39 protein-coding genes, 1 tRNA gene and 2 pseudogenes are annotated in these 45,174 nt (G+C 65.9%); 10 read left to right on the forward strand and 32 right to left on the reverse strand.

From position 1 onward, the window contains the following. The first annotated feature begins 50 nt into the window (after window positions 1–50). The gene (locus MJ601_RS18775) at window positions 51–1,346 is read left to right on the forward strand and encodes a methyltransferase family protein (RefSeq protein WP_242129325.1); all 1,296 of its coding nucleotides are present in this window, start codon (window positions 51–53) and stop codon (window positions 1,344–1,346) included. Window positions 1,347–1,436: 90 nt separating this feature from the next. Here the strand turns inward: MJ601_RS18775 and MJ601_RS18780 are convergent, their stop codons facing one another. Both MJ601_RS18780 and MJ601_RS18785 read right to left on the reverse strand, forming a co-directional pair. Next, the gene (locus MJ601_RS18780; RefSeq protein WP_242129255.1) at window positions 1,437–2,810 is read right to left on the reverse strand and encodes a glutamate--cysteine ligase; all 1,374 of its coding nucleotides are present in this window, start codon (window positions 2,808–2,810) and stop codon (window positions 1,437–1,439) included. Window positions 2,811–2,912: 102 nt separating this feature from the next. Then, window positions 2,913–3,659, reverse strand: a complete 747-nt coding sequence (locus MJ601_RS18785) for a 16S rRNA (uracil(1498)-N(3))-methyltransferase (RefSeq protein WP_242129257.1) — start codon at window positions 3,657–3,659, stop codon at window positions 2,913–2,915. A 119-nt stretch (window positions 3,660–3,778) separates the two neighbouring features. On the opposite strand from MJ601_RS18785, the gene ubiA reads away from it, so the two are divergent. Next, entirely contained in the window at window positions 3,779–4,684 is a 906-nt protein-coding gene (gene ubiA / locus MJ601_RS18790; RefSeq protein ID WP_242129259.1) for a 4-hydroxybenzoate octaprenyltransferase, read from the forward strand. Continuing rightward, a complete protein-coding gene (locus MJ601_RS18795; protein WP_242129261.1) occupies window positions 4,681–6,138 on the forward strand; it encodes a phospholipase D-like domain-containing protein in 1,458 nt (485 codons plus the stop codon). Before ubiA ends, MJ601_RS18795 begins: the two co-directional genes overlap by 4 nt. Before the next feature lie 3 nt (window positions 6,139–6,141). Here the strand turns inward: MJ601_RS18795 and smc are convergent, their stop codons facing one another. The 4 genes from smc to MJ601_RS18815 form a co-directional block, all read right to left on the reverse strand. Further along, window positions 6,142–9,585 carry a chromosome segregation protein SMC gene (gene smc / locus MJ601_RS18800; protein WP_242129328.1) on the reverse strand — a complete coding sequence of 1,148 codons (3,444 nt, stop codon included), beginning with the start codon at window positions 9,583–9,585 and terminating at the stop codon, window positions 6,142–6,144. Between the two features lie 80 nt (window positions 9,586–9,665). Next, a complete protein-coding gene (locus MJ601_RS18805; RefSeq protein WP_242129262.1) occupies window positions 9,666–10,400 on the reverse strand; it encodes a thioredoxin domain-containing protein in 735 nt (244 codons plus the stop codon). 48 nt (window positions 10,401–10,448) lie between these two features. Beyond that, complete coding sequence (locus MJ601_RS18810; protein WP_242129264.1) at window positions 10,449–11,120, reverse strand: thioredoxin domain-containing protein; 672 nt, start codon at window positions 11,118–11,120, stop codon at window positions 10,449–10,451. 47 nt (window positions 11,121–11,167) lie between these two features. Further along, window positions 11,168–11,710, reverse strand: a complete 543-nt coding sequence (locus MJ601_RS18815) for a DUF721 domain-containing protein (protein ID WP_242129266.1) — start codon at window positions 11,708–11,710, stop codon at window positions 11,168–11,170. A gap of 26 nt (window positions 11,711–11,736) precedes the next feature. On the opposite strand from MJ601_RS18815, the gene MJ601_RS18820 reads away from it, so the two are divergent. From MJ601_RS18820 to MJ601_RS18835, 4 genes are read left to right on the forward strand one after another with little or no spacing between them, the layout of a single operon-like run. Then, entirely contained in the window at window positions 11,737–12,822 is a 1,086-nt protein-coding gene (locus tag MJ601_RS18820; RefSeq protein ID WP_242129267.1) for an A/G-specific adenine glycosylase, read from the forward strand. Next, entirely contained in the window at window positions 12,809–13,729 is a 921-nt protein-coding gene (gene nudC, locus MJ601_RS18825) for an NAD(+) diphosphatase (RefSeq protein ID WP_242129271.1), read from the forward strand. Before MJ601_RS18820 ends, nudC begins: the two co-directional genes overlap by 14 nt. Window positions 13,730–13,773: 44 nt before the next feature. Beyond that, window positions 13,774–15,120 carry a TldD/PmbA family protein gene (locus MJ601_RS18830; protein ID WP_242129273.1) on the forward strand — a complete coding sequence of 449 codons (1,347 nt, stop codon included), beginning with the start codon at window positions 13,774–13,776 and terminating at the stop codon, window positions 15,118–15,120. Then, a complete protein-coding gene (locus MJ601_RS18835; protein WP_242129275.1) occupies window positions 15,107–15,904 on the forward strand; it encodes an inositol monophosphatase family protein in 798 nt (265 codons plus the stop codon). The genes MJ601_RS18830 and MJ601_RS18835 overlap by 14 nt, the downstream gene beginning before the upstream one ends. Window positions 15,905–15,934: 30 nt before the next feature. Here MJ601_RS18835 and MJ601_RS18840 read toward each other — a convergent pair whose 3' ends face one another. Both MJ601_RS18840 and MJ601_RS18845 read right to left on the reverse strand, forming a co-directional pair. Then, window positions 15,935–16,819, reverse strand: a complete 885-nt coding sequence (locus MJ601_RS18840; protein WP_242129277.1) for a tetratricopeptide repeat protein — start codon at window positions 16,817–16,819, stop codon at window positions 15,935–15,937. Further along, entirely contained in the window at window positions 16,819–17,568 is a 750-nt protein-coding gene (locus MJ601_RS18845) for an alpha/beta fold hydrolase (RefSeq protein ID WP_242129279.1), read from the reverse strand. The genes MJ601_RS18840 and MJ601_RS18845 overlap by 1 nt, the downstream gene beginning before the upstream one ends. 151 nt (window positions 17,569–17,719) lie before the next feature. Between MJ601_RS18845 and MJ601_RS18850 the strand changes: the two genes are divergently transcribed. The 3 genes from MJ601_RS18850 to MJ601_RS18860 all read left to right on the forward strand — a co-directional run bounded on the left by MJ601_RS18850 (window position 17,720) and on the right by MJ601_RS18860 (window position 19,914). Further along, window positions 17,720–17,806: transfer RNA gene (locus MJ601_RS18850), tRNA-Leu, on the forward strand. 176 nt (window positions 17,807–17,982) lie between these two features. Beyond that, a complete protein-coding gene (locus tag MJ601_RS18855; protein ID WP_242129281.1) occupies window positions 17,983–19,209 on the forward strand; it encodes a tyrosine-type recombinase/integrase in 1,227 nt (408 codons plus the stop codon). Between the two features lie 102 nt (window positions 19,210–19,311). Continuing rightward, a complete protein-coding gene (locus tag MJ601_RS18860) occupies window positions 19,312–19,914 on the forward strand; it encodes a tyrosine phosphatase family protein (protein WP_242129283.1) in 603 nt (200 codons plus the stop codon). Between the two features lie 96 nt (window positions 19,915–20,010). On the opposite strand, the gene MJ601_RS18865 is transcribed toward MJ601_RS18860, so the two are convergent. The 24 genes and pseudogenes from MJ601_RS18865 to MJ601_RS18980 all read right to left on the reverse strand — a co-directional run. Next, on the reverse strand, window positions 20,011–20,190 hold the full coding sequence (locus MJ601_RS18865) for a hypothetical protein (RefSeq protein WP_242129285.1): 180 nt from the start codon (window positions 20,188–20,190) through the stop codon (window positions 20,011–20,013). Window positions 20,191–20,278: 88 nt separating this feature from the next. Continuing rightward, on the reverse strand, window positions 20,279–20,485 hold the full coding sequence (locus MJ601_RS18870; RefSeq protein ID WP_242129286.1) for a helix-turn-helix domain-containing protein: 207 nt from the start codon (window positions 20,483–20,485) through the stop codon (window positions 20,279–20,281). Further along, on the reverse strand, window positions 20,482–20,712 hold the full coding sequence (locus tag MJ601_RS18875; RefSeq protein ID WP_242129288.1) for a DUF2274 domain-containing protein: 231 nt from the start codon (window positions 20,710–20,712) through the stop codon (window positions 20,482–20,484). Before MJ601_RS18875 ends, MJ601_RS18870 begins: the two co-directional genes overlap by 4 nt. A gap of 2 nt (window positions 20,713–20,714) precedes the next feature. After that, a complete protein-coding gene (locus MJ601_RS18880) occupies window positions 20,715–21,905 on the reverse strand; it encodes a TraB/TrbI/VirB10 family type IV secretion system protein (protein WP_242129290.1) in 1,191 nt (396 codons plus the stop codon). Then, window positions 21,902–22,741, reverse strand: a complete 840-nt coding sequence (trbG, locus tag MJ601_RS18885; protein WP_242129292.1) for a P-type conjugative transfer protein TrbG — start codon at window positions 22,739–22,741, stop codon at window positions 21,902–21,904. The genes MJ601_RS18880 and trbG overlap by 4 nt, the downstream gene beginning before the upstream one ends. Next, window positions 22,738–23,559, reverse strand: a complete 822-nt coding sequence (trbF, locus tag MJ601_RS18890) for a conjugal transfer protein TrbF (protein ID WP_242129294.1) — start codon at window positions 23,557–23,559, stop codon at window positions 22,738–22,740. The genes trbG and trbF overlap by 4 nt, the downstream gene beginning before the upstream one ends. 3 nt (window positions 23,560–23,562) lie before the next feature. Next, a complete protein-coding gene (gene trbL / locus MJ601_RS18895) occupies window positions 23,563–24,876 on the reverse strand; it encodes a P-type conjugative transfer protein TrbL (RefSeq protein ID WP_242129296.1) in 1,314 nt (437 codons plus the stop codon). A 139-nt stretch (window positions 24,877–25,015) separates the two neighbouring features. Beyond that, entirely contained in the window at window positions 25,016–25,768 is a 753-nt protein-coding gene (gene trbJ / locus MJ601_RS18900) for a P-type conjugative transfer protein TrbJ (protein ID WP_242129297.1), read from the reverse strand. Then, window positions 25,768–28,218: a conjugal transfer protein TrbE gene (gene trbE, locus MJ601_RS18905; protein WP_242129299.1), complete on the reverse strand. Its 2,451-nt coding sequence runs from the start codon at window positions 28,216–28,218 to the stop codon at window positions 25,768–25,770. The genes trbJ and trbE overlap by 1 nt, the downstream gene beginning before the upstream one ends. Then, a complete protein-coding gene (locus MJ601_RS18910) occupies window positions 28,212–28,484 on the reverse strand; it encodes a VirB3 family type IV secretion system protein (protein ID WP_242129301.1) in 273 nt (90 codons plus the stop codon). Before MJ601_RS18910 ends, trbE begins: the two co-directional genes overlap by 7 nt. Next, on the reverse strand, window positions 28,481–28,828 hold the full coding sequence (locus MJ601_RS18915; protein WP_242129304.1) for a TrbC/VirB2 family type IV secretion system protein: 348 nt from the start codon (window positions 28,826–28,828) through the stop codon (window positions 28,481–28,483). The genes MJ601_RS18910 and MJ601_RS18915 overlap by 4 nt, the downstream gene beginning before the upstream one ends. Next, window positions 28,825–29,811 carry a P-type conjugative transfer ATPase TrbB gene (gene trbB, locus MJ601_RS18920; RefSeq protein WP_242129306.1) on the reverse strand — a complete coding sequence of 329 codons (987 nt, stop codon included), beginning with the start codon at window positions 29,809–29,811 and terminating at the stop codon, window positions 28,825–28,827. The genes MJ601_RS18915 and trbB overlap by 4 nt, the downstream gene beginning before the upstream one ends. Continuing rightward, window positions 29,808–30,239 (reverse strand): CopG family transcriptional regulator, encoded by a 432-nt coding sequence (locus MJ601_RS18925; protein WP_242129308.1) that lies wholly within the window; start codon window positions 30,237–30,239, stop codon window positions 29,808–29,810. The genes trbB and MJ601_RS18925 overlap by 4 nt, the downstream gene beginning before the upstream one ends. A 3-nt stretch (window positions 30,240–30,242) precedes the next feature. Next, entirely contained in the window at window positions 30,243–32,291 is a 2,049-nt protein-coding gene (locus MJ601_RS18930; RefSeq protein WP_242129310.1) for a conjugal transfer protein TraG, read from the reverse strand. Window positions 32,292–32,448: 157 nt separating this feature from the next. Beyond that, a pseudogene (locus MJ601_RS18935) lies at window positions 32,449–32,571 on the reverse strand (integrase core domain-containing protein); the annotation flags it as partial. Window positions 32,572–32,943: 372 nt separating this feature from the next. After that, window positions 32,944–34,182 carry an NAD(P)/FAD-dependent oxidoreductase gene (locus MJ601_RS18940; protein ID WP_242129311.1) on the reverse strand — a complete coding sequence of 413 codons (1,239 nt, stop codon included), beginning with the start codon at window positions 34,180–34,182 and terminating at the stop codon, window positions 32,944–32,946. After that, window positions 34,175–35,263 carry a M42 family metallopeptidase gene (locus MJ601_RS18945; RefSeq protein WP_242129313.1) on the reverse strand — a complete coding sequence of 363 codons (1,089 nt, stop codon included), beginning with the start codon at window positions 35,261–35,263 and terminating at the stop codon, window positions 34,175–34,177. The genes MJ601_RS18940 and MJ601_RS18945 overlap by 8 nt, the downstream gene beginning before the upstream one ends. A gap of 15 nt (window positions 35,264–35,278) precedes the next feature. Then, the gene (locus MJ601_RS18950; protein WP_242129315.1) at window positions 35,279–36,772 is read right to left on the reverse strand and encodes a serine hydrolase; all 1,494 of its coding nucleotides are present in this window, start codon (window positions 36,770–36,772) and stop codon (window positions 35,279–35,281) included. After that, window positions 36,769–37,800, reverse strand: a complete 1,032-nt coding sequence (locus MJ601_RS18955; RefSeq protein ID WP_242129316.1) for a dipeptide epimerase — start codon at window positions 37,798–37,800, stop codon at window positions 36,769–36,771. Before MJ601_RS18955 ends, MJ601_RS18950 begins: the two co-directional genes overlap by 4 nt. Continuing rightward, entirely contained in the window at window positions 37,797–38,783 is a 987-nt protein-coding gene (locus tag MJ601_RS18960) for a dipeptidase (protein WP_242129318.1), read from the reverse strand. The genes MJ601_RS18955 and MJ601_RS18960 overlap by 4 nt, the downstream gene beginning before the upstream one ends. Further along, window positions 38,783–40,138, reverse strand: coding sequence for a spinster family MFS transporter (locus MJ601_RS18965; RefSeq protein ID WP_242129320.1), 1,356 nt, complete (start codon window positions 40,136–40,138; stop codon window positions 38,783–38,785). Before MJ601_RS18965 ends, MJ601_RS18960 begins: the two co-directional genes overlap by 1 nt. Continuing rightward, entirely contained in the window at window positions 40,135–42,351 is a 2,217-nt protein-coding gene (locus tag MJ601_RS18970) for a S9 family peptidase (protein ID WP_242129322.1), read from the reverse strand. Before MJ601_RS18970 ends, MJ601_RS18965 begins: the two co-directional genes overlap by 4 nt. Before the next feature lie 16 nt (window positions 42,352–42,367). Next, window positions 42,368–44,833, reverse strand: coding sequence for a TonB-dependent receptor (locus tag MJ601_RS18975; protein ID WP_242129324.1), 2,466 nt, complete (start codon window positions 44,831–44,833; stop codon window positions 42,368–42,370). 75 nt (window positions 44,834–44,908) lie between these two features. Next, window positions 44,909–45,174 (reverse strand): annotated as a pseudogene (locus MJ601_RS18980) (hypothetical protein); the annotation flags it as partial.

Here is a 45,174-nt window from a genome sequence, read left to right on the forward strand (position 1 = left end):
AAAATCGCGCCTTCACGGCTTGCTTACCATTTTTCGCTAGGCCGGGCGGCATGAGCAAATATGCCGACCCCTGCCCGAAATCCGCCGTCAGCCATGGCGTGGGCATCGCCGGTCTGCTGGGGCTGGGCCTCTGGACGCTGGTGGCGCGGCATTATGGGATGAACGGGCCGAATGCGGGCTTTGCCGCCGTGGTCGCCTGCGGCGTGCCGATGGTCTTGTGGTCGCTGATCGTCGACCGGGTGCATCGCAACGCATCGACCGGGATCGACTGGGCTGCACCGGCGCGGCCATGGCGGGCGGTACTGGACGTCAGCCTGGTCAAGATCGCCGGGCTTTGGGCGACATGGCTGGGCATCGCGGTCTTCTATTGCATCGCGCGCTGGTATTGGAGCGGCAATTACCGCTTTTCCATGGACCTGTTCATGGCCGCCATACCCTGGCTGCTGGCGGCGTCGGTGCCCTATGTGATCTGGCTGGACCGGCGGCTGGTCGAGCCGAAGGACGCAACCCATGCCTTCGGGCAGTGGGTGATCGGCGGCGCGGCGGGGGTGCCTGACAAGGCGCAGGTGGCGCATCATGCGCGGGCCTGGGCGGTGAAGGGCTTTTTCCTGGCCTTCATGATATCGATCGTGCCGGGCAATTTCGCCAGCGTCGTCGACTGGCAGATCGAAGATGCCTTTCGCAACCCGGTGGCGATGGCGGGGTTCCTGATCGCGGTCATGTTCATGATCGACGTCTGCATGGCGACGGTGGGCTATATCCTGACTTTGAAGCCGCTGGATTCGCATATCCGGACGGCCAATCCGCTTCTGTCCGGGTGGGTCGCGGCCCTGATCTGCTATCCGCCCTTCGTGCTGATGGGGAATGGCGGGCCGCTCGACTATCATGCGGGCGGGGCGGAATGGGACGTCTGGACGCAAGGCATGGTGCCACTGCAATGGCTGCTCGGCGTGGTGCTGGTGCTGCTGACCGGCATCTATGCCTGGGCGACGGTGGCCTTTGGCCTGCGCTTTTCCAACCTGACGCATCGGGGCATATTGACCCATGGACCCTATCGCTGGACGCGGCATCCGGCCTATCTGTCGAAGAACCTCTTCTGGTGGTTTTCCTCGCTGCCGTTCCTCAGCCTGTCGGGCAGCCTGACCGACATGGTGCGCAATAGCGCGATGCTGGCGATCACCAATGCGGTCTATTATTGGCGCGCGAAGACCGAGGAAGCGCATCTGGGCGCTGACCCGGATTATGCCGCCTATAGCGCGTGGATGGCGCGCAACGGGGTGGTGCCGCGATTCTTTGCCTGGATGGCGGGGCGGAAGGTTGACGGGGTGGTGCAGCCTGCTGAGTGAGCGTTGCGCAGCACCCTCATCCAACTTCGCCTAACCGGCAGAGCCGGTAAGGCTGCCTATCCTTCTCCCATCGAGGGAGAAGGATAACCTTTAAAAGCTTTCCTCGGCGTAGATTTTGCCGAGGTCGCCCTGCCACTCGCCATGATAGCGGGCCAGCAGCCGTTCGGCATGGGTCTGGCCCGACGCCACGATCTCATCCAGCGGGGCGAGATAGCCGGTTTCATTGTCGCCCGAAGCATTGAGCCGCGCGCGCGCCGAAAGGCCGCTACGGGCGATGGCAAGGACTTCGGCGGCGATGTCGCGCAGTTTGCGGTTGCCCGGCAGGGGCGCGTCGAGGGCCAGTTTGGGCACGGAATCGCGCAGTACCTGCCGTTCCTCCATGCTCCAGTCCTTGACCAGATCCCACGCCGCATCCAGCGCGCCATCGTCATAGAGCAGGCCGACCCACAGCGCCGGCAGCGCGCAGATGCGGCTCCACGGCCCGCCATCGGCGCCGCGCATTTCCAGGAAGCTTTTGAGGCGCACTTCGGGGAAGGCGGTCGAGAGATGATCCTCCCAATCCTTTTCCGTCGGCTTCTCGCCGGGCAGGGCGGGCAGCCTGCCTTCCAGGAAATCGCGGAAATTCTGGCCCGCGGCGTCGATATAGCGGCCGTCGCGATAGACGAAATACATCGGCACATCGAGCGCATAGTCGGCATAGCGTTCATAGCCGAAGCCGTCCTCGAACACGAAGGGCAGCATGCCGGTGCGGCCGGGGTCGGTGTCCGACCAGATATGGCTGCGGTAGGAAAGATAGCCGTTGGGCTTGCCTTCGGTGAAGGGCGAGTTGGCGAAGAGCGCCGTCGCCAGCGGTTGCAAAGCGAGGGAGACGCGGAACTTTTTCACCATGTCCGCCTCGCTGCCATAGTCGAGGTTGGTCTGGATGGTGCAGGTGCGCAACATCATGTCGAGACCCATCGACCCCACGCGCGGCATGTGGCGCAGCATGATGTCGTAGCGGCCCTTGGGCATGATGGGCAGGTCTTCGCGCGTCTTGTCCGGCCACATGCCCAGGCCCAGGAAACCCAGGCCCAGCATGTCGCCGACATATTTCACCTGTTCAAGGTGCCGGCTGGTTTCCGCGCAGGTCTGGTGCAGATTGTCGAGCGGCGCGCCGGAAAGTTCGAGCTGGCCCGCCGGTTCCAGGCTGATCGTGCCGTCGGTGCCGGACAGGGCGATGATATTCTCGCCCTCGAACACCGGATTCCAGCCATAGCGGGTGAGGCCGATCAGCAGCGTGTGGATGCCGCCCATCTCCTCATAGGAAGGGGCGTGATGATCCTTGCGGCTGTAGACGAATTTTTCATGCTCGGTGCCGATCCGCCAGCGATCCTTGGGCTTGGCGCCCTTGGAAAAGGCCGCGATCAACTGGTCGCGCCCCTCGATGATGGGATCGATCCCCCCTGAGTCGGTTCTGGTGCTCATGCCCCGCCTTAATCTTTGCCCCTGCCGCGTCAAACTGAGAACGCGCGGCGTCCAGATAAGCTGCGTTGATGACAGCTTCAATCCGGTTGCGGAAGAAAACGATTAGCGCCAGTCGCCATTGAGCGTCATCCAGGCGGTGGTCGCGGCGATGGCGGCGGTTTCGGCGCGCAGGATACGGGGACCCAGCGAGACCGGCACGGCCTTGGCCAGCGCGCGGATCGCCTCGCGCTCCGCGGGGTCGAAGCCGCCTTCGGGACCGATCAGGAAGGCCGCCGGGCCGGGATGGGCCTTGAGCGTATCGGCCAGCGCCCCGCCGCCGGTTTCGTCCGCGAAGAAGAGCCAGCGGTCATCCGGCCAGTCCCGCAGCAGCGCGTCCAGCTTCACCATTTCGCCCAGGTCGGGCAGGGCGGTGCGGCCGCATTGTTCGGCCGCCTCGACCAGATGGCTGTGCAGGCGGTCGAGATTCAGCCTGTCCACCACCGCGCGCCGGGTAAGCACGGGCTGCAGCCTCGCCACCCCGAGTTCGCAGGCCTTTTCTGCGATCAGGTCGATGCGGCCCTTCCGGATCGGGGCGCAGCAAAGCCAGAAATCGGGAACATCCTCGGGCGGCCTTGTCTGGCGGACGATGTCGAGGACCAGGTCGCGCTTGCGGATATCGCGGGCGCGGGCCGCCCATTCGCCCGACCGGCCATCGAACAGCAGCACGATATCGTCCGGCTTCACCCGCATGACGCTGATGAGATAATGGGCGGGATTGCCGTCCACCGGAACGGCCACGCCCTCGCCCAGCGGCGTTTCGACATGAAGGCGCGGGGCGCTTTGCGGCGGCCAGGCGGGAGTTGCGGTCATTTTGTCTCTTCCATTTGCGCCCTGCTTGTCGAAGCGCCTTTCTTCCCTAAAGAGAAGGGCGGCCCTTCGACAAGCTGGTACGAGTCACGTGCCGCGAACCCAGGGCTGAGGGAGTCGTGGTGAATCAGACGATAGTTCCCGACAGCGAAGCGCGTGGTTTGCTCGCCCGCCTGCCGGATACCCCGCGCGCGCTGGCGCTGCTGGCGCGGTTCGACCGGCCGATCGGCTGGTGGCTGCTGTTCTGGCCGGGGGCCTGGGCGGTGGCGCTGGCGGGCGGGGCGCGGATGCACTGGCCGCTGATCGCCTGGCTGCTGCTGGGCAGCGTCGCGATGCGCGGGGCGGGATGCGTGTTCAACGATATCGTCGATCGCGACCTGGACCGGCAGGTGGCGCGCACGGCGTCCCGGCCGCTGGCGAGCGGGGCGGTGTCCCTGAAAACCGCCTGGATGTGGCTGGTGTCGCTCTGCCTCGTTGGACTGGCGGTGCTGTTGCAGCTCCACCTCGCTGCGCAGGCCGTCGCCCTGGGGTCGCTGGCTCTGGTGGCGGCCTATCCGTTCATGAAGCGGATCACCGGCTGGCCGCAAGTCTGGCTTGGCCTCGTCTTTTCCTGGGCGGCGCTGGTCGGGTGGTGCGAGGTCATGGGATCGATCACCCTGCCGGGGCTGCTGCTCTATGGCGGCTGCCTGTTCTGGGTAGTGGGCTATGACACCATCTATGCGTTGCAGGACCGCGAGGATGACGCGCTGATCGGCATCGGGTCGAGCGCGCTGTCCATGGGGCGCCATGTGCGGGCCGGGGTGGCGCTTTGCTATGCGCTGGCGCTGGGACTGTGGGCGGCGGCGATCTGGCAGGTGCGGCCGCAGGAACTGGCGTTGCTGGCTCTGCTGCCGATGGCGGTGCATCTGGTCTGGCAGGTGGGGACGCTGAAGGAGGATGGCATCGATCCGCTCACCAAATTCCGGTCCAATCGCTTTGCAGGATTGCTGATGTTCCTGGGATGTCTGGTCGTCGGGAGTGCCGCATGAGCGGTCCGCGACAGGGCGAGGATTGCTGGCGTATCGAGCGCGCTGCCCAGGCGAGCGTGATCGTCGATGCGGATGCCTATTTCCGTCACGCCCGCACGGCGATGATGAAGGCAAGGCGGCGGATCATGCTGATCGGCTGGGACTTCGATTCGCGCATCAGCCTGATCCGCAAGGATGAGGCGGAGGATGACGGGCCGGTCATCATCGGCGATTTCATCAGCTGGCTTGTGGATCGCAGTCCCGATCTGGAAATCTACCTGCTGCGCTGGGATGTGGGCGCGATGAAGTCGATGGTGCGGCCGTCGAACCTGATCACCACGGTCAGGTGGATGGCGCATCCGCGCATCACGGTGAAGCTCGACAGCCATCATCCGCCCGCCGCCTCGCATCATCAGAAGATCGTCGTGATCGACGATTGTTTCGCCTTTTGCGGCGGGATCGACATGACGGCGGATCGCTGGGACACGCGGCATCATCGTGATGACGATCCGGCGCGGCGGCGTCCGGACGGCTCGCCCTATGGTCCTTGGCATGACGCGACCACCGCCTTGCAGGGGCCGGTGGCGGCGGCGCTGGGCGAACATGCGCGCAACCGGTGGAGGGGCGCGGGGGGCGGCGAGCTGGCGCCGGTAGAGGGCGTGGCGGATTGCTGGCCCGAGACGCTGCCGGTGCAGTTCAGGGACGTGGATGTCGCCATCGCCCGCTCCGCGCCGGAAATGGAGGATCAGACGCCGCTGATCGAGATCGAGCGGCTTTATGTGAACCAGATCGCTTCGGCCCGGCATTCCATCTATGCCGAGAGCCAATATTTCGCCTCCCGCCGCATTGCCGAGGCGATCGCAGCGCGCCTCGGCGAAGCGGACGGGCCGGAGATCGTCATCATCAATCCGGAGCAAGCCGATGGCTGGCTGGAGCAGCAGGCCATGGACACCGCCCGTGCCCGGCTGTTCGAGGCGCTGAAGGCGCGGGACGTCCATGGGCGGCTGCGGCTCTACCATCCCTTCACCGCGCGCGGGGAGCCGATCTACGTCCATGCCAAGGTGCTGATCGCCGATGACCGGGTTTTGCGGGTGGGATCATCCAATATGAACAACCGGTCGATGCGGCTCGACACGGAATGCGACGTCACGATCGATGCGGCGCTGCCTGCCAACAAAGGGCAGGAAGCCGTCATTCGGGGAATACGCGACGATCTGATCGCCGAGCATCTGGACCTGCCGGTCGAGCGGGTGGCGGCGGTGATCGCCGAGCGCGGGCTGATCGCCGCCATAGAGCAGTTGCGGGACAAGCCGGGCCGGACCCTGCGCCCCTATGCGACGCCGGACCTGAACGGCGTGCAGGCATGGCTGGCGGACCATGAAGTGCTCGATCCCGAAGGGCCGGGCGAGATGTTCGAGCCGGTCGAGCATCGCGGGCTGTTCCGCCGCATGCGCGGGTGGATGGAGCGGGGATGAAGCCTATTCGGCGGCGAGCAGGGCCTCCGCGCCGCCGAGGTTGACCGAAACAAGGCGACTGACCCCGCGTTCGACCATGGTGACGCCGAACAGCCGGTGCATGCGCGCCATCGTCACCGCATTGTGGCTGACGATCAGGTAGCGAGTGTCGGTCTGCCCCACCATCGCGTCGAGCAGGTCGCAGAAGCGCTCGACATTGGCGTCGTCCAGCGGCGCGTCGACTTCGTCCAGCACGCAGATCGGGGCGGGGTTCGTCAGGAAAAGCCCGAAGATCAGCGCCACGGCGGTCAGCGCCTGTTCGCCGCCCGACAGCAGGGTCAATGCTGCCAGTTTCTTGCCCGGCGGCTGGGCCATGATCTCCAGGCCCGCTTCCAGGGGATCGTCGCTGTCGATCAGTTCCAGATGCGCCTGGCCGCCGTTGAACAAAGTGGTGAAGAGGCGGCGGAAATGGCCGTCCACCGCCTCGAACGCGGCGAGCAGGCGCTGGCGGCCCTCCCGGTTCAGGCTGCCGATCGAGCCGCGCAGGCGGTTGATCGCCTGGGTCAGTTCATCGCTTTCGGCGCGGCTGGTGGCCTGGGTGGTTTCCAGTTCCTCCAGTTCCTGCGCCGCGACGAGATTGACTGGGCCGATCCGCTCGCGCTCGGTGGACAGGCGGTCATGCTCGGCCTGCTCATTCTGGGCGATGCGAATGTCGGCGCTGGCGAAGCCGAGCTTTTCCGGCAGGACCGGCGGCGGGCATTCGAAGCGTTCGCCGGACAGGCGGTTGGTCTCGACGCGCCTTTCGTCGGCCGCCTCGGCCCGGGCGACGGCGGTGGCGCGGGCTTCCCGCGCGCTGGCGAGGCTTTCGCCCGCCTGGGAGGCGCGCTGTTCGGCGGCGCGCAGCAGGGCTTCGGCTTCGCTCTCTTCACGGCGGGCGGCGTCGGCGGCCTGGGTGAGGCTGTCGCCTTGCTCGGCGAGGGCCGCGATGGTGGCGGCAAGGCTGTCGGGCTGGTCGGCGATCGACGCGCGCTCCCGGGCGATGGTTTCGCCGCGCTCGACCATGGCGGCGATGCGCTTGGCCGCCTCGCCCGCGCGGGCGCGCCAGCCCCTGGCCTCGGCATCGGCGGCGGCCATGCGTTCGCGGTCGCTCGCCAGCGCGCGGTCGGCGAGCGCCTGATCGGCCTGCAACTGGCTGACGGCGAGACGGGCCTTTTCGCTCGCCTGTTGCAGCGTGGTAACGAGGCTGCGGGTTTCCTCGCCGTCCGGCATGGCGGCGCGGCTGGCCTCGGCCTTGTCCTGTTCGGCCTGCGCGGCATGACGATCGGCGCGGGCTTCGGTCAGCCGTTCCTCGATGGCTTCGCGGCGGCCGGTCAGCCGTTCGAGCGCGGTGGCGGCCTCGTCGGCGGCGCGGAGCGCGGTGCGCAGGCGCTGGTCGGCATCAGAAAGCTGCGCGCGGCCGGTGGCGAGGGTTTGCGCGGCGTCACGCTCGCGTGTCGAGGCGGCATCCTGCGCGGCGCGGGCGCTCCCGACTTCCTCCTCGGCAGCGGGCCGGGCGGCGGCAATGGCTTCGAGGCGATTGAACCGGATCAGCCGTTCGGCCGCCGCCGCGCCGCCCTCGGCCGCCAGATAGCCGTCCCAGCGGCGGAGTTGGCCGTCCTTGGTGACGAGCCGCTGGCCGACGGCAAGGGGCTGGCCTTCATCGCTCTCCGCCACGGCGACTTGCGCCAGACGGCGGGCCAGTTCGGCCGGCGCGGTGACATGGGCGGAAAGGGCGGCGCAGCCTGCAGGCAAAGCGGGGTCGCTGTCGAGCGGCGCCGCACCGGCCCAGCGGCGCTTGCCTTCTGCGGCGATGGGAGCCTCCAGATCGTCGCCCAGCGCGGCGGCCAGCGCCCGTTCGAAGCCGGGCGCGGCCTTCAACCGGTCGAGAGCGCGGCTGCGGTTGCCGGTGCCGCTCTCGACGGCGCGCTGGAGGGCGGCGGCTTCGCTGTCGAGCGCAGCCAGTGCGGCGCGGGCGGAAGCGAGCCCGGCTTCGGCACCGGCGCGGGCCTCGGCGGCTTCGGCGCGGCTGGTTTCGGCAGCGCGGATCGTGGCTTCGGCGGCGTCGCGGTCGGCGCTGGCCTGCTGTTGCGCGGCGAGCGCTTCGGCGCGCCGGGCTTCGAGCGGGGCGGCGTCGGGCAAGGCGGCGGCTTCGGCTTCAAGGCGCTGGGCTTCGCGGCTCGCCCGGTCCAGGCGGCTGCGCGCCGCAGCCAGGGCGGCTTCGGCCACGCGCAGTTCGGCCTGCTCGCCCGCCTGTTTCGCCATGGCTTTGGCAAGATCAAGTTCGGCGTCGCGGGCAGCGTCCTCGGCGCGGGCGATGCGGCCCGCGAAATCGGGGCGCATCGCTTCGGTTTCGGCGATCCGCGCCTTGAGCGCGGCGATTTCGCCAGTGAGGCGCGCGATCGCCTCCGCCGCGTCATTGGCGAGCGTGCCTTCGCGTTCCCGGTCTTCCTCCAGCCGGTCGGCCTGTTGCGCAAGGTCATGGAGGCGGCGCACCACGCCGTCGCGCTCGGTGCGCAGAGCCGTGAGCCTGTGTCCCGCCTCGCTGGCGGCGTCGCGGGCGCTCTGGGCTGCGGCGCGCTTTTGCGCCAAAGCCTCGACCGCGGCATTGGCGTGGACGGCGGCCGCCTGTTGCGCTTCCTGCGCGGCGATGACGGCGCTTTCGGCCTGTTTGGCTTCGCCACGGGCGGCGTCGGCGCTGGCGGCGGCTTCGCGCCAGCGGGCGAAGATGGTGCGCGCTTCGGCGACGCGGATCTGTTCGGACAGGCGGATATAGCGTTCCGCCGCCTTGGCCTGGCGGCGCAGGCTGTTGGCGCGGGCGTCCATGTCCGACAGGATTTCATCGAGCCGCATGAGGTTCGCCTCGGCGGCACGCAGCTTCTGTTCCGCATCCTTGCGGCGGACATGCAGGCCCGAAATGCCCGCCGCCTCCTCCAGCATGGCGCGGCGTTCCTGCGGCCGGGCGGCGATGACGGCGGCGATGCGGCCCTGGCTGACCAGCGCCGGACTGTGCGGGCCTGTGGCGGCGTCGGCGAAGATCAGCGAGACGTCCTTGGCGCGGACGTCGCGGCCATTGGCGCGATAGGCGCTGCCGGCGCCGCGTTCGATGCGGCGGGTGACTTCCAGCTCGCCGTCGGCGCCCACCTCCACCGCGTTGAACAGTTCGCCCTGTTCCTGGATGGTGAGCAGCGAGACTTCGGCGAAATCCCTTTGCGGACGGGTGGAGGTGCCCGCGAAGATCACATCCTCCATGCCGCCGCCGCGCATCGACTTGGCGCTGGATTCGCCCATCACCCAGCGGATCGCCTCCAGCAGGTTGGACTTGCCGCAACCGTTCGGCCCGACAATGCCGGTGAGGCCGGGTTCGATGCGCAGTTCCGTCGGATCGACGAAGCTCTTGAAGCCGGAAAGCTTGAGGCGCTTTATCTGCATGGGAACCGGTCGGGGCAGCGACACGCCGCCCCGCCTTCAGCGGGAAGCCGGATCGACGATGTCAGCCCCCTATTCTCCAATCAGATGCCTGCTTCCTTGAGCTTGGTGCGCAGCGCCGGCCAGGCGGCAGTGTTTTCGACCATCACGCCATTCAGGATGAAGGTCGGCGTACCTTCGATCTTATATTGCTGATTGGCCTGCTCGACGCCCTTGGCCAGCCTGTCGGCGGCGCCGGTGTCGGCCAGGCATTGCTTCGCCTGATCCTCCGATATGCCGCGCTGCTTGGCGAAGTCCACCAGGCCGACGGCGGCGGCGAGCTGGCCGAAGCGCTGTGCCGCAGGGGCGCTCATCAACGCCTTGTATTTCTCGTCGCCCAGCGCCTGCGCCTTTTCGAACATGGCGTTCTGGTTGGCGAAGAACTGTTCGGAGATGGGATAGTAGATATCCTTGCCGCCGCAGTGCGCCAGCAGCGCCGTCGCCATGTCGATCGGATCACGGATATAGTTGCGGAATTCGAAGCTCATCTTGCCGCTGTCGACGATCTGCTTGATCTCATCGGCCGATTCATGGGCGAAATCGCGGCAGTGCGAGCAGGTGTAGCTGCCATATTCGACCAGCTTCACCTTGGCATCGGGGTTGCCCATGACGAAATGGCCGTCGGGCGTGGCGGCGATGGTTTCCGACCATTTGGTGCCCGCGGGCGCCGCGACGGCGGCGACGGGCGCGGCGGAGGTGGTGCTGGCTTCATCCTTCTTGCCGCAGGCGGCGACGGTGAGGGAAAGGGCGATCAGGGCAAGTCCGGAAAGGGCTTTCACGTTGTTCTGGCTCCGCTTGTCGGGCGATAGGTAGGTCAGGGGTTTAGATTACTGCGTCACATCGGGCAATGCGGCCTGGAGATGCGTCCAGTCCGACCTGCGGACCAGCGTGCCGTTCAGGGTGAAGCCCGGCGTGCCGGAAATCTGCACCTTGTTCCACGCCTCGTCGGTCATGGCGAGGATCTGCTTCATGGCTACAGGGTTGTTGATGCAGGCGTCGAGCTGGGCCGGGGTGAAGCCGCGCCTGGCCATCAACGCGTAGAGGCCGGTCTTCTGCCCGATATCGCGCAGCGCGGCCTTCTGGTCCGTCGGCTTGACCGCATCCTTTTCATAGGCCTGGAGCTTTTCCATCCAGTCGTCCTGATTGGCGAACAGCGCCTCATGATTGCCGAAGAAGCGCCTCGGCCCGCCGCAACGGGCCAGCAACGCGGCGGTCAGGTCATATTTGTCGCGCACGGCGTTGCGCACCTCGACGCTGACCTTGCCGGTCCTGACATAATTGGCCTTGAGCGGCGCGCTCGCCTCTCCGACGAAATGGGCGCAGTGGGAGCAGGTATAGCTCACATATTCGACCAGCTTCGACGGGGCGGCCGGATTGCCCAGCACATGGCCGCCGATCGGCGAAAGGGCGACCTGCGCCACCCAATTGGCGGCGGGAGCGGCGATGACGCTCGCGGGGATGGCGAGCAGGGCGAGGAAGGCCAGGCGGAGTTTCTTCATGCGGTGGTCCAGTGATGCGCCGCCCCTGTCACGGCTTTCCGAAATGATCAGCCGATCTTGGGCAAACCGCTGGAATTGGCAAGCCCCTGCGCCAGCGATTCGAGGACGGCGCGCAGTTCGGGGTCGCCGATGTCGCGCAGCGAATCGCCCAGCTCGACCGGGATCGGCTTGAGATTGCGGGGCGGCGGGCGGCGTTCCGGCTCGGTGGCGCGGATCATGCCCTGCTTCATCGCGACCCTGGCGACGGCGGCATAGCCGAAAAAACGGTTCACCCGGTCGATGATGTCGGGCAGCACATGCTGGATCATCGGCGCATGGCCGCTCATCACCGTCAGTTGCAGCGTACCGCCCGCCTTCTTGCCGGCGGGGAAACGGATCGATTCGGGTTCGCTGATTTCGGCATAATGCGGGCCGACGATCTCCGCCCAGCGGGTGACGATGCTGGATTGCACGAAGCCGAACTTGCGGAAGGCGGCTGCGCCGATGGCGGGCATCAGGTCCGCGATCCGCCGGGGCGCGCCGACGCGCGGGCGTTCCTCCGCCTGTCCCTTGCGGCTTTTCATTTTTGGGGGCGCTGGGCGTTCCGTCATCCGCTTCTTAATGGCATAGGGCAGCTATGCGCGTCGAGGGTAACGAGAAGAAAATCGCGGCGGATCTGCTCGCCCATTATGACGTCCATGCGCGTCGGCTGCCCTGGCGCGTGCCGCCGGGCGCCAATGGCGCCGACCCCTATCGGGTGTGGCTGTCGGAAGTGATGCTCCAGCAGACGACGGCGGCGGCGGTAGGCCCCTATTTCGCGAAATTCACCGGGCGCTGGCCCGATGTCACGGCGCTGGCGGCGGAGGAGGATGCCGAGGTGATGGCCGCCTGGGCGGGGCTTGGCTATTATGCGCGTGCCCGCAACCTGCTGGCCTGCGCGCGGGCGGTGGCGGGCGAGCATGGCGGCGTCTTTCCCGATACCGAGGAGGGGCTGCGCGCGCTGCCGGGCGTGGGCGCCTATACGGCGGCGGCGGTGGCGGCGATCGCCTTCGGACGCCGGGCCGTGGTGGTCGACGCCAATGTCGAGCGGGTGGTGGCGCGGCTCTTTGCGATTCCCACGCCTCTCCCCGCCGGGCGGGCGGAGATTCGCGCAGCGACCGACGCCATCACGCCGGACGCGCGCGCCGGCGACTTTGCGCAGGCGATGATGGACCTGGGCGCGACCATCTGCACCCCTCGCAATCCGGCCTGCGGCATTTGTCCGTTGCGGGAGGACTGCGCGGCTTTCCTGACTGCCGATCCGGCCGCTTTCCCGGTCAAGGCGGCGAAAAAGGCCAGGCCGCATCGCCTGGGCCATGGCTGGTGGATCGAGCGGCCGGACGGGCATGTCTGGCTGGTGCGGCGGCCGGGCAAGGGGATGCTGGGCGGCATGCGCGCCCTGCCCTCCTCCGAATGGAACGAGGCGCCGGACGCGACGCCGCCGCTGGCGGCCCAGTGGCGGCGGGTGAGCGAGCCGGTATCTCATGTCTTTACCCATTTCTCCCTCGCATTGACGATGCATCATGCCCATGTGGGGGAGGATGCGGCCCCGCCCGGCGAGGGAGAATGGTGGCCGGTGGCCGAAATCGGGAAGGCTGGGCTGCCCACGCTGTTCGCGCGTGCCGCGCAGGCTGTGATCGGCGAGGCCGGAATCAAGGAGAGGGTGGAAAATGCACGGTTCTGAAGTCCGGCCATTGCAAACCGTGGCCTTTGCGGGGGGACGGCTCGACCGGGTGGATCATATCCGCACCAACCCCGATCTGCTGGCGGAGGTCTTTGCCTCGCCAATCGCACTTCGGGTGGTGCTGGACGGGTTGGAGCCGGTGGTGCGGGACGGCCGCCTGCTGATGGAGCCGCTGCCGAAGGACGCCTGGATCGAGCATTTCGCGCTGCTGGGGCTGGATGAGCAGCAGCGGCCGATTTTCGTGGAACTGCTGGCGGATGCGCCGGACAATTCGCTTCCCACCCCGCGCAGCCGGGGGCTGGTGCACGAGATTCCGGGGCATGAGGTCGCGCTCTACGGCACGGCGCGCAGCCTGCTGTCCTGGCATGTGCGGCATCGCTTCTGCTCGGTATGCGGGCAGCGCACCGGGCCGGTGAAGGCGGGCTGGTCGCGCCAGTGCCAGTCCTGCCGCGCGGAGCATTTCCCGCGCGTCGATCCGGTTGTCATCATGCTGGCCGAGCATCGCGGAAGGGTGCTGCTGGGGCGGCAGCATGGCTGGCCGGACGGGCGCTATTCGGCGCTGGCCGGTTTCGTCGAACCGGGCGAGACGCTGGAGGAAGCGGTCATGCGCGAGATCAAGGAGGAGGCGGGCGTCACCACGCGTGACGTGCGCTATGTGATGAACCAGCCCTGGCCCTACCCCTCGTCGCTGATGATCGCCTGCACCGCGCAGGCCGATGACGATGCGCTGAAGATCGACGAAAATGAATTGCAGCACGCCTTCTGGTGCGACGCCGAAGGGGTACGAGCGGCGCTGGCAGAGGAAGAGGGCGCGCCCTTCGTCGCGCCGCCGGTGATGGCGGTCGCCCGGCATCTACTGCAGCACTGGCTGGACGGGCAGGTTGCGGGCACCACCCCAAGCGCGTAAGGCCCCACCCTTGGTTCCGTCCCTTTCAGGATTATCTCTGTCCCATGCTCAGTCTTGAAGAAGCCCAGTCCCGCGCCCAGGATCTGGTGACGGCGGCGCGCAAGGCGGGGGCGGACGCGGCCGACGCCATCTATGCCTGCAACGCATCGACCAATGTTTCGGTGCGTTTGGGCGCGCTGGAGGATGTCGAGCGGTCGGAAGGCGAGGAAATCGGCCTGCGGGTCTTCATCGGCCAGCGATCGGCCAGCATTTCGGCATCGGACATGAGCCCCGCGACGCTGGCGACGCTGGTCGATCGCTGCATCGCCATGGCCGGGCAGGCGCCCGAAGACCCCTATGCCGGTCTCGCGCCCGAGGACCGGCTGCTGAAGAAGAAGCTGCCCGCGCTGGATCTGACCGATCCGTTCGAACCGGAGCCCGCGCAGCTCAGGGAACGCGCCCTGATTGCCGAGGAAGCGGCGCGCGCCGTGCCGGGCATCACCAACAGCGAGGGCGGCGGCGCGGCGACCGGACGCAGCCAGGTCGCGCTGGCGACCAGCCATGGCTTTGCCGGTGCCTATGCCGGGACCAGCCATTCGACCTGGGCCAGCGTGCTGGCGGGCGCGGGCGCGGACATGCAGCGCGACCATGCCAGCCACAGCGTCCGTCATATCGGGGATCTGGACGATGCGGAGGCGGTCGGCACCCGCGCCGGGCACCGGGCGGTGGCGCGGCTGCATCCGGTGAAGGTGGAAAGCGGCGTGATGCCGGTGATCTTCGACCCGCGCATCGGTTCCAGCCTGGTCGGGCATCTGATCGGCGGGATGGTCGGTCCGGCGATCGCGCGCCGGTCGAGTTTCCTGCTGGATTCGCTGGGCGAGGCATTGTTCGATTCCGGCGTCACGATCATCGACGATCCGCTGCGGCTGCGCGGGCTGCGCTCGCGGCCCTTCGACGGGGAGGGATTGCCGGTGGAGCGCCGCGCGCTGATCGATGGGGGCGTGCTGACCGGCTGGCTGATGGACAGCGCCTCGGCGCGGCAGCTGGGGCTGGAGCCGACCGGCCATGCCAGCCGTGGCGGCAGCGGCGCGCCGGGCGCGGGCGTCACCAACGTCCATATGGAACCGGGCACGCTGTCGCCCGGCGACCTGATGGCCGATGTCAAGCGCGGTCTCTATGTCACCGAACTGATCGGCATGGGCGTCAATGGCGTCACCGGCGACTATAGCCGGGGCGCGGCGGGCTTCCTGATCGAAAATGGCGCGGTGGCGCAGGCGGTGTCGGAAATCACCATCGCCGGGAACCTCAAGGACATGTTCCGCGCGCTGGTACCCGCCAATGACCTCGCCTTCCGCTATGGCATGAACGTGCCGACGATCCGCATCGACGGGATGACCATTGCCGGTGGCTGATCCCTTTCTACGCGATCTGGTGTCGGTGGTGTCGGATGCGGCCGACCGGGCGCTGACGCTCTGGGCGGGCGGGGAGACGCGCGTGCGCCAGTGGGAAAAGGTGCCCGGCCATCCGGTGTGCGAGGCCGATCTGGAACTGGACGCGATGCTGCGCGAGCGCCTTTATGCCATCGATCCGTCCGCGGGCTGGCTGTCGGAGGAGACTGCCGACACCGTGCACCGGCTGAACCTGCCCCGCGTCTGGGTGGTCGATCCGATCGACGGGACGCGCGACTATCTGCGCGGAAAGCCCGGCTGGGCGGTGTCGGTGGCCCTGGTCGAGCATGGCGAGGCGCGCATCGGGATATTGGCCGCGCCCGCCCGCAACGAACTGTGGATCGCGCAGGCGGGGGAAGGGGCGACCCGCAACGGGCGGATATTGCGGGCAGGCGGGCGGTCCAGCCTGGCCGGAGCGCGGGTGCCCGCCGACCAATTGCCGCGCCATGACCGCGACCTCGTGACGGTGGACAAGCCCAACAGTATTGCGCTGCGCATGGCGATGGTCGCGGCGGACGAGGCCGACCTGGTGGCGACCGTGCGCTGGGGCAATGAATGGGACGTCGCCGCAGCAGCGCTGATCGCCGAGGAAGCGGGCGCCATCGTCACCGATGCGCTGAGCAACCCCTTTTCCTTCAACCGGCCGCAGCCGACCGCCTTCGGGCTGCTCTGTGCGGCACCGGGCATCCATGCCGCCGCCGCCGAGCGGCTGGCGCCCCGCGCGCGGGAAATATTGGGCAGGGGCTGAACGACAGGCGCCCGACCTGACGGAGCAGGCTCAGTTCGGCTTGGGCGACGGCAGGCGGGACAGATTGTCCGCCGCCGCTTTGCCTGCCGGCGTATCCGGCGCCAGCTTCACCGCGCGTTGCCATGCCGAACGGGCCATATCCTCATGATCGGTGAGGACGGCGATATTCCCTTCCTCCAGCGCGACCGAGGCATCGTCGGCCGCAAGCTGGACCGCCCGCGCGATATGCGCCTGCGCCAGCTTCATCTCGCCTGCGCGGCGGGCGAGCGTAGCTGACAGCAACCAGCCAAGCGGGTCCCGCGGCACCTGTGCCAGCGCAATATCGAGCGATTCCCGCGCGCCCTGAAGGTCGTTCAGCGCGACCAGCGCCCTGGCGCGGTCAAGATGGACCTCGCCCTTCTCGACCCCGTCCGGCAGGCCGCGCGCCAAAGCCGCGTCGAAATCGTCGCGTGCTTTCGCCACGTCTCCGCCCGCCAGCGCGGCATTGCCCGCCTGCGCCCAGAGCCGGCCGCTCTGCACCATCTCGCCGTTTCGCTCCGCTTCGTCCGCCCCCTGTTCGAAGGCGACGATCGCGGGCGCCCAGCGTTCGGCGCGGGCATAGGCAAAACCCATGCAGTTGCGCGCATAGAAGCTGCCGCCCTCGACGCGCCATTTCTGGGCAAAGGCGACGCCCTGCTCCGGCGCCTCTATCGCCTGATCCAGGCAGGCCTGGAACTTGGCCGCATATTTGTCCGGCACCGGTATGTGGCCATCGCTGCTCGTCGCGGCGGGAGTGGGGGCGGCGGGAGCGGGGGCGGCGGGAGCAGGGGCCGCAGCCGCCTGCGCCTTTTCCTTCTGCCGGTTGCGCATGACCGCCTCGATCTCCGGATCATAGGCTTGGGGAGCGAGCAGCAACAAGGGAAGCAGAAAGGGCATCAGAGGCTATCCAACAGGCTGGCGACGGTCCGGATCAGCAAGGCAATGTCCGGTTCGCGGGAAAGACGGTGGTCGCCATCCTTAATCAGCAGCGTCTGCACATCGGATGAACGCAGCCGTTCGGCAAGGCGCAGAGCGGTCGCCCAGGGCACGTCCGGGTCATCCTGTCCCTGCAGCAGCCGCACCGGGCAATCGATCGCAATCTCCCCCTCCAGCAGCCGGTTCGCCTGCCCCGATTCCCAGAAGGCCAGCGTGGTGACATAAGGGTCATCGCCATAGGGGGTCGGCTCGACGATCCGCCCTTCAGTCGCCAGCAGCGCCTTGTCCGCGTCGGTAAAGCCCCATTGGGTGAAATCGGGCGCCGCCGCGATGCCGACCAGTCCTGCCACCCGATCCGGCCGGGCGAGCGCGATCAGCAGTGCGAGCCATCCCCCCATGGAGGAGCCCACCAGCACCACCGGTCCCTCCGTCAGGGCATCGATCAGCAGCAAGGCATCGTCGCGCCAACTGGCCAGCGTGCCTTCATCGAACCGCCCCTCGCTCGCACCGCAACCCGCATAGTCGAGCCGCAGCATCGCCCGCCCCTGCGCCACAGCCCAGCCATCGAGCGCGACCGCCTTGCCCCCCTCCATGTCGGACATGTAGCCGGGCAGGAAGACGATCACAGGCCCGGCCCCCTCGCGCTGCCGATAGGCAAGCCGCAATCCGTCCGGCCGGGCGAACATCCGTGGCGGGGCGAGGTCATTCATGACAAGTCTCCAGTGGGTTGCCGGCGCTGGCCGGCAGGTCATGAAAGCGCCGTAGGAAGCTCTTGGCCCGGAAACCAGAAAAATAAAAATAATGCACCAGGGCCGATTGACAGCCCCCAGGGCAGCGGCTAGTTGCGCGCTCCTACCCCGTGCCCAGATGGCGGAATTGGTAGACGCACCAGCTTCAGGTGCTGGCGATCGCAAGGTCGTGGAGGTTCGAGTCCTCTTCTGGGCACCAATACTGGCTCTGGAGACGTCCAGCAGCATCCAGTAAGCGGCTGGTTTCACAGCATTTTTAGACCGAGAATCGCCAGACACCGTCCGGCGAAATCCGGCTAAGGGCAACAGCAGCGGCAACAAAAGTTGCCCTTATTGTTGCCCTCGGATCGACCCGGCTTTGCTGGGAAAACGACCATGCTGACCTACATCCAGATCAATGCCGCCAAGCCGAGGGAAAAGGCTTGGACCCTGAGTGATTCTCAAAGCCTCTATCTTGTCATCCAGCCCAATGGCTCGAAGCTGTGGCGCTTCAACTACCGCTTCCTCGACAAGCAGAAGAAGCTTCACCTCGGTGGCTGGCCGACCATAAGCCTCGCAGAGGCGCGCACCCGGCGCGACGAGGCCAAGAAGAAGATCGCCAACGGGATCGATCCGGCGCTCGACAAGAAGCGCGCGCGGATCGCCGCCAAGTATGCCGCGGCTAACACCTTCCAGGCGGTCGCCGAGGAATGGCTCGTCAAATGCGAGCGGGACGGTCTCGCGCCGGTGACAGTCGATAAGATTCGTTGGCTTCTCGCCAAGGCCTATCCGTTGCTCGGCACCATCCCGATCGCACAGATCACGCCGCATGAGGCGCTTGCCGTGCTTCGCAAGGTCGAGGCGACCGGCGCCTACGAAAGCGCACGGCGCATGCGCAGCGTCCTCAGCCGCGTGTTCCGCTATGGCGTGGCGACGGTTCGGTGCGACAAGGACGTCGCCGCCGACCTTCGCGGCGCGATCGCCGTACCCAAGGTCAAGCATTTCGCTGCCATTACCCGGCCATCCGATGTCGGTACGCTGCTCCGGGCGATCGACGGCTACACCGGGCACAAGGTGACGGTCATGGCCATGCGCCTCTCGCCGCATGTGCTGCTACGCCCCGGCGAACTCCGACAAGCCGAGTGGACGGATATCGACTTCGACGAGGCCATCTGGTTCATCCCGGCCGAGCGGATGAAGATGCGGCGCCCCCATCGCGTCCCGCTCTCACGACAGGTCATCGAAATGCTCAAGGAACTGCACGAGCACACGCACTGGTGGAAATACCTGTTCCCGTGCCTCGGCAAGCCGCGCAAGGCGATGTCGGAGAATGCCGTCAACCAAGGCCTTCGCAAGCTCGGCTATACGACCGACCAGATGACCGCGCACGGATTCCGGGCGATGGCTGCGACGCTGCTCAACGAGATGGGTGAATGGAACCCCGACGCGATCGAGCGCCAGCTTGCGCACGTCGATACCAACCAGGTCCGGCGCGCCTATGCCCGCGGCGAATATTGGGACGAGCGCGTCGAAATGATGCAGCGGTGGTCGGACTATCTCGACCGATTGCGCGATGGCGGGAAAATCCTGCGGCCCGCCTTCCCGGCGGCGCGGCGCGCCTGATCGCTGGCAGGGAACGTGTCGATTTCGAAAAGGCGTCGGCACGTTCCCAAAAGCGATGCGGCCATTGTCATAGCCTCTCACCCGATTTCGTGAGCACGAACCATGTCGAAATACGTCAAACCCACCCCCTTCGCATTGCCCTCGCCAGGCGGGGTCTCCGTTGGAAACCTGCCGCAGGCGAAGCGGCACAAGCGCAAATTCGACGCGGTGATCACGATCGAGGAGCCGGGTGCCCGACCGAACCTGCGACTGAGATTCGCGCCCGATCCGGGCCGGGAACATCTGGTGCTCCAGTTCGAGGACGTCGACACGGATAGCCTTGGAATCCGCGTGGCGACGCAAGCAGACGTGGAGCGGGCCGTCGCCTTTGCGCGATCCTGGACCGATCGCTCGCTGTTGGTGCATTGCTTTCACGGTGTTGGTCGCTCCGCCGGGATTGCACTCGCTATCCTCGCCGACCGGCTTGGTCCCGGGAACGAGGCTCAGGCGCTGGAGCGACTGCTGGCGGTCAGACCGGAGGTAACGCCGAACCTGGTCGTCGTCGCCCTTGCGGACGAACTGCTCCGCAGATCAGGCATGCTGGTAGCAGCGGTCGCGGCTTGGGAGGTTACAGCGCCCGGCCTCACCGAGGCCCGGGCCATGCGCCTGCATTTCGCGACTACGCGGCCTGAACTCTATGCGCGTGCGCAGCCCGGCGAGAACTGAATCAGGACTTGCGGACCGAGGTAGATGGTCGGTCGCAGGCAGCACAAAGGCGCCGTCCCAAAGGGACAGCGCCTTCTAGAGCGATACATCGCGAAGTTATTCAGCGCCGCTGCCGACCGAGGTGGTCTTCGGGGCCTTGCCGTCCTCGACCCGACCTTCGTTGCGAAGGTCGCGCCCTTCCTGCGCCTTCTTTTGCGCCTCGGGCGACTTGCCGTGCTCGTTCATCTCTTCCTTAACATAGCCGGCGGCTTCCTTGGCCTTGCCTTCGATGCTCATGATCATCTCCTTTGGACAGTGTGACTTTCCGTCCTCCAAAGAACCAGGCGGGTGCTGGCATCGTTCCCGTCGATCAAGGCGGCACCACTCACGGATCGGGCGAAATGCGGCTGGCGGTTAGCGCCTTGAGACTGGCGAACTGCACCAGCGTGCAGCGGCCTACTTTCACCGTGTCGATGTCACCGGACTGGATCAGCTCGTAGATCCGCGATCGGCTAAGACCGGTAATTCGGACTGCGGTCGAAATACGCACCGTGAGCGGCTCGATCTTCTGCTCCCAAGGCCGCTCTATCATGTGCGGCCTCGCTTCGCGTCATCTCGCGCTTTCGCGAAACCGCGATCGCTCTCGAGAAATGCTGCCAGCATCGCAGGGATCAGCTCGGTAACCGGCTCCTCGCGACCATAGACCTGCGCGTAGAGCGCACCATAATCGTTGAGGGCGCTTTGCAGATCGGGCGTTATGGTGATGGCGAGCTTCACCGGCGTGCGATCGGGCAGCTTGCCGAGTCTAAGGTCGACCATGGTCACGCTCCCGCCGTGCCGCGCCACGGCGCGAGGATGAGGTCACGGGTCACCAGAACACGGACGGGTGCGCCCGGCCTGATCGTGATGGTCGGCTGGATGTCGAGGTTGCGCTGCGTGATCTGATCGCCGGCGCGTGCCGTGTTCGATTGCGCGGATTCGCGGATAGCCTGGACCAGATCGCTCTCGCCGGAGATCGACAGCTCTGAACCGACGCCGAGCAACGTGGCGATCGCGACGCCTTTCAGAAGCGTCCATGTGTGGAAATCGACCTTGTCGGTGAGCCCCGCATAACCCGCCGGATCGGTCGCGGGCATGTTGTCGAGCCGGATCGAGCTGCCATCGGGCAGGATGAGACGCTGCCAGACGACCAGTGCGCGACGCTGGCCGAACGCCACGACGGAATCATATTTGCCGATCAAGCGGGCGCCTTGCGGCACGAGCAGAATATTGCCTGTCACCGTGTCGAAGACGTTTTGCGTCACCTGCGCAGTGACCATTCCGGGCAGATCGGAGTTCAGCCCGGTGATGAGGCTTGCCGCGATCACGCTGCCGGCCAGCAGGCTGTTCGGCGAGACCGGCGCGACGAGGCTGCCGGAGTTCAGGTCACCATCCCTGTCGCGTGCGGAAGCGAATTGCTCCTTGCGTGTGCCGGTCGCGGCTGGGGCCGGCGGCGCGCCCGAACCGCTCACGGCCGGATCGACGCCCAGCGAAACGGGAGCTGCGCGGCTCGATTGCACCTGCGCCATCAATCCCGATTCCCGCGCGGCCTTGAGATCGGCAAGCCGCTGCTGGCGCTCGGCTTCGGCGGTATCGACCCGCGCGGACGGGACGACGCCCTCAGCTTGCTGCTGTGCCCGCAGGATCGGCCGACCGAGATCGCCGGGAAGTGGCGGTCCGAGCTTCGGCGCGTCGCCATAGCTGGACGGCAGGCCGGAGAGCGCATCGGACGCCGGCTTCGACAACGGCTGCGACAGTTCGCTGTCCTGCGCCACCTGTCGGAAAACCTGCGGCTTGAGCGCCATCCAGGCGATCCCCATTAGGCTGACCGATCCGAACGCCGCGATGCCGATGATCGCGCCCTTGCGGAAGCGGATCGCACGCGCGGGGCGTGAACGTATGGCGAGGGTCTCAGGATCGACTTTCGGCGGCAGAGCCGATGCGGGCGGCGTGCGTGCGGCGACCTCGGTCATGCGCCCCTCCGCTTGGCTGCCGGCGCGATGCGGTCGATCCGCACGACCTGCTGCTTTTTTAGGCCAAGCCGAAGTTCAGCTGCATCGAAGATCCGGTCGACGACGTAGAAGCGGCCGCTCAGCCGGTAGTTGACCAGCTCGGCCTTGCCCTCGCGATCGACCAGGAACAGCGGCGGAGCTTCGTTGCTCGCCAGCGATGCTGGGAATTCGACATAGGTCCGCTGTCCGTCATCGAAGGCGCGCAGCGGACGCCATCCGGGCCTGTCGCCGCTGATCGCATAGTTGAAGTGAAGCGTCTCGAGCGACAGTCCCGAGGCGATCGGCGTGGCGGCCCGCTCGGCATCCGCCTTACGCCGGAGTGCGAGCAGCTCATCCTGCGGATAGGTCCAACGCATCGACGACAGCGCGGTCGCCGACGTGCTGACCAGCCGGACGTGGTAGGTTCGACGGTCGGTCGTCACGACGAGATTGGTCACCAGACCGGCGGAAAAGGGCTTCACGAGCAGGTGAGTCTGCTTCGTGTCGCCCGAGCCGCTGGTGGTATCTCCGATCACCCAGCGTGCGGTGTCGCCGCTCGCCACGGCGACCAGCGATTCACCGGGCTGGAGGACGATGTCGGTCACCAGTCCGGGCGCCGTGTAGGCGATGTAGATCGTGCCCTCGCTCCACGGGTAGACCTGCGCACCGCCGATGAACCCGGACGGTGCCGGGCGGAACGTCGCCGCGCGATTGGCGGCCGCGACATGACGGACCGATCCCGCAGTCGTCTCAGGCTGCGCGATCGCAGGCACAGCGGCGAGAATGCCGACAAGCGCGGACAAGATGGCGGACTTCATGGTTGCGTCTCCTGGGTGTTGGCGGCCGGTTCGGCGAGCGTGGGGTCGAGCGGCGACCCTGCGGGGATCGAGCCTGCGACAGTCGAGGGTGGGTTTACGGGTAACGTCGCCGGCGCAGGCCGGGCGGGCGCGTCGCCGTCCAGTTCGCGGCTCCAGTCGATCGCGTCGACGTAGATGCCGAGCGGATTCTTGCGCAGGACGTCGGCCGATGTCGGCGGCCGGGTCACTGTGGTGAGGATCGCCGTCCAGCGCTGGACGCCCGCCTGGCTGCCGCGTTCGAACGCGGTTTCGGTCCATTTGACCTGGAACGACTTGTCCGAGGCGCGCACGACGCTGGTCACCTGCACCGACACGGTGCGCTCGCCGACATTGGCGAACGGTGATGCAGACCGGGCATAGTCTCCGAGGAACTGTGCGCCGCGCTTGGTCGCGAAGTCATAAGCCTGGAGCCAGTCTCGACGCATCAGCACCGAATCGAGCGATACCGAGCGGACATTGATGATGAAGTGCGACAGGTGCCACGCGACCTGTGGATCGGTCGGCCGATACTCGACATCGACCGCCTGCACGGCACGCGCCTCGCCGAGCCGGTCGACCTCGACCACATACGGCGTCACGCGGCTCTGCATCGACTGCCACGCGAGACCGGCCGAAGTCCCGGCAGTCAGCAGCAGGCAGCCGAAGGCCATCAGGCGCCAGTTTCGCGCCTGCACGCGCGCCGAGCCGATCCGGTCGTCCCATAGCTGGCCCGCCCGTTGGTACGGCGTCTCGGGAAGTGGCGTGCGCCCGTAGCGCTGCACGCTTCGCTTGAAGAACATAGCTCAGTCGTTCCTTTCCTTGATGTCGGGAGTGGCGGATCCGCCGCCACGATCGCCCTGGCTGATCGCGTGAACGGCGAGCTGGCGGCGATGCCGCATGGTCTGTTCGGCGCGCATCGAGCGCGCCCAGGCAGGCGCACCGCCCGTCTCCCCGCCGCCGCCCGGTCCACTCGGTGCCGGCGACGGAGAGTTCTGGTTGAGGGCGTTCCATACCGCCTGCCGCCCGCTGGCCGCCGCCTCGCCGAGGCCGAGCGCACCGCCGGCACGCGCCTTGGCGGCATTGCCGGCCGCGCGCGCGACTCCGGCCAGGCCTGCACCGACGGAAGGCTTGGCGGCGGTTTCCTTGCCGAGGCCGTAGGCGGCCGAGGCGGCCGACCCCATCGAGGTGCCCGAGCGGACCGCACCGAGCGCGGCACCGCCTGCCAGACGGGCACCGCCCACCGCCGCGCCGCCGGCGAGCATCGTGACCCCCGCAGCACCGAGCGTCGTGCCGAGCGCCGCCCCGGCACCGAGTTGGGGGGCACCCGAGACCAGCCCGGAAGCGATCGACGGACCGAAGATGCCGAGGCCGAACAGCGACAGGCTGGCGAGCACCAGGCTCATGGCTTGGCCGATGTCCGGCTCCTGGCCTTGGAGCGCTTCGGTGAATTCGGTGAAGAAATTGGAGCCAATGCCGACGATGACGGCGAGCACCATCACCTTGATGCCGGAAGAGACCACGTTGCCCAGCACGCGCTCGGCGAGGAAGCTGGTCCGGTTCCACAGCGCGAACGGAACGAGGATGAATCCGGCGAGCGTGGTCAGCTTGAACTCGAGGATGCAGACGAACATCTGCACGGCGAGAATGAAAAAGGCGACGATCACCAGCGCCCAAGCGAACAGCAGGATCATGATCGTCAGGAAGTTGTCGAAAAAGGTCGTGAATCCGACCATCTCGCTCGCCTGTTCGAGCAGCGGCCACGCGGCCGAGAAGCCGGTGCCGGCGAGCCGTCCCGGCTTGAGCAGGTCATCGGCGGACAGCGTGCCGCCGCCCGCGGTCAGCCCTGCCTGCGCGAATGACCTGAAAATGATGTCGGCCAGCGTCGAGAAGCTGTTCAGGATGAACGCGAAGGCGCCGACGTAGAGGATCTTCCGTAGGAACCGGCCGATTACATTGTCCTCGCCGCCCAGCGCCCAGAACAGGCCGGCCAGCGTGATGTCGATGCCGATCAGCGTCGCGGTCAGGAACCCGACGTCGGGTCCGAGCAGTCCGAACCCGCTGTCGATGTAGGTGATGAACGCTTGCAGGAAGCGGTCGATGACATTGAGGTCGTTCAAGTGACTGCCTTCCTGTCGGCGTTGCGTGGGTGTCGCGGGGCGCAGTTGGGGGAGCGGGACCGCGCCCCGCGACGGCGACCGATGATGAGAGGGGCATCACCGGCCGCTGGCCGGATCGGGCCTTTCGGCCCCTGGGGGGCTATCGGGGCGTGTAGGCCGATCCGGTGCCGAGGAACTTCTTCGTCGCTGCCCGCGCCTCGGCGGCCTGCGTAGCGCGCCGCGCCTGTTCGACCGCCTCGCTGCGGAACTGCGCTGCCATCATGTGCTGGAGCTGGAATTGCTGCTTGGCGGTCAGCGCGAGGAGCTGGTTGGTCGCCTGCTGCGCTTGGAGCGATCCTTCCGCGCCCTGGCTGCGCGCGACGATGTCGGCGAGCGCCTGCGTGTCGGACTGGATGTTCTCGACCACTTGCGCCTGCACCGTCATCGTCTGGCGGAATGCACCCATGCTGGCGTCGAGCCGCGCCCGCGCGTCGCGCACGCGGGCATCGGTGCGTAGCGCCGAGGAGAAGTCCTTCGGGAAAAGCGACGTGAACTTGTCGTCGAGCTGGTCGACCTTGAAGTCGATCGCCTGCGCGCGGCCCATCAGCCGATCGATCTCGGCGAGCTTCTGCTTAAGCGCATCGAGCTGCGGGAAGTCGATCTTCGTCAGGTGCTTGCCCATGTTGACCAGCATCTGCGCCTCGTTCTGGAGCTGCTGGATCTGCTGGTTGACGGTCTGGAGCGTGCGCGCGGCCGTCAGGATGTTCTGGGCATAGTTGCTCGGGTCGAACACCACGCCGCCGAACTGGGCATGAGCGGGGGTGCTCGTCAGGCTGAGACCGATACCGATCGAGCCGACGGCGCCGAGGCCGAGAGCCGCGGCGATCAGGTGCTTGCGGTTGGGGATACGCATCATTCTTCTCCTTCTTGGGGGGCGGTGGGAATCGGGAAATCGGCGGCGAGGTCGGCCGCCCAGCCAAGATCGGCGGAGCGCAGGAAGGCCGGCGCGAAGCCGTCGGGGCCGTATTCGGTGAGAACGGCGTCGATCCGCGCCTGCGCGGCCGGGTCGGATGACCCGCACAGCGCCAGTGCGACGGGGCCGAGGCCCAGCTCGAAGAGCCGGTTGCCCCGCGCGGACTGGAGGTAATAGTGCCGCTTGGGCGTGGCGCGGGAGATCAACTCGATCTGCCGGTCGTTGAGGCCGAAGCGCGCGTAGATGTCATGGCCCTGCGGCTCGATCGCGCGATCGTTGGGCAGCAGGATGCGCTGCGGGCAGCTCTCGATGATGGCGGGCGCGATCGGCGACCCGGCGATGTCGGCGATGCTCTGCGTCGCGAACAGCACCGCGACATTCTTCTTGCGCAACACCTTCAGCCACTCTCGGATGCGCGCGGCGAACAGCGGATGGTCGAGGAAAATCCACGCCTCGTCGAGGATGAGCAGCGTCGGTCGCCCGTCGAACCGCTCTTCCAACCGGTGGAACAGGTAGGTCAGCACCGGCGCGACCACGCCGGCCTGGCCCATCAGGGCCTCGGTCTCGAAGCACTGGACATCGGCCAGCGCGAGTTGCTGTTCGGCAGCGTCGAGCAATCGGCCGTGTGGTCCTTCGAGCGTGTATGGCTGGAGCGCGATGCGCAGCGCGTTCGACTGGAGCAGCAGCGCGAGGCCGGTCATGGTTCGCTCCTCGCGTGGTGCCGACGCAAGGCTGCCGAGCGCGGTCCACACCGCATCCTTCACCTCGGGCGTGACGATCATGCCTTCGTGCGCAAGCAGCGCGGCGACCCAGTCAGATGCCCAGCTCCGCTCGGCGGCCTGGTCTATGTTTGCGAGCGGCTGGAACGCGAGGCTCGCGCCATCGGCATCCGTATCGCCAAGCGCATGATGCGCGCCGCCCATCGCCAGAACCGCGGCACGGGCCGAGTTGCCCTTGTCGAAGATGTAGACCTGCGCTTGCGGGTAGCGGCGGAACTGGAGCGCGATCAGGCTGAGCAGCACCGACTTGCCCGCGCCGGTCGGACCGACCACCAGCATGTGCCCGACGTCGCCGACATGGGTGGCCAGCCGGAACGGCGTCGAGCCGGCGGTCTTCGCGATGAGCAGCGGCGGTCCGTCGAGATAAGCGTTTCGCACCGGGCCGGCCCAGACCGACGACAGCGGCATGAGGTGCGCGAGGTTTAGCGTATGGACCAGCGGCTGCCGGACATTGGCGTAGACGTGGCCGGGCAGCGACGAGAGCCATGCCTCGACCGCATTAATAGTCTCGCGCTTGGCGGTGAACCCAAGCCCGTTGACGATCCGCTCGACGGCGCGGACCTTGTCCTCGACCATGGCGCGGTCGGTGTCAGTCACAGTGATCGTCGTGGTGAGATAGCCGAACGCGACATGGTCGCCGCCGAGCGCCTGGAGCGCCTGGTCGGCATCGACTACCTTGTTGTCGGCATCGCTGTCGAGCAGCTGCGCCGGGCTGTTGTAGAGCACCTCGCGCAGCATCGCGGTGACCGACTTGCGCTTGTTGAACCACTGTCGCCGCAGCGAAGTCAGCGTCTTCGTCGCCAGTGCCTTGTCGAGCGCGATGAAGCGCGTGACCCAGCGATAGCCGAAGTCCTGGTGGTTGAGCGCGTCGAGGATTCCGGGACGGCTGAGGTTCGGGAAACCGAGGATGGTGAGCGTGCGGACGTGGAGGTCACCCAGCATCGGTTCGAGGCCGCCGACCAGTGGCGTGTCGGCGAGCACGCCGTCGAGATACATCGGCGTTTCGGGCGCGATCACCGGATGACGACGGTCGGAGATCGTGCCGTGGAGGAAGGTCAGCGTCTCATCGTCGTCGAGCGCGCGGGCCTCGGCCATGAAGCCGGACAGCAGGTCGAGCACCCGGTTGGTCTCGGCGACGAACGACGCGAGCGCGCCGCGCCAGTCACGGCCCTTCTCTGCGTCGGGACGCTCAACCAGCGATCGCCCGGCGCGATCGCTGGCGTCGACCGGCGGAAGCCAGGTCAACGTGAGATGGTAGCGGCTCTCGAAATGCGTGCCCTCGGCCTCGAACGCCGCGCGCCGTTCGCCATCGACCAGCCAGCTCGCCGCATCCGGAAAATCGCTTTGGGGATAGCTGTGCGCCTCGCGCCGCTCCGCCTCGAAGAACAGCGCCCAGCCGCTGCCGAACCGCTTGAGCGCATTGTTGGCACGCGCGCAGGCGCCGACCAGTTCGGCCTCGGTCGCGGATTCTAGGTCGGGGCCACGGAAACGCAGCACCCGCAGGAAGCTGCCATCCTTGTTGAGGACCACGCCCGGCGCGACCAGCGCCGCCCAGGGCAGATGGTCGGCCAACCGGTCGGCGGCCGGGCGGTATTCGCGCAGGCTCAGCATCCGAGATATCCTTTCTGGCGGATGTGGCGGAGCAGCACCGGTGCGAAGCTCGGGTCGCGCCGGGCCGCCATCACAGCGAGGCTGTGCCCGGCCCCCCAGAGCGCGAGCCCGGCCAGCCATTGCTGGAGGCCAAGCCCGACCGCGGCAGCGAGCGTCCCGTTGACGATCGCGAGCCCGCGCGGCGCGCCGCCGAGGAGCAGCGGCGATCCGAGCGAGCCGTGGATCGGCACCTCGAATCCGTCGATGTGCTGCCCGCTGCCGATCACGAGATCAGCGCCCCGCCGCCGAAGCTGAAGAAGCTGAGGAAGAAAGATGACGCCGCGAACGCGATCGACAGGCCGAACACGATCTGGATCAGCCGCCGGAAGCCACCAGCGGTCTCGCCGAACGCCAGCGTCAGACCGGTGACGATGATAATGATGACGGCGACGATCTTGGCGACCGGCCCCTGTACGGACTCCAGCACCTGCTGGAGCGGCTCCTCCCACGGCATGCCAGATCCGGCGGCCTGGACGCTGGTCGCGATGGTGAGCGCGAGGCCGAACGCGGCGCCGATCAGAAAGGTCGCGCGGCGTGAAGGCCAACACGAACGAAGTTTGGCTGTGGTCATCTGGAGGTCTCCTTTGCTTTGGGAAAGTCGATGAGCGCGTAGGCGCCGGTGTCGGAATCGAGTCCGGCGACGCGGGCGATCGTCGCGATCCGCCGGTCGGCGCCGCGGCCGGCGATGAACACGACGACGTCGATGGCCTCCGCGATCAGCTGGCGGGGCACCGTGATGACGGCCTCCTGCACCAGCTGCTCGATGCGGGTGAGCGCGGCGGCGGCGGAGTTGGCGTGGACCGTGGCGATCCCGCCGGGATGCCCGGTGTTCCAGGCCTTGAGCATATCGAGCGCTTCGGGACCACGGACCTCGCCGACGACGATGCGGTCCGGGCGCAGACGCATGGTCGAGCGCACCAGGTCGGTCATCGTGATGTGCGGCGGGCGCGTGCGCAGCGCCACCGCGTCGGGCAGCGGGCATTGCAGTTCGCGCGTGTCCTCGATCAGGATGACCCGGGCATCGACCCACGCCATCTCGGCGAGCAGCGCGTTGGCGAGCGTCGTCTTGCCGGAACTGGTCCCGCCCGCGACGAGGATGTTGTAGCGCTGGGTCACCGCCGCGCGCAGTTCGTGCGCCTGGCGCTCCGACATCAGTCCGTCGGCGATATAGTCGTCGAGCGTGTGCAGCTTCTGCGCGGGCTTGCGGATTGAAAAGCAGGGCGCGGTCGCGACCGGCGGCAGCACGCCTTCGAACCTCTCGCCGGCCCGGCCCTCGATATGCGGCGGCAGTTCCGCCGAGATGATCGGGTGCTCGGCATGGACCTCGGCGCGGGCATGGCTCGCGACCAGCCGGATGATCCGCTCGACCTGGTCGGGCGCGAGCCGCACCTCGGTATCGATCCGGCCCTCGCCAAGACGGTCGAGCCTTAGCGCCCCGTCTGGGTTGACCATGATCTCGAGCACGTCGGGCATGCGCATGGCGGCGGCGATGTCCTCGCCGAGCGCGGTGATAAGCATGCGGCGGCGGCGCTCGGCGGAGAGTGTGGCGCTCATTCGCCGCCTCCCTGGCCGGAGGCAGCCGGGTCGGCCTCCGACGTAGCCGCGCCGAGGGAGCGCCGCCCGGTCGACACCTGTCGGCCGACCTGGGTGACGAACGCCTCGAACCGCTTCGCGCCGAGCGCACGGCCGGCACTGTCGTTTTCGGCGAGCGGGGTCTGGATCGCGAGTTCGAACCGGATGAACAGCGCCAGCGTCTCGAGCACGACATAGGTGTCGCGGTCGACCCGCCCGATCGCCTGCGTCAGCCGGTCGAGCCGGATCGCGAACCGATCCTCCAGCTCCGATGCGCCGCGGCGGTTGAGCCACGCAGTGATGGCGTCGACGAGGATCGCCGACTTGCTGGCGCCGGGCTTGGCGGCGAGCGCTTCGAGCCGGTCGGAGAGCGGCCTGGGCAGGAACAGCTGGTGGCGGACCTTTTCCATCGCTCAGAACCCCAGCTGCAGGTCGTCGGGGCGACCAGAGGCGGCGTCGAGGCCGTAGAAAGTGCGCACGGCGCCGAGTTGTTGGACCCGATCCATCGCGCGGCGTTCTGCCGCCTGGTCGGTATCGTCCTCGCCGAGTCCGAGCGGATCGGTGATCTCGGGTTCGGGCGCGGCCACCTGCTCGATCTCGTGGACCGGATGGCGGGCCTGTTCGAGGCCCCCGCTGTCGGCACCTTCGTCCGCGTCTGCGCCACTGGCGAGCCGCATGTCCGCTCCGCGGACCTGTCCGGCCCAGTCGTCGGGACGGGCGGCCGGGAGGTCGCGATAACCGGCGGTGGCGTCCCCGACGTCGAGAGCCGGGGCAGGAAGGACGCGCGCAGTGTAGCGGCGATCCTCGTAGTAGCGCAGCTTCTTCGCGCGGATCGGCGGCATGCCCGAGATCAGCACCAGCTCGTCGGTCGGTGCGAGCTGCATCACCTCGCCCGGCGTCAGCAGCGCACGCGCGGTCTCCTGCCGGCTGACCATGACGTGCGCGAGCCAGGGCGCGAGCCGGTGCCCGGCATAGTTGCGCATCGCGCGCTGCTCGGTCGCCGTGCCGAGCGCATCGGAGATTCGCTTGGCGGTCCGCTCGTCGTTGGTCGCGAAGGCGATGCGGACATGGCAGTTGTCGAGGATGGCGTTATGCTCTCCATAGGCCTTCTCGATCTGGTTGAGGCTCTGCGCGATCAGGAAGCAGCGCACGCCGTAGCCCGCGAGAAAGGCGAGGCTCGTCTCGAAGAAGTCGAGCCGCCCCAGCGCCGGGAATTCGTCGAGCATCATCAGCAGGCGATGGCGACCCTGCGCAGCTTCGCCGTCTTTGCTGTGCAGTTCCTCGGTCAGTCGGCGGCCGATCTGGTTGAGGATCAGGCGAACCAGTGGCTTGGTGCGGCTGATGTCCGACGGCGGCACGACGAGGTAGAGTGAGATCGGATGCGACGCCTCGACGAGGTCGGCAATGCGCCAGTCCGACGCGGAGGTGACCGCAGCAACGGTCGGATCGCGGTAAAGACCGAGGAACGACATTGCGGTCGACAGGACGCCCGAGCGTTCGTTCTCGCTCTTGTTGAGCAGTTCGCGCGCGGCCGAGGCGACGACCGGATGGATAAGGGGGACATCTTCGGTGCCGAGGTGGTTGGTCGCCATCATCTGGCGAAGGGTCGCGGCGAAGCTGCGTTGCGGGTCGGAGAGGAAGGTCGCGACGCGGGCGAGCGTCTTCTCTTCCTCGGCGTAAAGGACGTGGAGGATCGCGCCGACCAGCAGCGAATGGCTGGTCTTTTCCCAGTGGTTCCGACGCTCTAGCGCCCCTTCAGGATCGACCAGGATGTCGGCGATGTTTTGGACGTCGCGGACTTCGTTCACGCCGCGCCGGACTTCGAGCAGCGGATTGTAACGCGCCGAGCGGGCATCGGTCGGGTTGAACAGCAGGCAGTGCGAGAAGCGCGCGCGCCAGCCGGCGGTCAGCTGCCAATTCTCACCCTTGATGTCATGGACAACGGTCGAGCCGGTCCAGCTGAGCAGTGTCGGAACGACGAGGCCGACACCCTTGCCAGAGCGGGTCGGCGCGAACGCCATGACATGCTCGGGGCCGTCGTGGCGGAGGTCTTCGCCGTGAAGGCAGCCGAGCGCGACGCCGCGCTGGACGAGCAGCTTGGCGGCCCTGATATCGCGGTGGCTTGCCCAGCGTGCCGAGCCGTAGGTCGTGAGGTTGTTGCACTGACGCGCGCGCCACACCGAGCCGAAGATCGCGGCGCCACAGCCTACAAATCCGCCCGCTGCCGCGATCGCTCCGGCTTCGTCGAAAATAATCGGCGCATAGGCGTCGAAAGAGAACCACCACGGAAAGATCGACCAGGGATGGTAGATCGGCTGGCCGAAAGCGACAAACCATGGTGCCCCTAGTTCGGGCTGGTACGCGAGCTGCGCGGCAGCCCACTGCGTCGCGATCCAGACGCTCGCGATGATGATCGCGAGCACCACCAGAATCTGGCCGATAAGCAGCTTAGTCGGGGTCATGCGGGCCTCCGCCCGCTTCCGAGTGACTCACTCGCGGGCCGGCTCGAAAGTCGCCTATTCCGGTTTGACGGATCAGATACCCACTGGGGTCACAGGCGGTCTTATTGGGGTCACTGACGTGACGCCCCGCTTTCATACAGCCGCGACCAGAGACCGGGGGCTGTTGTTGCGCGAGACCTGCCGCGAATGCCGCCGGTGTGGCGTAGCCGAGCGCGGAGTGCGGGCGCTTGGTGTTGTAGTCTTCGATCCAGCCCGCGCCGAGGTCGCGGGCCTGATCCAGGCCCTTGTTTACACTGAAAACTCAAAGAAGTCGCCGCCGGCCTGGCTCGCCGACCTGATGCTTTGCAACTAGCAATCTGGGCAGCGCTCGTAATCGGCGTCACGGCCCTGTATTTGGAAGCTGCCGATTTAGATGCGGCGAGTTGGGTGCATCAAACTATGTTCGATAGATGCGGATCAATCGACCGCAACTTGGATCCGGCGTTTCTCTGTCGAAGCACAACCAAGTTTTTCCATGATGCGGCCAGCGGGCGCAGTGAAGTCGAAGCTTCTGGCAGTCTCAGGCGGATAGCGGCCAACTGATTGGCTGTGGCGACGCCACCCTCCGATCGCTATCCCTGCAGCCGACGGAGTGTGCAAGAAACTGAGCGCCTTACGCTAAAACGGACTTTTCTGACAAAGTGATAGACTTGCGAGTCAAAGCAAGAAACTGCGGAGAGACCAGTGGGTCGTCCTCCCTTCCGGCCTTGGTCACGAGCGCGGCCAAAACCGCTCCCAACGCTGGCGCAAGCTTGAATCCGTGACCGCTGCAGCCGTTGACAACAAATAAGCGCTCGATCTCGCTTTCACCTATCACAGGATGCACATCCTCGCGGTTGACTGTGTACAAACCACTATATCCCTGCACACCACGATATGTGAGTGAGGGTATACGGTGCTGCAGCGCATGGAGTTTCAGCCTGGCGTAATCATCGTCCACATAACGGGCAAAGTTGTCCGGGTCGGCAACCTCTTCTTGCTCGTCTTCCTCAAGGATGGATCCGACGATGAGCTGCTGACCTCGATTCTGCGTGCGAAAATATATGCCGCCGGGAACGTCGCAGGTTATCGGGATGTCGCCGACAACCTCAGCCGGGCGATCGAGGTGAACGACCTGAATACGCGTGGGCTTTAGAGACCAGTTGAGCGCATAGCCTGCCATTTCGGCCAGACGATTGCACCAAGGGCCAGCAGCGTTGATCAAGGCATCGCAAGCGATGACGGAACCATCAGCGAGGCTCACGCTCACGACTCGGTTGGATCGGATCTCCACATCGACGACAGCAGTATTGAACCGCACAGAGATCCCCCGCTTACGGCAAGCATCGATCATATCCTGAAGCGCGTCCATTGGATCGACATAGCCAGCGTCGAGTTCCAACAAATGACGACCACCGCCCGAGCAATCATGCGGCTCCCCGGTTTCCAGGTCGGGCGGCAACAAACAAGGATTCAAGCTCGGAAAGCGCGTTCGAAGCTCTTGATCGTCAAGCACAGTAGCACGGATTCCGAGCCCCGCGAGCCGCTCCGCTTCGCTTTCGGTCTGCACGGCAGACGCATTGGCGAGCCATAGCATCCCGTGCTTGTGGAATTGCGCTCGCGGGTCCTTCAGCTTCGTATAGTCGGCCCATTGCTGGTACGCGCCCACCCCGTGTTTGGCGAGCAACACCATCTCATCGTAGGAGTATTTGAATCGGCAAACCGCCGATGACGCGCCGGTCGAGCCTTCCCCCGGCCCCTTTCCCTTGTCGAGAACCACGATCCGCGCTTGGGTCCGAAGCGCAATCTGGAAGGCCGTGTTCAGGCCGATTATTCCGGCACCGACGACAATGATGTCGGCTGTTTCAGCCATGCTTCGTGCCTTCCTGGCCGACGTTTTCGACGGCAAGCTTGGAAATGCCGTTGCCGTCGCACAGCGCGACCAGAATATTAGTCATGTTCCGGAGAGCGCCCAGATGGGCAATTTCGAAGCCATGTGTGTTTTCGGTCGGGAAGCCAAGGCAGGCAGCCCGCGCCACGCCGCCAGATTTCATCGCGATCGAGCCATCACTGCCAAACCCATTGAGAACCGCTAGTTGCAATGAAACCCCGACCGCTGCTGCGCTTTTTCGTAGTTCCCGATTCAGAGGATCGTCATAAATCCCATAGCTATCCTCCACGACGAGAACCGGGTCCGCTCCGGTCAGGATCGGATATTCGGGCGCAATAGGCGCAATCTCCAGCGCGACGAGGGCATCGACGCTATGATGCCGGACGAAATGGAGCACCCCTATACCTCCCACTTCCTCCTTTGCCGTCGCGACAAGAAAGACGTCGGGAATTGGTGAATGAATCCGCGCCGCCAGCTCAATCAATATCGCCAGCGAAGCCTTGTTATCGAGGGTATACCCGGCGATGTGATCGTTCAGCCGATAGGGTTGCTTTCGATGTTTGCCAACAACCATCCGGGCCCCGGGTCGGACACCCGCGTGGTCAAGTTGCTCCCGAGAAAGTTTAGTTTCGATCCAGACGTCTTTCCAACGAAGCGGTGCGACATCTTTGAACTCGAACTGGGGCGATGCATGTGAAACGTGGCGCGAGCCGAAGCAGAGGACACCGCTGATAGTCTGATGATCACCGAGAATATCGACAATACCCTCGCCGTAAACCCAAGGGAAGGAACCGCCCAAATTCTGGATCTTGAGTCGGCCATTGTCTTCGACATGAGTAACTGTGGCGCCGATCTCGTCCTTGTGCGCTGTGATCGCGATGCTGCCTGGGCCGCTCCCCTTTATATGACCGATTAGATTGCCCGCCGCGTCGATCGTGAAGGGCACGCCCAGCTCGCGAAATCGCCGCGCAATCAGCTCGTCGACGTCGTGTTCGAAACCGCTGGGCGAGTGGCGCAGGATGAGCTCGCTGATCGTGTCGAAGGACTGGGCGTAATATTCCACAAAAGATCCCATGATTTAGACGGTGGTCGGGGAACGGGCCGGCGCGGACATCGCGCCATCGGCCGCTCGCGTTCGAGCGAAGCGGATGGGGTCGATGCCGGGCTCGAGGCTCAGGCTGACCGCGTCGATCGCGCCATCGTCGCCCATCGCGAAGCGGACCTGGCCAGATCGGTCAAAGGGATTGGAGGCATGCGCCGCCCAGCGATAGCGCTCAGCGGCGATCCAAGCGTCGTAGTGCCAGTGCTCGAGCGCGAGCCGCAATTGTCCGCGTTGGAGAACGAGACCGATGCCGCCGAGCTGAATTTCGAGCTCGCCATAGCCGGGATGACTGTATCGGCCGGCATAGGCCGTCAGCTCGTGCGATGGATGGGTATCGGGCACCCGCGGAAGCCTTGCGAGCCGACGCTGATTGTCGTCAATCAGCTGCTCATAGCGCACCTGACGCTCCTGCAGCGCGAGGCCCGGGTCACGGCCGTGAACGAGATAGTCGAGGACGCATCCATTGAGGAATTCGGCCGGCAGCGGGCCGATGAGATTAGTGACGCAAACCGAGCCGACACTGCGTTCTGGCACGAGCATCACCGAGGTGCTGACGTCGTGGAGCAGCCCGCTATGATGTACCCGGCGCGCGCCGCTGACATGGTCGATTGCCCATCCCAGGCCGTAGGCGGCGTCGGGGGCGAAGGCCGCCAGCGCGCGATGTCCGATCACGACGTGCGGCGCGTGCAAGGCGGCGAGCTGGCCGGCACCCAGAATATCCGCTTGCCCGGTCAGATTGAACGCAAGCCATTTTGCCATGTCGAGCAGGGTCGAGTGGATCGAGCCGCCCGAAGGGCCTGTGCATTCGGTCGCGAACCGTTCGCCCGCGACAAGCGTTCGGGCGGCGTCCTCGTGATAGCCAGCCACCGAGATCATGTCCGCAGCGCAGCCGAAATGGGTCTGGGTCATGCCAAGCGGATCGAGAATGCGTGTGGCGACGAGGCTTTCCCAGGTCTCGCCCGTGACATACTCGGCGACATGCCCGGCGATGGTCACCGACACGTTGCTGTACTGGAATCGCTCGCGAAACGCGGCCGACATCTGAAGATGGGCGGCGCTGCGGGTGAGTTCAGCGCGCGATTGCGGATTGGCCAGCCAGGCCCAGTCGTGCCGAGGCAATCCCGCGCGCATCACGATCAGATCGCGCAGCGTCGCTCTCGCGGCCGCGGCCTCATCCGCGAGGCGGAAATAGGGGAGATAGTCGCGGACCGGCTTGTCCCAGTCGAGGAGCCCTCCGGCCACGAGCGTCGCGATCATCGTGGCGTTGACCGCTTTGCTGGTCGACGCGATCGGAAACGAGGTGGTCGGGGCGAAGGCCTCGCCGCTCGCGAGATCGGCGATACCGTAGCAGAGCGTGATCGGCGGCTGACCCGGCTGAACTATGGCGATGCCGCAGCCAGGAACGCGCGCCGCCGCCAGATGAGGTTCGAGCAAGCTTCTCAGAGCTTCCGCGCTATCGGGGCCGATCATGAGCCCCAGCATGCCGCCGACACCGAGACGCGGCCCTGCTCGTAGAGCGCGCCGGGCGAGCGATCCTCGTTGAGAAAGATCGGCCCATCGAGATCGGCGATCTCACAGTACTGGCCGAGCAGCCATGCCGGCGCCAGCCCCAGCGAGGTCGAAAGCATGGTACCCACCATCGGCCGCAGACCATGCGCGCGGCAGGCAGCGAGCATGTCCAGAGCGGCCGTGAATCCACCGCATTTGTCGAGCTTGATATTGACCACCTCGACCCGGCCGACGAGACCCGGTACATCGGTCGCGGTTTGCGCGCTTTCGTCGGCGGCGAGCGGCACCGGGCACTCGAGGCCATCCAGCCAGTCGTCGTGGGCAGCGGAAAAGGGCTGCTCCAGCAAGGCGACCTCGGCCACGCGCAAGGTCGGAAGCAGCGCCTCCAACGACGACCGGTCCAGCGCCTGGTTGGCATCGACCGCCAGCCAAGCATCGGGCAGTGCATCCCGCACGGCGGCTATCCTTTCAGCATCCGCTAGGTCCCCCGCAAGCTTGAGCTTGATCGCACGCGCGCCGCCATACCCCGCGGCGGTGCGCGCCATGTCTTCCGGCGTATCGATGCCGCAAGTAAAGGTCGTCAGAACCGCCGCCGGCGGTTCGAAGCCCGCCAGGTCCCAGACCGGCCGCGCAAGGATCGCCGCCTCGAGATCCCAAAGCGCGCAGTCCAGAGCGTTGCGCGCGCCGCCGGGCGGCAGGATAGTTTGCAACAGCGCGCGGCTGACCGGTTGGCTGCACGCCAGCAAGGCGACGAGCGCCTCGCGCTGCATGGTCTCGCAGGTCTCGCCGCGATAGCCGACCCCGGCCGCTTCACCGCGGCCAGTGGCGGCCCCCGCTGAGACTGTCACGGTCAAGACCTCGCAAAGGGTCCAGCAAGCGCCGCTGATCCGCAGGGCGCGCTTGAGGGGCCATTGCTCGATCGCCAGCTCGATCGCGAGCGGGCCATGGATCGATGCGACGGAGATGGTCTGTCGGGACACGATTGTCATGGGACCAAGAGCTCCTGCCGCTGTGGCGCATGCCAGCAGGCGCGCGCGATCCTGAGCCAGTTTTCGCCCAGAATGCCAGTGATGGCTTTGTCGCTTAGCCCACGCTGGCTCAGCCGCTCGGCGATGTCCGCGATCGCCGTCGGCGGCACGGTTTCGACCGCTGCATCGTCCACCATTAGGCCCGGAAAGGACTTGAGCACCGGGCCGAGGTCCGATGGATCGAGGACATGATCGAGGCCAAGCCCAACATACTCGGGTCCGACCAAGTCGACGAGTGTGATGAGCTGATCGACGCAGGCCTCGACCATCTCTTGCCGGGTGCCAAGGAAGACCGAGATGCCATTGATGCCGATGACGCCGCCGCGCGCCGCGCAGGCCCCAATCTGACGATCCGAGATGTTGCGCGGATGCGGGTGGCAGCGCGCTGGGTTCGAATGCGAGAAAATTACCGGCTTGGCGCTCGCCTCGATTGCCTCGAGCGAGGATCTTTCGCCAACGTGCGAGAGGCATAGGACGACGCCGGCGGCGTTCAGCTTCTCGATCACCAGGCGGCCGGCCCGCGTCAGACCGTTATCCTCGTCGAGGCATCCACCGGCCAGCGCATTGCTCGCATTGTAAGCCAGCGAAAGCCAGCGCACGCCAAGGTCATGAAATGCATCGATGAGTTCGACTTGGCTGGCAAGGCTATCTAGACCTTCGATGTCGAAGACCACCCCGAGCCGCCGGTCGTCCGGCGAGCCCGCCTCGTCGGCCGTAGAGATCAGTCGATAGTGCTCGGCGTGGTCGGCGAGCCAGCGGCGCGCGCCATGAAGGTTCGCGAGAACGGTTTGCGCGGACATCGCGCCGTAGCCGACATTGACCGAAACGATGCGCACCCCGGCATCTCGGTAGACCGCGAGGCGATCGAGCTGCACCGCCATGTCCGACAGGGGCAGGCAGGCATGGTTGTCCCAGATGAAGGGGAAGCGCAAGGCGTTGCTCATCACCCTTGCGCCTCCTCGGCGCGGAATCGGTCCGCCACGCTATCCGCCGCATCAGAATGGCTATCGGACGCGCCTAGTTCGGCGGCAGCAATGTCGCGCTCGACGGTCTTGGCTGCCCGGATGAGGTGCCAAGCGGACCACAGATATCCTGGGCACAGGGCAAGAAGCGCGAAACGAAGCGACTCCTGATGCAAGGTCGCGTGCAGCGCATCGCTCATCACACCGGCGGCGAGTGGTCCCAGTCCCCCGCCGATCAGGTTGGCGACGAAGTAGATCGCCGCGACGGAAAGCGCGCGCATGGACTCGGGAACGAGCGTCTGAATCATCGCGAAGAGCGGCGCGTTAAGCAGGGTTGTTCCGAGCGTCGCCAGTGCGAGCAGCGCGAAGGCGGTTATCGGATCGCGCGAGAGATAGACGCCCGCCGACAGGGCACCGAAGCCGACGATGACGGTGGCCATCAGGCGCAGCTGCAACTTCTCGTTGCGTGCGGCATAGCGCGACGCGAGGTAGCCGCCGAGCATCACGCCAACCAGACTGCTGAGCCCGAAGGTGACCGTCAGATAAACGCCGAGATCGCTCGTCGAGATGCCGAAGCTGCGAATGAAGAACGCGGCCTGCCATTGGCCGATACCGGCGCTGAAAAAGGACGAAACGGCAAAAGCGATTAGCAAGTTGCGAAAGGCGGCGTTGCGACGCAGGTATAAGGCGACTTCGCCGAGCCCCGGGCTCGCCTCGCTGGGGCCGGTCGGCGAAACCCCTTTGGCATCGCACCCGCCGCCAAGCGTGCGGGGTTCGCGCAGCGTGAACCAGGCCAGCACCGCCAAGGCCACACCGGGAACACCCAGGAGCATGAACGTGAAGCGCCAGCCATAGATTTCATTGAGTTGCCCGGCGAGAAGGTAGCCGACGACGAGGCTCAGGGGACCGCCGAGCATGAAATAGGACATCGCTTTTGGCCGCTCATCGCGGGAGTAGTAACTCGCGATCAGCGAATGGGCGGGCGGGACGCAGCCTGCCTCGCCGACGCCCACGGCAATGCGAAAGGCGAGCAGCTGGAAAAACCCCATCGCGGTTCCGCAGGCTGCCACGGCCGCACTCCAAAGCGCCGTACAGACCGAGATGATCCGGACGCGGTTGCCGCGATCGGCCCACCGCGCGATCGGAACGCCCATCAGCGCGTAGAACAGGCTGAAAGCGATGCCGGTCAGCAGGCCGAGCTCGGTGTCGGTGAGCCGAAGATCGACCTTGATCTCCTGCAGGAGCAATCCGAACAGATGGCGGTCTTTGTTGTTGAATGCCAGGATCAGCATCAGGACGAACATCATGTAAGCGCGGTAGGTAGGGCGGCCGGTCACGTCGCGCTCCTGCTGCTCGGTTGGGGACTAAGGAATCTCAGGAAGTGCGCGGTCAGCCGCGCGATTAGATAGTCCTCGTCGGCGCCGGTGACACTGTGCCGCGCGTCGGGCAGGACCACGAGGTCATGAGCGACTTGCGCGTCGACGAGCGATCGCACGAGTTTCATGGTCGAGGCGAAGACGACGGGATCGGCGCTGCCGACGATCAGCAGCAACCGGCCGGCAATTCGGCCAGCCTTGTCGTAAAGATCAGCGCGCCGGCGTTCGGCCGCGTCCCTGGCGGCAGGACCGTAGAAGGCTTCGAGGAGGCCAGCCCGCGACGGCGCCGCGCTTGGCGCGCAGGATACGGCGACTTGAAAGACGTCGGACGCGTCGATCAGTGCGCGGATCGCGAAATAGCCCCCGAGCGAATGGCCCCAGATGCCGACGCGGTCAGGATCGATGAACGGGAATAGCTTGCAAAGCTGCGGCACCGCCGCAGCATGGTCGGCGATTTCGTAGTCGCCGAACCTGCCATGGAAAGCTGTGTGGAAGGACCGCGATCGTCCCGGCGTGCCGCGGCCATCGAGCGTGAAGACCACGTAACCCAGTTCGGTCAGCGCGCGATCAACACGGTCGAACTTGCGCAGACCTGTCCCGGAATCGCGGCGGCAGAATGCCGTTTGCGGGCCAGCATAGATATGCTCGATGAGCGGATAGCGCCGCCCGGGTTCGACGAGGCGCGGGATATAGATCACACCCCATAGCGCCTCTTGGCCGTCAACTGAGCGCACGCTGAACTCCTCGACCCGGCAGCCAGCCGTCTTGGCTGCCGCGGGTACCGGCCAAGCGATGTCGGTCTTTGCGCAAGTGCCGAGCGAGAGCAGCTGGATCCGCGGCTTGCGATCGACCCTGGAATTGATCAGGCAGGCGTTCTCGCCATCCGGGTCGATGACGACGGCGTTCTGGCCGTCGAGGCTGCTGAGCCGCTCGAGCTGTGGATCGCTGAGCGAAACCCGGCAGAACTGGGTGTCATAGGGCCGTAGCGGATCGCTGTGCGCCGTGAAATAGACTTGGTCGCGGAAGGCGCCGACAAGATCGAGAGAGATACAATCGCCCGAGGTCAGCGGCCGAAGCAGCGTTCCATCCGGCGCGTAATGATAGAGGTGGTCATGACCCGATCTTGCGGACCGCAAGACATAGCCTGCGCAGCAGGGCAGGATCGTCACCGGAGTTCGACGATTGTAAAGCAGATCGGTCGGGATGCTGGCGAAGGCGGGATCAATCTCGGTCAGGATCGTTCGGACTGAGCCATCGACAGCATTGGCCGCCAGAACGTCCATTTGTGTGAAGTCGCGCGAATGGCGCGTGAAGACGACCTCGCTGGGCGACATCCATCCGACCAGCGTCACCACGGCCTCGTATGGCTCGCCAAGGTCGAGCGCGATGGCGCGGCCCGACTCGATGTCGATGATATGCGGGATGGGACGGTCGATCGCGCCGCCAACCGCCTGAACCGGCAGGCTCGTCACGTCGGGGGTGTCCCCGGCGAAGCGGACGATCGCTTCTTGGGCCACCAATCGCTGATCGAGGCGGCAGGCGAAAAGGCGAGCGCTGTCGCTGCTCCAGGCCTCTCCGCTGAACCTGCCGTCAGGCCGCGTTTCAACGTCCCAGCGGTAGCCCGACCCGGCTTCCGCCGTGGTGAAACGGCAACGACCCGTCAGATCGCGAACATAAAGGTTGGATCCGCTGAGGCCGGCGAACAGAGCCGCGTCGGGAGATCGGATTTCGGCTGCCGACTGGCCATAGGTGAGCCATGCCGGTCGCGATATAGGCTGGGGCAACCTGAGGTCGCCTTCGATGACATCTTCGGTTTGCCCTGTGGCTAGATCGACCAGAAGGTGTCTATCGCCTTGGCGCACCAGGAACTGCGAGGCCCCAATCTGGCGGCAAGCATCAACGACGTCGCCAGCGCCGGACCCAAGCGCGTCGCCTGGCGGCAACTTTTCGAACAGCGGGACGAAGCGCCGGCTCTGGCGATTGACCCGATAACAGGCTGCACCGGCTTCGGTTTGAAACGCCAGCCACACGTAATGGAGACCGCCGAGCCTGACGCTGCCGAAGCCCAATTCGGGGAGCGGCGACGGGGTCACCAGCGCGCGTTCGAACCGCTCCGCAGCGGCCGGCTCGACCGCTGCGGATGCCCTCGCGGCATAAGGATCCAGGGCAAGCATCTGTGCCTAGCCCGCGTCAGAATTCGCGCGCGACAGACAAGCCGAAGGTCCGGGGCTGAGTGTGGGTTCTGGCGAAACCGAAGCTAAACGGCGTGTCCCGGCCCGAACGAAGCACGCCGCGCTTGTCGGTGAGGTTGTTGAGGTAAGCGGCGATCTCCCAACCGCCGATATTCAGGCCAGCTCGCAGATCGATCTGGGTATATTCTGGAAAGGTTTCCTGCGGGACGCCCGTGAAAAAGCGACCTTTGCGGTCATCGACATAGCTGAGCGTGCCGCCAACAAAGGCATCGCCTATCGAACCGAGCGGGAACGACTGTTCGACCGACACATTGCCCGACCATTTGGGGCTATATGGGAGCCGGTCGCCAGCGCGCGCGGTGATCACGAGATTGGCCGGAACCTGCGAGAGTTGGGCTTCGTTGTACGCGACCCAGCCGCTCACCACGAATCCGCGCCACGGCTTTACATCGAGCGAAAACTCGATGCCTTTGCTCTCGGCCGAGCCGCCATTAATGGTATATTGGAGCGCTGCGTTGTTGGGATCGCGGACCTGCAATTGGACGTCGCGCCAGTCGATGTAGTAGGCTGACAAATCGTATTTGATAACGCCGCTGGCGAGCTCGCCCTTGAGGCCGACCTCATAGGTTCGCGTCGTATCGGCGTCGTACGATGCCGGATAACCTGCGGTTATCGCGGCGGTGTTGAGGTTCGGACCTCCCGGCCGGTATCCGGATGCGAGACGGGCATAGATCATAAGCTCATCTGACACACGAAAGCGCGGTGTCAGAAGGTAGGTGAACGGCTGGTCCTTCGATTGGAAGGCAGGCGTGACGGTCGTGACCGAAGGGCCAGTGGCGCTCGGGAAGGGACCGGTGGCGGTTTGCTCATCGACGTCGAACTTGTTCGCGGTATATCGACCGCCGACCTGCACATCGAACCGATCGCTGAACTTGAAAGTGACATTTCCGAAGATCGCGTATTCGTCGTAGCCGCCGCCCGCTAAGGTGCGCAGCCACAGCCCGACCGACCGACCTGTCGCGGGGTCGATCGGGAGGATGTCGGTTCGGGAGGAATAGCTTTCGCGGGTGTAAAAGCCACCACCCAGAAAATCTATGTTGTCCGACAGCGGGACCGCAACGCGCAGTTCCTGGCTAAATTTCTTCGTTTTCAAGTTCGCGTTTGTGCCTATTCCCGACACGCCAAATCGGGTTTGGGTCACGTTTGCCAGAAACGTGCTTGGGGTGAGATCGACGAGCGAAGCGAATTTGTTGACACTGTAGCCCGACAGCGACGTCAACTCCGCATTGCCCACTTGGGCGACGACCGTAGCGCCAAATGCGTCGATCCTTTGATCATACCAGCCGGTATTGCGCACCGCGCGCTGTTGCAGGTCGCCCAAACCTGAAAGAACATGCACGTCGGGCGAACCGTCGCGCCGAACGTCTTGATGCAAAGCACTGAGCTGGATGGTGAGGTCGGAGGACGGACGCCACAGCGTAGCTATCCTGAAATTCGTCGCCTCCGAGCGGTTTACGTCACGCTCTCCCGTTGCCAGATTATCAATATATCCGGGCTCGACCCTGTGTGTAGCGCTGGCTCGGATCGCGAATGTATCCAGTAGCGGGACGTTTACCGAACCGCGGACATTGTACCCAAGGTCGCTTCCGCCACGGACGGCCGTGCCACCGACTTGCAGGCGCCCGCTCAGTTTGTCGGTCGATGGAGCGGCGGTTATATATTTGATCAAGCCGCCGAGGCTGTTGGCGCCGTAGAGCGTTCCTTGCGGGCCGCGCAGCACTTCGATTCGCGCGAGTTCGCTTGGATCGAGATCAGGCGCGAGAACACCGTTGCCCAGCGATGTCGACGAACCAATCGGGATGTCATCGAGTACGGTCCCGACCGTCGGCGTCACATATCCGCCCGGCGTGATCCCGCGGATGGCAATAAGGGGACTCCCCACATCGCCAAGCATGGTGAGGCTGAGACCAGGGATCTGCCGGTAGTAATCCTCCAATCGCAGCTGATTATTTTGAATCAGTTTTTCTGCAGCTACCACGCTGACTGGAATCGGTACGTCTTGCAGCCTTTCCTCTCGTTTCTGGGCTGTCACTATGATTTCAGCGATGCTGGTCGAAAAGTCTTCCCCGGTTAGTGCAGTTTCATCACCGGCGGTTTGGCCGTTTCCCTCCCGGACGATCGCAACGAGATTGCCGTCGATGCGGGTGGTGAAGCCGCTGCCGGCGAGAATGGCCGCGAGCGCGGCTTCTGCGGACTGCTGACCACGAGTGCCAAGCGATCGCGCCGAGCGCACCTGGTCGGCGCGATAGACGACTTGGCGACCGGACTGGCGGACGTATGCGTCGAGAGCAGACTTCAGTGATCCGGCTGGAATATTGTATTCGCGTGTCTGCGCTGCCGCTGGTGTGGCGAGTGCCACGATGCAGGTGCTGGTCGCGAGTGCCGCTGCGAGTGTCCGGATCATTTACCCCCCTTATCCGGGCAGACTGTCTGCCCCATTGGGAGCGCACGACAATCCAGAGGCGTCGTTTTGGTAACGCTACTGACTCGAAATCTTCACGGTCTCGTCATCGCGCTCGATTTTCAGGCCATAGGCATCGCGCAGAAGTCGAGTGAAGGAATCGACGCTGGACGCCTGGAAGCTCCCGCCGATCGGGATCTTGCCGGCCTGCACGTCAGTTACGACGAGCCGGGTTCGGTTGTAGCGATTGAACTCCGCAACAACGTCGGTGAGCGGCGCCTGGTCGAAGCTCAACATGCCGTCGCGCCAAGCCAGCGCATTCTCGACGCGCTCCTCGGACTTGG

Origin of the sequence: Sphingobium trunci, from assembly GCF_022664535.1 — a bacterium.
Taxonomy (GTDB): Bacteria; Pseudomonadota; Alphaproteobacteria; order Sphingomonadales; family Sphingomonadaceae; genus Sphingobium.

Bases quoted from the DNA above. Each gene is read 5' to 3' on its own strand.
- MJ601_RS18775 (WP_242129325.1), top strand. From the start codon at position 51: ATGAGCAAATATGCCGACCCCTGCCCGAAATCCGCCGTCAGCCATGGC.
- MJ601_RS18780 (WP_242129255.1), bottom strand. From the start codon at position 2,810: ATGAGCACCAGAACCGACTCAGGGGGGATCGATCCCATCATCGAGGGG.
- MJ601_RS18785 (WP_242129257.1), bottom strand. From the start codon at position 3,659: ATGACCGCAACTCCCGCCTGGCCGCCGCAAAGCGCCCCGCGCCTTCAT.
- MJ601_RS18795 (WP_242129261.1), top strand. From the start codon at position 4,681: ATGAGCGGTCCGCGACAGGGCGAGGATTGCTGGCGTATCGAGCGCGCT.
- smc (WP_242129328.1), bottom strand. From the start codon at position 9,585: ATGCAGATAAAGCGCCTCAAGCTTTCCGGCTTCAAGAGCTTCGTCGAT.
- MJ601_RS18810 (WP_242129264.1), bottom strand. From the start codon at position 11,120: ATGAAGAAACTCCGCCTGGCCTTCCTCGCCCTGCTCGCCATCCCCGCG.
- MJ601_RS18815 (WP_242129266.1), bottom strand. From the start codon at position 11,710: ATGACGGAACGCCCAGCGCCCCCAAAAATGAAAAGCCGCAAGGGACAG.
- MJ601_RS18820 (WP_242129267.1), top strand. From the start codon at position 11,737: ATGCGCGTCGAGGGTAACGAGAAGAAAATCGCGGCGGATCTGCTCGCC.
- nudC (WP_242129271.1), top strand. From the start codon at position 12,809: ATGCACGGTTCTGAAGTCCGGCCATTGCAAACCGTGGCCTTTGCGGGG.
- MJ601_RS18830 (WP_242129273.1), top strand. From the start codon at position 13,774: ATGCTCAGTCTTGAAGAAGCCCAGTCCCGCGCCCAGGATCTGGTGACG.
- MJ601_RS18840 (WP_242129277.1), bottom strand. From the start codon at position 16,819: ATGCCCTTTCTGCTTCCCTTGTTGCTGCTCGCTCCCCAAGCCTATGAT.
- MJ601_RS18845 (WP_242129279.1), bottom strand. From the start codon at position 17,568: ATGAATGACCTCGCCCCGCCACGGATGTTCGCCCGGCCGGACGGATTG.
- MJ601_RS18855 (WP_242129281.1), top strand. From the start codon at position 17,983: ATGCTGACCTACATCCAGATCAATGCCGCCAAGCCGAGGGAAAAGGCT.
- MJ601_RS18860 (WP_242129283.1), top strand. From the start codon at position 19,312: ATGTCGAAATACGTCAAACCCACCCCCTTCGCATTGCCCTCGCCAGGC.
- MJ601_RS18865 (WP_242129285.1), bottom strand. From the start codon at position 20,190: ATGAGCATCGAAGGCAAGGCCAAGGAAGCCGCCGGCTATGTTAAGGAA.
- MJ601_RS18870 (WP_242129286.1), bottom strand. From the start codon at position 20,485: ATGATAGAGCGGCCTTGGGAGCAGAAGATCGAGCCGCTCACGGTGCGT.
- MJ601_RS18875 (WP_242129288.1), bottom strand. From the start codon at position 20,712: ATGGTCGACCTTAGACTCGGCAAGCTGCCCGATCGCACGCCGGTGAAG.
- MJ601_RS18880 (WP_242129290.1), bottom strand. From the start codon at position 21,905: ATGACCGAGGTCGCCGCACGCACGCCGCCCGCATCGGCTCTGCCGCCG.
- trbG (WP_242129292.1), bottom strand. From the start codon at position 22,741: ATGAAGTCCGCCATCTTGTCCGCGCTTGTCGGCATTCTCGCCGCTGTG.
- trbF (WP_242129294.1), bottom strand. From the start codon at position 23,559: ATGTTCTTCAAGCGAAGCGTGCAGCGCTACGGGCGCACGCCACTTCCC.
- trbJ (WP_242129297.1), bottom strand. From the start codon at position 25,768: ATGCGTATCCCCAACCGCAAGCACCTGATCGCCGCGGCTCTCGGCCTC.
- trbE (WP_242129299.1), bottom strand. From the start codon at position 28,218: ATGCTGAGCCTGCGCGAATACCGCCCGGCCGCCGACCGGTTGGCCGAC.
- MJ601_RS18915 (WP_242129304.1), bottom strand. From the start codon at position 28,828: ATGACCACAGCCAAACTTCGTTCGTGTTGGCCTTCACGCCGCGCGACC.
- trbB (WP_242129306.1), bottom strand. From the start codon at position 29,811: ATGAGCGCCACACTCTCCGCCGAGCGCCGCCGCCGCATGCTTATCACC.
- MJ601_RS18925 (WP_242129308.1), bottom strand. From the start codon at position 30,239: ATGGAAAAGGTCCGCCACCAGCTGTTCCTGCCCAGGCCGCTCTCCGAC.
- MJ601_RS18930 (WP_242129310.1), bottom strand. From the start codon at position 32,291: ATGACCCCGACTAAGCTGCTTATCGGCCAGATTCTGGTGGTGCTCGCG.
- MJ601_RS18940 (WP_242129311.1), bottom strand. From the start codon at position 34,182: ATGGCTGAAACAGCCGACATCATTGTCGTCGGTGCCGGAATAATCGGC.
- MJ601_RS18950 (WP_242129315.1), bottom strand. From the start codon at position 36,772: ATGATCGGCCCCGATAGCGCGGAAGCTCTGAGAAGCTTGCTCGAACCT.
- MJ601_RS18955 (WP_242129316.1), bottom strand. From the start codon at position 37,800: ATGACAATCGTGTCCCGACAGACCATCTCCGTCGCATCGATCCATGGC.
- MJ601_RS18960 (WP_242129318.1), bottom strand. From the start codon at position 38,783: ATGAGCAACGCCTTGCGCTTCCCCTTCATCTGGGACAACCATGCCTGC.
- MJ601_RS18970 (WP_242129322.1), bottom strand. From the start codon at position 42,351: ATGCTTGCCCTGGATCCTTATGCCGCGAGGGCATCCGCAGCGGTCGAG.
- MJ601_RS18975 (WP_242129324.1), bottom strand. From the start codon at position 44,833: ATGATCCGGACACTCGCAGCGGCACTCGCGACCAGCACCTGCATCGTG.